Origin of the sequence: Niveispirillum sp. KHB5.9, assembly GCF_048066115.1 — a bacterium.
In the GTDB taxonomy this organism is placed as follows: Bacteria; Pseudomonadota; Alphaproteobacteria; order Azospirillales; family Azospirillaceae; genus Niveispirillum.
The window spans coordinates 114,014-167,761 of record NZ_JBLTYX010000012.1 but is presented as its reverse complement, the minus strand read 5'-3'; the positions used below and the strand labels follow the sequence as shown (position 1 = coordinate 167,761).

68 protein-coding genes (2 of these 68 only partly in view) are annotated in these 53,748 nt (G+C 64.1%); 27 read left to right on the top strand and 41 right to left on the bottom strand.

Annotated elements, in window-relative coordinates:
• The 5 genes from ACM9HJ_RS19585 to ACM9HJ_RS19565 all read left to right on the top strand — a co-directional run.
• On the top strand, positions 1–320 hold the 3' portion of the coding sequence (locus ACM9HJ_RS19585) for a CarD family transcriptional regulator (protein ID WP_416573440.1). 181 nt of this gene lie to the left of the window's left edge; the window shows 320 of its 501 coding nt (coding positions 182–501); the start codon falls outside the window, past its left edge; its stop codon occupies positions 318–320.
• Between the two features lie 176 nt (positions 321–496).
• Positions 497–1,315, top strand: coding sequence for a hypothetical protein (locus tag ACM9HJ_RS19580; RefSeq protein WP_416573439.1), 819 nt, complete (start codon positions 497–499; stop codon positions 1,313–1,315).
• A gap of 68 nt (positions 1,316–1,383) precedes the next feature.
• Positions 1,384–1,662, top strand: a complete 279-nt coding sequence (locus ACM9HJ_RS19575) for a YciI family protein (RefSeq protein WP_416573438.1) — start codon at positions 1,384–1,386, stop codon at positions 1,660–1,662.
• Positions 1,663–1,770: 108 nt separating this feature from the next.
• Complete coding sequence (locus ACM9HJ_RS19570) at positions 1,771–2,184, top strand: EVE domain-containing protein (protein ID WP_416573437.1); 414 nt, start codon at positions 1,771–1,773, stop codon at positions 2,182–2,184.
• Entirely contained in the window at positions 2,181–2,516 is a 336-nt protein-coding gene (locus ACM9HJ_RS19565; RefSeq protein WP_416573436.1) for a Rieske (2Fe-2S) protein, read from the top strand. Before ACM9HJ_RS19570 ends, ACM9HJ_RS19565 begins: the two co-directional genes overlap by 4 nt.
• A gap of 3 nt (positions 2,517–2,519) precedes the next feature.
• On the opposite strand, the gene ACM9HJ_RS19560 is transcribed toward ACM9HJ_RS19565, so the two are convergent.
• Positions 2,520–2,741 carry a hypothetical protein gene (locus tag ACM9HJ_RS19560; RefSeq protein ID WP_416573435.1) on the bottom strand — a complete coding sequence of 74 codons (222 nt, stop codon included), beginning with the start codon at positions 2,739–2,741 and terminating at the stop codon, positions 2,520–2,522.
• Positions 2,742–3,030: 289 nt separating this feature from the next.
• Between ACM9HJ_RS19560 and acs the strand changes: the two genes are divergently transcribed.
• The 3 genes from acs to ACM9HJ_RS19545 all read left to right on the top strand — a co-directional run bounded on the left by acs (position 3,031) and on the right by ACM9HJ_RS19545 (position 5,876).
• Positions 3,031–4,971, top strand: a complete 1,941-nt coding sequence (gene acs, locus ACM9HJ_RS19555; RefSeq protein ID WP_416573434.1) for an acetate--CoA ligase — start codon at positions 3,031–3,033, stop codon at positions 4,969–4,971.
• A 120-nt stretch (positions 4,972–5,091) separates the two neighbouring features.
• The gene (locus tag ACM9HJ_RS19550) at positions 5,092–5,364 is read left to right on the top strand and encodes a type II toxin-antitoxin system prevent-host-death family antitoxin (RefSeq protein ID WP_416573433.1); all 273 of its coding nucleotides are present in this window, start codon (positions 5,092–5,094) and stop codon (positions 5,362–5,364) included.
• The gene (locus ACM9HJ_RS19545) at positions 5,361–5,876 is read left to right on the top strand and encodes a PIN domain-containing protein (protein ID WP_416573432.1); all 516 of its coding nucleotides are present in this window, start codon (positions 5,361–5,363) and stop codon (positions 5,874–5,876) included. Before ACM9HJ_RS19550 ends, ACM9HJ_RS19545 begins: the two co-directional genes overlap by 4 nt.
• On the opposite strand, the gene ACM9HJ_RS19540 is transcribed toward ACM9HJ_RS19545, so the two are convergent.
• Together ACM9HJ_RS19540 and ACM9HJ_RS19535 are read right to left on the bottom strand one after the other, a co-directional pair.
• Entirely contained in the window at positions 5,863–7,149 is a 1,287-nt protein-coding gene (locus ACM9HJ_RS19540; protein WP_416573431.1) for a pentapeptide repeat-containing protein, read from the bottom strand. The genes ACM9HJ_RS19545 and ACM9HJ_RS19540 overlap by 14 nt on opposite strands.
• A 6-nt stretch (positions 7,150–7,155) precedes the next feature.
• Positions 7,156–8,112, bottom strand: a complete 957-nt coding sequence (locus ACM9HJ_RS19535; protein ID WP_416573430.1) for a protein phosphatase CheZ — start codon at positions 8,110–8,112, stop codon at positions 7,156–7,158.
• A 297-nt stretch (positions 8,113–8,409) separates the two neighbouring features.
• Here ACM9HJ_RS19535 and ACM9HJ_RS19530 point away from each other — a divergent pair, with 297 nt between their 5' ends.
• The gene (locus tag ACM9HJ_RS19530) at positions 8,410–9,294 is read left to right on the top strand and encodes a ribose-phosphate diphosphokinase (protein WP_416573429.1); all 885 of its coding nucleotides are present in this window, start codon (positions 8,410–8,412) and stop codon (positions 9,292–9,294) included.
• A 112-nt stretch (positions 9,295–9,406) separates the two neighbouring features.
• Positions 9,407–10,501, top strand: coding sequence for a serine hydrolase domain-containing protein (locus ACM9HJ_RS19525; RefSeq protein WP_416573428.1), 1,095 nt, complete (start codon positions 9,407–9,409; stop codon positions 10,499–10,501).
• Here ACM9HJ_RS19525 and htpX read toward each other — a convergent pair whose 3' ends face one another.
• A complete protein-coding gene (gene htpX, locus ACM9HJ_RS19520) occupies positions 10,502–11,464 on the bottom strand; it encodes a zinc metalloprotease HtpX (protein WP_416573427.1) in 963 nt (320 codons plus the stop codon).
• A 134-nt stretch (positions 11,465–11,598) separates the two neighbouring features.
• On the opposite strand from htpX, the gene ACM9HJ_RS19515 reads away from it, so the two are divergent.
• The 10 genes from ACM9HJ_RS19515 to ACM9HJ_RS19470 all read left to right on the top strand — a co-directional run bounded on the left by ACM9HJ_RS19515 (position 11,599) and on the right by ACM9HJ_RS19470 (position 19,432).
• Complete coding sequence (locus ACM9HJ_RS19515) at positions 11,599–11,769, top strand: succinate dehydrogenase assembly factor 4 (RefSeq protein WP_416573426.1); 171 nt, start codon at positions 11,599–11,601, stop codon at positions 11,767–11,769.
• A gap of 158 nt (positions 11,770–11,927) precedes the next feature.
• Positions 11,928–12,401: a thermonuclease family protein gene (locus tag ACM9HJ_RS19510; RefSeq protein ID WP_416573425.1), complete on the top strand. Its 474-nt coding sequence runs from the start codon at positions 11,928–11,930 to the stop codon at positions 12,399–12,401.
• Between the two features lie 346 nt (positions 12,402–12,747).
• Positions 12,748–13,116 carry a 30S ribosomal protein S13 gene (rpsM, locus tag ACM9HJ_RS19505; RefSeq protein ID WP_416573424.1) on the top strand — a complete coding sequence of 123 codons (369 nt, stop codon included), beginning with the start codon at positions 12,748–12,750 and terminating at the stop codon, positions 13,114–13,116.
• An 18-nt stretch (positions 13,117–13,134) separates the two neighbouring features.
• Complete coding sequence (gene rpsK / locus ACM9HJ_RS19500) at positions 13,135–13,533, top strand: 30S ribosomal protein S11 (RefSeq protein WP_416573423.1); 399 nt, start codon at positions 13,135–13,137, stop codon at positions 13,531–13,533.
• Between the two features lie 132 nt (positions 13,534–13,665).
• On the top strand, positions 13,666–14,682 hold the full coding sequence (locus ACM9HJ_RS19495) for a DNA-directed RNA polymerase subunit alpha (protein WP_416573422.1): 1,017 nt from the start codon (positions 13,666–13,668) through the stop codon (positions 14,680–14,682).
• Positions 14,683–14,838: 156 nt separating this feature from the next.
• Positions 14,839–15,261, top strand: a complete 423-nt coding sequence (gene rplQ, locus ACM9HJ_RS19490; protein ID WP_416573421.1) for a 50S ribosomal protein L17 — start codon at positions 14,839–14,841, stop codon at positions 15,259–15,261.
• 118 nt (positions 15,262–15,379) lie between these two features.
• A complete protein-coding gene (locus ACM9HJ_RS19485; protein WP_416573420.1) occupies positions 15,380–15,628 on the top strand; it encodes an AbrB/MazE/SpoVT family DNA-binding domain-containing protein in 249 nt (82 codons plus the stop codon).
• An 8-nt stretch (positions 15,629–15,636) separates the two neighbouring features.
• Positions 15,637–16,032, top strand: coding sequence for a type II toxin-antitoxin system VapC family toxin (locus tag ACM9HJ_RS19480; RefSeq protein ID WP_416573419.1), 396 nt, complete (start codon positions 15,637–15,639; stop codon positions 16,030–16,032).
• A 247-nt stretch (positions 16,033–16,279) separates the two neighbouring features.
• Entirely contained in the window at positions 16,280–18,421 is a 2,142-nt protein-coding gene (gene fusA / locus ACM9HJ_RS19475; protein ID WP_416573418.1) for an elongation factor G, read from the top strand.
• Between the two features lie 120 nt (positions 18,422–18,541).
• On the top strand, positions 18,542–19,432 hold the full coding sequence (locus tag ACM9HJ_RS19470; RefSeq protein WP_416573417.1) for a DMT family transporter: 891 nt from the start codon (positions 18,542–18,544) through the stop codon (positions 19,430–19,432).
• Positions 19,433–19,435: 3 nt separating this feature from the next.
• Here the strand turns inward: ACM9HJ_RS19470 and ACM9HJ_RS19465 are convergent, their stop codons facing one another.
• Positions 19,436–19,726: a type II toxin-antitoxin system RelE/ParE family toxin gene (locus ACM9HJ_RS19465; RefSeq protein ID WP_416573416.1), complete on the bottom strand. Its 291-nt coding sequence runs from the start codon at positions 19,724–19,726 to the stop codon at positions 19,436–19,438.
• 302 nt (positions 19,727–20,028) lie between these two features.
• Between ACM9HJ_RS19465 and ACM9HJ_RS19460 the strand changes: the two genes are divergently transcribed.
• From ACM9HJ_RS19460 to ACM9HJ_RS19450, 3 genes are all read left to right on the top strand, one after another.
• Positions 20,029–20,292, top strand: coding sequence for a DUF2312 domain-containing protein (locus tag ACM9HJ_RS19460; protein WP_416573415.1), 264 nt, complete (start codon positions 20,029–20,031; stop codon positions 20,290–20,292).
• Between the two features lie 281 nt (positions 20,293–20,573).
• Positions 20,574–22,028, top strand: coding sequence for a TrkH family potassium uptake protein (locus ACM9HJ_RS19455; RefSeq protein ID WP_416573414.1), 1,455 nt, complete (start codon positions 20,574–20,576; stop codon positions 22,026–22,028).
• A 158-nt stretch (positions 22,029–22,186) separates the two neighbouring features.
• Positions 22,187–23,980, top strand: a complete 1,794-nt coding sequence (locus ACM9HJ_RS19450; RefSeq protein ID WP_416573413.1) for an acyl-CoA dehydrogenase — start codon at positions 22,187–22,189, stop codon at positions 23,978–23,980.
• 22 nt (positions 23,981–24,002) lie between these two features.
• Here ACM9HJ_RS19450 and ACM9HJ_RS19445 read toward each other — a convergent pair whose 3' ends face one another.
• Complete coding sequence (locus tag ACM9HJ_RS19445) at positions 24,003–24,641, bottom strand: tetratricopeptide repeat protein (protein ID WP_416573412.1); 639 nt, start codon at positions 24,639–24,641, stop codon at positions 24,003–24,005.
• Positions 24,642–24,788: 147 nt separating this feature from the next.
• Here ACM9HJ_RS19445 and ACM9HJ_RS19440 point away from each other — a divergent pair, with 147 nt between their 5' ends.
• Entirely contained in the window at positions 24,789–25,817 is a 1,029-nt protein-coding gene (locus tag ACM9HJ_RS19440) for a Rieske 2Fe-2S domain-containing protein (RefSeq protein ID WP_416573411.1), read from the top strand.
• Positions 25,818–25,886: 69 nt separating this feature from the next.
• On the opposite strand, the gene ACM9HJ_RS19435 is transcribed toward ACM9HJ_RS19440, so the two are convergent.
• The 30 genes from ACM9HJ_RS19435 to ACM9HJ_RS19290 form a co-directional block, all read right to left on the bottom strand.
• Positions 25,887–26,534 carry an adenylate kinase gene (locus ACM9HJ_RS19435; protein ID WP_416573410.1) on the bottom strand — a complete coding sequence of 216 codons (648 nt, stop codon included), beginning with the start codon at positions 26,532–26,534 and terminating at the stop codon, positions 25,887–25,889.
• Positions 26,531–27,874 carry a preprotein translocase subunit SecY gene (secY, locus tag ACM9HJ_RS19430; RefSeq protein WP_416573409.1) on the bottom strand — a complete coding sequence of 448 codons (1,344 nt, stop codon included), beginning with the start codon at positions 27,872–27,874 and terminating at the stop codon, positions 26,531–26,533. Before secY ends, ACM9HJ_RS19435 begins: the two co-directional genes overlap by 4 nt.
• A 278-nt stretch (positions 27,875–28,152) precedes the next feature.
• Positions 28,153–28,530, bottom strand: coding sequence for a VOC family protein (locus tag ACM9HJ_RS19425; RefSeq protein ID WP_416573408.1), 378 nt, complete (start codon positions 28,528–28,530; stop codon positions 28,153–28,155).
• A 503-nt stretch (positions 28,531–29,033) separates the two neighbouring features.
• Positions 29,034–29,504 (bottom strand): 50S ribosomal protein L15, encoded by a 471-nt coding sequence (gene rplO, locus ACM9HJ_RS19420; RefSeq protein ID WP_416573407.1) that lies wholly within the window; start codon positions 29,502–29,504, stop codon positions 29,034–29,036.
• Between the two features lie 35 nt (positions 29,505–29,539).
• Positions 29,540–29,731 (bottom strand): 50S ribosomal protein L30, encoded by a 192-nt coding sequence (rpmD, locus tag ACM9HJ_RS19415; RefSeq protein ID WP_416573406.1) that lies wholly within the window; start codon positions 29,729–29,731, stop codon positions 29,540–29,542.
• Positions 29,732–30,349 carry a 30S ribosomal protein S5 gene (gene rpsE, locus ACM9HJ_RS19410; protein ID WP_416573405.1) on the bottom strand — a complete coding sequence of 206 codons (618 nt, stop codon included), beginning with the start codon at positions 30,347–30,349 and terminating at the stop codon, positions 29,732–29,734.
• A 10-nt stretch (positions 30,350–30,359) separates the two neighbouring features.
• On the bottom strand, positions 30,360–30,722 hold the full coding sequence (gene rplR / locus ACM9HJ_RS19405) for a 50S ribosomal protein L18 (RefSeq protein WP_416573404.1): 363 nt from the start codon (positions 30,720–30,722) through the stop codon (positions 30,360–30,362).
• 11 nt (positions 30,723–30,733) lie between these two features.
• Positions 30,734–31,267: a 50S ribosomal protein L6 gene (rplF, locus tag ACM9HJ_RS19400; RefSeq protein WP_416573403.1), complete on the bottom strand. Its 534-nt coding sequence runs from the start codon at positions 31,265–31,267 to the stop codon at positions 30,734–30,736.
• A 12-nt stretch (positions 31,268–31,279) separates the two neighbouring features.
• The gene (gene rpsH, locus ACM9HJ_RS19395; RefSeq protein ID WP_416573402.1) at positions 31,280–31,678 is read right to left on the bottom strand and encodes a 30S ribosomal protein S8; all 399 of its coding nucleotides are present in this window, start codon (positions 31,676–31,678) and stop codon (positions 31,280–31,282) included.
• Positions 31,679–31,691: 13 nt separating this feature from the next.
• On the bottom strand, positions 31,692–31,997 hold the full coding sequence (gene rpsN / locus ACM9HJ_RS19390) for a 30S ribosomal protein S14 (protein ID WP_094456272.1): 306 nt from the start codon (positions 31,995–31,997) through the stop codon (positions 31,692–31,694).
• Positions 31,990–32,550, bottom strand: coding sequence for a 50S ribosomal protein L5 (gene rplE, locus ACM9HJ_RS19385; protein ID WP_416573401.1), 561 nt, complete (start codon positions 32,548–32,550; stop codon positions 31,990–31,992). Before rplE ends, rpsN begins: the two co-directional genes overlap by 8 nt.
• 8 nt (positions 32,551–32,558) lie before the next feature.
• Positions 32,559–32,876: a 50S ribosomal protein L24 gene (gene rplX, locus ACM9HJ_RS19380; protein ID WP_416573465.1), complete on the bottom strand. Its 318-nt coding sequence runs from the start codon at positions 32,874–32,876 to the stop codon at positions 32,559–32,561.
• Positions 32,873–33,241, bottom strand: a complete 369-nt coding sequence (gene rplN / locus ACM9HJ_RS19375) for a 50S ribosomal protein L14 (protein ID WP_094456275.1) — start codon at positions 33,239–33,241, stop codon at positions 32,873–32,875. The genes rplX and rplN overlap by 4 nt, the downstream gene beginning before the upstream one ends.
• Before the next feature lie 18 nt (positions 33,242–33,259).
• Positions 33,260–33,517 carry a 30S ribosomal protein S17 gene (gene rpsQ, locus ACM9HJ_RS19370; protein WP_416573400.1) on the bottom strand — a complete coding sequence of 86 codons (258 nt, stop codon included), beginning with the start codon at positions 33,515–33,517 and terminating at the stop codon, positions 33,260–33,262.
• Positions 33,518–33,529: 12 nt separating this feature from the next.
• Entirely contained in the window at positions 33,530–33,736 is a 207-nt protein-coding gene (gene rpmC, locus ACM9HJ_RS19365) for a 50S ribosomal protein L29 (protein WP_416573399.1), read from the bottom strand.
• Entirely contained in the window at positions 33,733–34,158 is a 426-nt protein-coding gene (gene rplP / locus ACM9HJ_RS19360) for a 50S ribosomal protein L16 (protein WP_416573398.1), read from the bottom strand. The genes rpmC and rplP overlap by 4 nt, the downstream gene beginning before the upstream one ends.
• Before the next feature lie 41 nt (positions 34,159–34,199).
• Positions 34,200–34,877 (bottom strand): 30S ribosomal protein S3, encoded by a 678-nt coding sequence (rpsC, locus tag ACM9HJ_RS19355; RefSeq protein WP_416573397.1) that lies wholly within the window; start codon positions 34,875–34,877, stop codon positions 34,200–34,202.
• Complete coding sequence (gene rplV, locus ACM9HJ_RS19350; protein WP_416573396.1) at positions 34,877–35,275, bottom strand: 50S ribosomal protein L22; 399 nt, start codon at positions 35,273–35,275, stop codon at positions 34,877–34,879. Before rplV ends, rpsC begins: the two co-directional genes overlap by 1 nt.
• 2 nt (positions 35,276–35,277) lie before the next feature.
• A complete protein-coding gene (gene rpsS, locus ACM9HJ_RS19345; protein WP_416573395.1) occupies positions 35,278–35,556 on the bottom strand; it encodes a 30S ribosomal protein S19 in 279 nt (92 codons plus the stop codon).
• A gap of 12 nt (positions 35,557–35,568) precedes the next feature.
• Positions 35,569–36,393: a 50S ribosomal protein L2 gene (gene rplB / locus ACM9HJ_RS19340; protein WP_416573394.1), complete on the bottom strand. Its 825-nt coding sequence runs from the start codon at positions 36,391–36,393 to the stop codon at positions 35,569–35,571.
• A gap of 10 nt (positions 36,394–36,403) precedes the next feature.
• Entirely contained in the window at positions 36,404–36,718 is a 315-nt protein-coding gene (locus ACM9HJ_RS19335; protein ID WP_416573393.1) for a 50S ribosomal protein L23, read from the bottom strand.
• On the bottom strand, positions 36,715–37,335 hold the full coding sequence (gene rplD / locus ACM9HJ_RS19330) for a 50S ribosomal protein L4 (RefSeq protein WP_416573392.1): 621 nt from the start codon (positions 37,333–37,335) through the stop codon (positions 36,715–36,717). The genes ACM9HJ_RS19335 and rplD overlap by 4 nt, the downstream gene beginning before the upstream one ends.
• 3 nt (positions 37,336–37,338) lie before the next feature.
• Entirely contained in the window at positions 37,339–38,043 is a 705-nt protein-coding gene (gene rplC / locus ACM9HJ_RS19325) for a 50S ribosomal protein L3 (RefSeq protein WP_416573391.1), read from the bottom strand.
• A 64-nt stretch (positions 38,044–38,107) separates the two neighbouring features.
• On the bottom strand, positions 38,108–38,416 hold the full coding sequence (gene rpsJ / locus ACM9HJ_RS19320) for a 30S ribosomal protein S10 (RefSeq protein WP_029013602.1): 309 nt from the start codon (positions 38,414–38,416) through the stop codon (positions 38,108–38,110).
• 94 nt (positions 38,417–38,510) lie between these two features.
• The gene (gene tuf / locus ACM9HJ_RS19315; protein WP_416573390.1) at positions 38,511–39,698 is read right to left on the bottom strand and encodes an elongation factor Tu; all 1,188 of its coding nucleotides are present in this window, start codon (positions 39,696–39,698) and stop codon (positions 38,511–38,513) included.
• Between the two features lie 37 nt (positions 39,699–39,735).
• Positions 39,736–41,805 carry an elongation factor G gene (gene fusA / locus ACM9HJ_RS19310; protein ID WP_416573389.1) on the bottom strand — a complete coding sequence of 690 codons (2,070 nt, stop codon included), beginning with the start codon at positions 41,803–41,805 and terminating at the stop codon, positions 39,736–39,738.
• Positions 41,806–41,823: 18 nt separating this feature from the next.
• On the bottom strand, positions 41,824–42,294 hold the full coding sequence (gene rpsG / locus ACM9HJ_RS19305; RefSeq protein ID WP_416573388.1) for a 30S ribosomal protein S7: 471 nt from the start codon (positions 42,292–42,294) through the stop codon (positions 41,824–41,826).
• A 12-nt stretch (positions 42,295–42,306) separates the two neighbouring features.
• Positions 42,307–42,678, bottom strand: coding sequence for a 30S ribosomal protein S12 (gene rpsL / locus ACM9HJ_RS19300; protein WP_054169737.1), 372 nt, complete (start codon positions 42,676–42,678; stop codon positions 42,307–42,309).
• 397 nt (positions 42,679–43,075) lie between these two features.
• Positions 43,076–43,669: a Uma2 family endonuclease gene (locus tag ACM9HJ_RS19295; RefSeq protein WP_416573387.1), complete on the bottom strand. Its 594-nt coding sequence runs from the start codon at positions 43,667–43,669 to the stop codon at positions 43,076–43,078.
• A 69-nt stretch (positions 43,670–43,738) separates the two neighbouring features.
• The gene (locus ACM9HJ_RS19290) at positions 43,739–44,341 is read right to left on the bottom strand and encodes a Uma2 family endonuclease (RefSeq protein ID WP_416573386.1); all 603 of its coding nucleotides are present in this window, start codon (positions 44,339–44,341) and stop codon (positions 43,739–43,741) included.
• 161 nt (positions 44,342–44,502) lie between these two features.
• On the opposite strand from ACM9HJ_RS19290, the gene rimO reads away from it, so the two are divergent.
• The 3 genes from rimO (at position 44,503) to ACM9HJ_RS19275 (ending at position 47,154) form a co-directional block, all read left to right on the top strand.
• A complete protein-coding gene (gene rimO, locus ACM9HJ_RS19285; RefSeq protein ID WP_416573385.1) occupies positions 44,503–45,840 on the top strand; it encodes a 30S ribosomal protein S12 methylthiotransferase RimO in 1,338 nt (445 codons plus the stop codon).
• A 159-nt stretch (positions 45,841–45,999) separates the two neighbouring features.
• Complete coding sequence (locus ACM9HJ_RS19280) at positions 46,000–46,626, top strand: TIGR02466 family protein (protein WP_416573384.1); 627 nt, start codon at positions 46,000–46,002, stop codon at positions 46,624–46,626.
• A gap of 126 nt (positions 46,627–46,752) precedes the next feature.
• The gene (locus ACM9HJ_RS19275; protein ID WP_416573383.1) at positions 46,753–47,154 is read left to right on the top strand and encodes a DUF2306 domain-containing protein; all 402 of its coding nucleotides are present in this window, start codon (positions 46,753–46,755) and stop codon (positions 47,152–47,154) included.
• 44 nt (positions 47,155–47,198) lie between these two features.
• Here the strand turns inward: ACM9HJ_RS19275 and ACM9HJ_RS19270 are convergent, their stop codons facing one another.
• The 5 genes from ACM9HJ_RS19270 to rpoB form a co-directional block, all read right to left on the bottom strand.
• The gene (locus tag ACM9HJ_RS19270; RefSeq protein WP_416573382.1) at positions 47,199–47,480 is read right to left on the bottom strand and encodes a hypothetical protein; all 282 of its coding nucleotides are present in this window, start codon (positions 47,478–47,480) and stop codon (positions 47,199–47,201) included.
• Between the two features lie 12 nt (positions 47,481–47,492).
• Positions 47,493–47,828, bottom strand: a complete 336-nt coding sequence (locus ACM9HJ_RS19265; protein ID WP_416573381.1) for a hypothetical protein — start codon at positions 47,826–47,828, stop codon at positions 47,493–47,495.
• A 79-nt stretch (positions 47,829–47,907) separates the two neighbouring features.
• A complete protein-coding gene (locus ACM9HJ_RS19260; protein ID WP_416573380.1) occupies positions 47,908–48,462 on the bottom strand; it encodes a demethoxyubiquinone hydroxylase family protein in 555 nt (184 codons plus the stop codon).
• Positions 48,463–48,540: 78 nt separating this feature from the next.
• Complete coding sequence (gene rpoC, locus ACM9HJ_RS19255) at positions 48,541–52,827, bottom strand: DNA-directed RNA polymerase subunit beta' (RefSeq protein ID WP_416573379.1); 4,287 nt, start codon at positions 52,825–52,827, stop codon at positions 48,541–48,543.
• Between the two features lie 88 nt (positions 52,828–52,915).
• Positions 52,916–53,748 carry the final stretch of a DNA-directed RNA polymerase subunit beta gene (gene rpoB / locus ACM9HJ_RS19250; protein ID WP_416573378.1) on the bottom strand. The gene runs 3,361 nt beyond the window's last position, so the window shows 833 of its 4,194 coding nt (coding positions 3,362–4,194); its start codon lies off the right edge, out of view; the stop codon is at positions 52,916–52,918.

Below are 53,748 nucleotides of genomic sequence, written 5' to 3'. Positions count from 1 at the left end.
GCCTGCGCCGCCTGTCCACCAAGGACCGGATCAAGGCCGCCATGGAGACCCTGCAGGGCCCCAGCAAGATCAAGCGCATCATGTGGAGCCGCCGCGCCCAGGAATATGAAGCGAAGATCAATTCCGGCGACCCGGTCTCCATCGCCGAGGTCGTGCGCGACCTGTATCGCGGCGAGGACCAGTCCGACCAGTCCTACAGCGAGCGGCAGATCTATCATGCCGCCCTGGAGCGTCTGGCCCGTGAGCTGGCCGTCGTCGAGATGATCGATGAGCGCAAGGCCACCGAGAAGCTGGAAGCCGTGCTGAGCAAGGCGGCCTGATCTCTAATCTCTAGTGGTGCCCGGCGCGAAAGGGCTACAACCACTAGATCAAGCATACCGCTGTCAAAAATGCGGAATATTTAGTATTAAGAGGCGTTCACCCTGTGAACGCCTCTTTTTTTGCGCCGCGGTACGCCCTACACTGGCGCGACCCTGTGAAACCTGCCGGACCGCCAATGTCGGATGACCGCAAATATGCCCTGCTGGGCCGCCCGCGCCGCGTGTGGGCGGTGGGTGCGGTGCATGGCGAGGCGACGCGGCTGGCGGCCCTGCATGACGATGTCGGCAAGCGGTTCCAGCCCGGCGACCGGCTGGTTTATCTGGGCAACATGATCGGGCGCGGCACGGCCGTGCGCGAGACGGTGGAGGAGTTGCTGTCCTTCCGCCGCCAGATCCTGGCCATGCGCGGCGTGGTGGTCACCGACATCACCTATCTGCGCGGCGGGCAGGAGGAGATGTGGCACAAGCTGTTGCAGCTGCAATTCGCGCCCGACCCGGCCGCCGTGCTGAAATGGATGGTCGATCAGGGGCTGGAAGCGACCTTGGCCGCTTATGGCGGCAATGCCCAGCACGGGCTGGCATCGGCCCGCGACGGGGCCGTGACGCTGGCCCGCTGGACAGCGGAACTGCGCGCCGCCCTGCGCAACGCGCCCGGTCATGACAATCTGCTGAATGCCGTGCGCCGCTGCGCCTATACCAGTGCCGGGGACGGCAGCCCCACGGAGCTGCTGTTCGTCAATGCAGGGCTGGACCCGGCCAAGCCGCTGCATATGCAGGCCGACATCTTCTGGTGGGGCGGCAATAGCTTCGCCCGCATCGCCGAGCCCTATAACGGCTTCCGCCGCGTTGTGCGCGGCTATGACCCCGCCCACGGGCCGGGCCCGACCGTCACCGACTTCACCGCCAGCCTGGATGGCGGGGCCGGGTTCGGCGGACGGCTGATCTGCGCCTGCTTCGCGCCCGACGGGCGGCTCTTGGAACTGGTGGAAGCCTGACGCTGGACGGCAGCGTTCGCCACGGCTAAGCATGGTCGGAAATCAACCGACCGACGGGACCCTTCCCCATGCATTTCGTCCTTGAATGCCATGACAAGCCGAATTCCCTGGAACTGCGTCTGGCCAACCGGCCCACGCATCTGGACTATCTGAACAGCAAGCTGGACCACATCATCATCGCCGGCCCGTTGCTGGACGAGGCCGGCGAAAAGCCGGTGGGCAGCCTGCTGGTCCTCGATTTCCCCGACCGCGCCGCCGCCGAAGCCTTTGCCGCCGCCGATCCCTATGCCATCGCCGGCCTGTTCCAGTCGGTCAGCATCCGGCCCTATCGCAAGGTTCTGCCGTAAGCACCGTAGGTCAGGTCGAGCCGGAGGCGAGCCCTGACAGGAAAGGTTTGCGGCATCAATGTCAGGGCTCGGGCTTCGCCCTCGACCTGACCTACAAGGAACCCATACATGGCCTATTGGCTGGTGAAGTCCGAGCCGTTCAAGTACGCCTGGGACAAGTTCGTTGCCGATGGCCGCACCCATTGGGATGGCGTGCGCAACCATCAGGCGGCCCTGAACCTGAAGAGCATGAAGGTCGGCGACCGCGCCTTCTTCTATCATTCCAACGAGGGGCTGGAGATCGTCGGCATCGCCGAGATCGTCAAGGAAGCCTATCCGGACCCGTCCGATCCGGCTGGCCGCTTCGTCATGGTCGATCTGGCCCCGGTGACCCCAGTCAAGACACCGGTCACACTGAAGCAGATGAAGGCTGATCCTGCCCTGGCGGAGATGCAGCTGATCAAGCAGTCGCGCCTGTCCGTCTGCCCCGTCACCGACGCGCAATGGACGCATATCTGCGCCCTGGCCGGGGTCGCGGCATGAGTGGACATGTCCTGTGCCGTGTGGAGGATATTCCCGACGGCACGGCACGCGGCTTCGATTGGCCCAAGGGCGAGGCGAAGGTGAAGATCCTGGTGGCCCGCAAAGGCGGCCAGGTCTTCGGCTATCGCAATTCCTGCCCGCATGTCGGGGTGGCATTGGAAATGGACCCGGACGATTTCATGAGCATCGACGGCCGATACCTCCAGTGCAGCACGCACGGCGCCCAGTTCCGGGTGGAGGACGGCATGTGCATCATCGGCCCTTGCGCGGGCCGGCCGCTGCGGTCGGTGCCGGTCAGCGTCACGGACGGGGTTATCGCGATCAGCGACTGAGCCCTATCCAGCCTTCCGCATGATTTCCTCGAAGTTTCCCGCTGCCGCGTCAATACGCCGCGACAGGCTGCGCGCCGCCGCGGCGGCGTCAGCAAAGCCGATACCGTCTTCCGGTACGATCGACAGAAGCAGGTTCAGCGTCATCAGGCTGGTGCGCGTGCCCAGCTGCGCCAGGTCGTCCCCAACCCCGCCAACGCCGTCTCCTTCGGGAATCACCCCGTTCATGCCCGCACGCGCCCCCGCTCTGGATGGAACCGGGACCAACCATACCATGCTGTGCAAGCCCCCGCACGCGGTATGGCGGGGCAATGTTTGTCCAGAAAAAACCGTTGAATGCGTCGAAATGCCAACACGACGAATGTACATGTTCCAAACAGGCTGGCCGATGCTTACATAACATTGCGCAAACGGACGGGACCGACAGGCGCGGATGACACCGCCGCCGGCACGCGGTCCCGACAGAGATGAAGGCCGGCGACAGGTACGGCCCGTCAACCTTGGGAGACAAAACGCCATGAGCAGCCCTTCGTTCTTTCCCGTGACGGAAGAGGTGGCCGGCAGGGCCCTGGTCGATGCGGCCACGTACAAATCCATGTATGAGCAGTCGGTCAACGACCCCGATGGGTTCTGGGCCGAGCATGGCAAGCGCATCGACTGGTTCACCCCCTTCACCAAGGTGAAGAACACCAGCTTCGAGGGCAATGTCGACATCCGCTGGTTCGAGGATGGCACCACCAACGTCGCCTATAATTGCGTGGACCGGCACCTGGAAAAGCGCGGCGACCAGACGGCCATCATCTGGGAAGGCGACAATCCGGAGGAGAGCGCCCATATCACCTATCGTGAACTGCACGAAAAGGTGGGGCGTCTGGCCAATGTGCTGAAGGCCCAGGGCGTGCAGAAGGGTGACCGCGTCACCATCTACCTGCCGATGATCCCGGAAGCCGCCTATGCCATGCTGGCCTGTGCGCGGGTGGGGGCGGTCCATTCCATCGTGTTCGGCGGCTTCTCCCCCGACAGCCTGTATGACCGCATCGTCGATTGCGACAGCAAGCTGGTGATCACGGCGGATGAGGGCCTGCGCGGCGGCCGCAAGGTGCCGCTGAAGGCCAATGTCGACAAGGCCCTGGAGCGCGCGCCGGGCGTCACGTCGGTCATCGTGGTCAAGCGCACCGGTGGGGCTGTGGCCTGGAAAGAAGGCCGCGACCACTGGTACCATGATGAGGTGGCCAAGGTTCCAGCCGAGAACAAGCCGGAAGTGATGGGGGCGGAAGACCCGCTGTTCATCCTTTACACCTCGGGCTCCACCGGCAAGCCCAAGGGCGTTCTGCACACGACCGGCGGTTATCTGGTCTATGCGTCGATGACCCACCAGTATGTGTTCGACTATCATGATGGCGACATCTACTGGTGCACGGCCGATGTGGGCTGGGTCACGGGCCACTCCTATATCGTCTATGGCCCGCTGGCCAATGGCGCCACGACCCTGATGTTCGAGGGCATTCCCAATTATCCGTCGGTCAGCCGGTTCTGGGAAGTCATCGATAAGCACAAGGTCAACATCTTCTACACCGCCCCCACCGCCATCCGCGCCCTGATGCGTGAGGGCGAGGGTCCGGTGAAGAAGACCAGCCGTGAGAGCCTGCGTCTGCTGGGCTCGGTGGGGGAGCCGATCAATCCGGAAGCCTGGCTCTGGTACCATTCCGTGGTCGGTGACGGGCGTTGCCCCATCGTCGATACCTGGTGGCAGACGGAGACGGGCGGCATCCTGATCACCCCGCTGCCCGGCGCCATCGGCCAGAAGCCGGGTTCGGCCACCCTGCCCTTCTTCGGCGTCCAGCCGCAGGTGGTGGATAATGAAGGCGCCGTCCTGGAAGGGGCGACGGAGGGCAACCTGTGCATCATCGATAGCTGGCCCGGCCAGATGCGCACGGTGTTCGGCGACCATGAGCGCTTCATCCAGACCTATTTCTCCACCTTCAAGGGCAAGTATTTCACCGGCGACGGCTGCCGCCGGGACGAGGATGGCTATTACTGGATCACGGGCCGCGTCGATGACGTGATCAACGTGTCCGGCCATCGCCTGGGCACGGCGGAGATCGAAAGCGCCCTGGTCGCCCATCCCAAGGTGGCCGAGGCCGCCGTGGTGGGTTATCCGCACGACCTGAAGGGCCAGGGCATCTATGCCTATGTGACGCTGAACGCCGGGGAGGACCCGACGGAGGAGCTGCGCAAGGAGCTGGTGACCTGGGTGCGCAAGGAGATCGGCCCCATCGCCACGCCGGACCTGATCCAGTGGGCGCCGGGCCTGCCCAAGACCCGGTCGGGCAAGATCATGCGCCGCATCCTGCGCAAGATCGCCGCCAACGAGCATGAGGCCCTGGGCGATACCAGCACGCTGGCCGATCCCAACGTGGTCACCGATCTGGTCAGCAGCCGCATGAATCGCGGCTGAGGGTTGGACGGATAAGGACAAGGCGGACAGCGGGGGTGACCCCGCTGTTTGCTTTTGTGGGTGGCGTTGACGGATGCAGCGGGTGCGCCCATTCTGACTGGATCGAATGTGGAGACGGCGATGGATCGTTCCTGGCAGATCGAGGAGGCCCAGGCCCAACTGGCCGATCTGGTACGCCGCGCGCAGGCGGGGGAGCCGCAGGTCGTCGGTGGTCAGGATGGCCAGGAGGTCGTGATCGTGGCCCGCAGTGCCTATGAATCCGGGCGCAGGGCCCTGGCCCGCAACCCGCTGCTGGCCGGCGGTCCGCGCGCAGCGGACGATCATGACCTGGAGGATGCGATCGCCGAACTTCGGGAGGCCGGGGTAGGCCTGATGGGCCCGCTGCCACGATGATCCGCTATATCCTGGATACCAATGCGGTCAGCGACCTTTCCCGCCAGCACCCCAATGCACATCTGCTGAACTGGTTGTCCGTCAGGGACATGGCGACGCTGGCCATTCCCGCCGTGGTGGTGTTCGAAATCCAGTACGGGATTGAGAAACAACGGCTGGCAGGGAAAACGACACGGGCAGACGAGTTGGAAGCGTGGCTGGAAACCGTGCTGGGCACCGAACAGTTGACCGTTCTGCCAGCAGGGCCGGAGGTGGCACGCATGCAGGCCCGGCTGTTCGCCATACCGGCGCTGCGCGACTTCTTCACGCCGCATCCGGGAAGCACGAAGATGAAGGTGGGTGTTGATCTGGTGATCGCGGCGGTGGCCCTGGTGCATGACGCCGCCATCGTCACCTTCAATGTGCGCGACTATCAGCGCATCCACGCCCTGCACCCGCTGCCAGGCGTGATGCATGCGGGGACGGGCGAATGGGCCGTACCGCCGCAGACGAGACCATTTACCCCAGGCTGATACCCCGCGCCGCCTCGATCGTCGCCCCTTCCAGGTTCGCCCCTTCCAGCACGGTTTCCGTCAAGTCGGCGCCGGTGAAATCCACCTCAGACAGATCGGCGCCGCGCAGCACGGCGGCGGCCAGGCGGGCGCGGACCAGGGAGGTGCGCAGCTCATGCCCGCGCGCGGTCAGCAGCTTGGACAGGTTGGCCTTTTCCAGGTTGGCGTCGATCAGGTTGGCGCGGTCCATCGAAGCACCCCGCAGATCGGCGAAGCCCAGATTGGTGGAGCGCAGGTCGGCACCCGACAGCTGCGCCGCCTGCATCTGGGCACCGCGCAGGTCGGCACCGCGCAAATTGACACCCACCGCCTTCATCAGGGTCAGGACCCGGCCCGCCAGATCGGCATGCGACAGGTCCAGGCCGCTGATATCCAGCTGATGTCCACCCTGCCCGCCCGTGGCCACCCATTGCGCATGGGCGCGCAGCATGGCGTCCAGCCGTTCGGGCGGCGGCGGGCTGTTGGGCACGGATTCCGGCACCACCGCGGCCGGCACCACAGGCGGCGGCAGGTCGGAGACGACATTCACGCCGCGGCGCAGCGCCTCCTCATCCGTGCGGATGGCGGTTTGCAACGCCTGGGCGGAAACCTTCGCACCCGACAGGTCGGCGCCACGCAGGTCGGCATCCACCAGGTCTGCCCCATCCAGGTTGGTGGCCTTGAACTGGGCATTGCGCAGGTCGACGCGGGCCAGCTGCGCCCCGGCCAGGGTGGCGCCGGAGAAATCCGCCTCCCGCGCGCAGGAGCCGGTCAGGCGCGCGCGTGTCAGGTCGGCATCGATCATCACGGCGGACGAGATGTCGGCCGGGCCGATATCCAGGCCCAGCACCTTGAAATCGGCCCGCGTCGACACGGCCATGTTGCCGTCGCGCAGGTCGCACTCCACCATCTTGGCACCGCGCAGGACGGCACCGCGCAGGCTGGCCGCGCGCAGATCGGTACGCGTCAGCTGCGCATTCGACAGGTCTGCCCCCGTCAGGTCGCAGCCGAACATGTCGGCGTAATCCAGCTTGGCGCCCACGAACCGCGTGCCGCGCAGGATGGCGCCCGACAGGTTGGCGTTGGTCAGGTTGCGGGCATTGAAGGACAGGCCCGAAAGGTCGAAGAAGGGCAGGCTCAGCTTCGCCCCGCCCTGCATGCCGGACAGATAGGCCAGATGCCGTTCGCACGCACGGTCCAGCTGTGCCTGGGTCAGGCGCACGCGCGGGGCGACATGGTTGGGATCTGCGGACATGGGGTGTTACCCGAACAAGGCGTCGATATCCGCCTGGGACACGGTGGCCCCGGCTGCCGGCGGGGGAGGCGGCGGGGGAGGCGGCGGGGGTGGCGGCGGGGGGGGAGGCGGGGGCGGGGGCGGAGGGGGCGGTGGCGCCATCTCCTCCTCCGACAGGCCCCAATCATCCATGTTGGTCATGTCGTCGTTGGCATCGGCCTTTGGCGGGCCATCCAAACTGTCGAACAGTGCATCGATGTTGGCCTGGCTCACCGCCTCCATGGCGGGGCCGTGCAGCAGATGCTTGTCGGGACGGTCATCGTCGGGACGCAGCGCGATCAGGCCGTCGGTGCCGACCTTCTTGCCGCCCGGCGTCTCCTCCACACCCCAGATCTCGATCATCGTGTTCACGCGCTGCTCGATATAGCGCAGCGTGTTGACGACCTTGGTGGTGCGCTGGCCCGTGATGTCCTGGAAGGAACAGGCCGTCATGATCTCGATGGTCTGGGCATCGATATCGTTGGTGATGTCGTTCTGCGGCAGGCGGGCCACCAGCGCCTGGATGCGCTCTGTGGCGTTCAGGATGTCCGACGTGGCGCGTTCGGTAGCGGAGACGATGGCGTCCAGCTCGTTCGTGGCGGCCATGATGCGGTTGGCGCCAGCATCCATGGGGCGCAGCTGCGCAATCTCCTGCCGCGTCTGCTCTATATAACTGGAGAGCTGCTTCAGCTCCTCCCGCATGATGTGGATATGCGGGCTCTGATCGCCGACGACCGCCGCAGGGCCGGCGGCACCGCCACCGCCAATACCCTGCAGGCGTTCCACCTGCTCCGTCATGCTGCCCAACAGGGCCCGCCAGTCATCCTGGGCCACGATGCGCGTCTGCCGGTCACGCTGGCGCAGGAACGCGCGCCCGCGGGCCGACGCCATCAGCGCCTCCTCCAGGGCAGCGTACTCCTTCTCGGAGAGTTCCAACGGATCCATGCCGCTGCTACCGCCAAGCCCCCACATCGGGCCACCCCTTTCAAACGACGCCAATGCGAAGATGCCGTGAACGCAACGATCGAAGCAAGCCGCGCGAGAGCGGGCCGTGGAACAATTGCGGCAGAATGACCCAAACGAAGCGATATTACAGCCGATAATCAAAAAACACCAAATTCCGCCATACTGATTTGGCACCCCGCGCTTCCCGGATGCGCAGCGGGCACCTCCAGGTGTAATTTGATCATCGCATGTCATAAGAAGGGTTCGGTCAAACGGCCCGGTAGGGATGGAACGGCAATGGATATTCTGATCGGCTTTCCCGATAGCGAGGCGCTGGCCGGCAGCCTGGCGGGTCGCATCGGCTTGGCCGCACATCAGGTGGTGCTGCACCGATTCCCCGATGGGGAAAGCCTGGTGCGGCTGGACGCGGCGCCGGAGCGCGCCATCATCGTGCGCTCGCTCGACCAGCCCAACAACAAGCTGGTGGAGTTGCAATTCCTGGCCGGTGCCCTGCGTGAACGCGGGGCGAAGGAGCTGACCCTGGTCGCCCCCTACTTGGCCTATATGCGCCAGGATATGGAGTTCAATCCGGGCGAGGTGGTCAGCCAGCGGATCATGGGAAGCTGGCTGGGCGGCCTGTTCGATCGGGTGGTCACGGTCGATCCGCACCTGCACCGCATCCATGATCTGGGGGACGTTTTCCCCGGCGGCCGGTCCGCCGCGCTGACCGCCGGGCCGTTGCTGGGCCAATGGGCCAAGGCACAGGGAGCCGTCGATCAGGGCTGGGTGATCCTGGGGCCGGACGAGGAATCGGAACATCTGGTGCGGGGTGCCGCGATGGCTGCCGGCTTGGACAGCATTGTCGGGCTGAAGGTACGGCGCGGGGATACCGACGTCACGGTGGGCCTGCCCCCCGGCACCGACCTGACGGGCCGCACCGTGCTGTTCATCGATGACATCATCAGTTCCGGTGGCACCCTGCTGGATGCCACCAAGGTCGCCTATGCCCACGGTGCCGCCCGGGTACTGGCCGCCACCGTGCATGCCGTCTTCCCCATCGAACGGCTGGCGGCGTTCAAGGTGGCGGGGATCGAAACCGTGGTATCGGCCGATGGCATCGCGCATCCGACCAATGCCGTCGGGCTGAGCGACCTGATCGCCGATCGGCTGGCGACGCTGTAACGGCCTGCCTGTTTTGCGAAACAACCTGACCGGAGGGAATGGCATGGAGTGGCGGCGGGGATGGACGGCGGTCGCATTTTCACTGGCACTGGCTGGTCCTGGTGCGCGGGCCATGGCGGAGCCCCCGCCTGCGGAGATTTTCCAGAAGGCGCTGGAGAACGCCGCATCCAGCCTGCCCGACAGCCCGGGTATCGCTGTCATCGTCCAGGCACCACGCCGTGGCATCGACTGGCAGGCGGCTGTCGGCAATGCCGATCCTGCCGGCACACCATTGACAGCCGATCACCCTTTCCGCGTGGCCAGCATCACCAAGGCCTTCATCGCCGCCGCCATCCTGCGGCTTGAAGAGGAAGGCAAACTGTCGCTGGCGCAGCCGATCAACGCCCTGCTCGCGCCGGAAACAGCGGCATTGCTGCGCAGTGGCGGTTATAATCCGAACCGCATCACGATCCGACAACTGATGGATCATACCAGCGGACTGCGGGATTTCTTCGATGACCCGTCCTATGAGAAGACCATGTTGTCCGACCCGAAGCGGCGGTGGACGCGGGCCGAGCAGATCGCCATCGCCATGAAGGCGGGGCCAGCCTATGGCACACCCGGCGAACGCTTCCACTATGCCGATACCGGCTACTCCATCCTGGGTGAAATCCTGGAACGGACAACGGGCATGCCCATGGGTACAGCTCTGCGCAGCCTGTTGCCCTATGACAAGCTGGCTCTGTCCAGCACCTGGCTGGAAAGCCTGGAGCCGGCACCAGCGGCAGCAAAGCCCCGCACTCATCAATATGCATCGGGCGTCGATATGACGGCTGCCGATCCATCCTATGATCTTTTTGGCGGCGGCGGGCTGGTATCCACCTTGGGTGATGTGGCGCGGTTCTTCCGGGGGATTTTCCGCGGACATGTGTTCCGCGACCCCGCCACGCTGGCGTCGGGCCTGACCATAGCAACGGCGGAGGCGGGCGCAGGCTATATGCTGATCGCCCGCCCCGCCCTGTTCGCTCCGGAGAAGGTGGGGCCACACGCCTGCATGGGGCTTGGCGGCTATTACGGCACGCTGGTGGTGCATTGTCCCGCCATCGACCTGACCATTGGCTTCAACGCCAACACCGCCAATCCCGACAGTTTCGACGTGGCAGGCCGTTTCATGGAGGCCGTGGGAACGGCGTTGGGCACAGCCCCGTCCGCCACCCCCATGAAATAGTCAGCCCCAGGGCAACCCGCCCTTACGCGGATTGCGCCCCCCGGCATCGGGCACGCTGCCCCCCCGGCGCGGCGGGGTGCTGGCGGGGCGGCGGGGCGGGACGGAACCGCCCATGATCATGGCGCGCAGACGACGCACCCGTTCTTCCGTGCGGGGATGGGTGGAGAACAGGCTGTCCATGCCGCGCCCGTGCAGCGGGTTGATGATGAACATATGGGCCGTGGCCGGGTTGTTCTCCGCCTGCTGATTGGGAACGCGGGCAGCCCCGCTCTGAATACCCTCCAACGCATCGGCCAGCCAGTCGGGGCGACCGCTGATCTCCGCCCCCATACGGTCGGCCTCGTATTCGCGGCTCCGGCTGATCGCCATCTGCACCAGCATGGCGGCGATGGGCGCGAGGATGGAGACCAGCAGCACACCGACGATGCCCAGCGGGTTGTTGCGGTTCTCGCCATTGGAATGCGGCCCGCCGAAGAACATGGCGAAGTTGGCCAGCATCGACAGGGCACCGGCCAGCGTGGCGGTGACGGTCATGATCAGCGTGTCGCGATTCTTGATATGCGCCAGCTCATGCGCCATCACGCCCGCCACCTCTTCCGCCGACAGGCGGGACAAAAGGCCAGTGGTGGCGGCCACGGCCGCGTTCTCCGGATTGCGTCCCGTGGCAAACGCGTTGGGCTGGTCATTATCGATGATGAAGACCTTGGGCATGGGCAGTTCGGCGCGCTGCGCCAAACGTTGCACCATGCTGTAGAACTGGGGGGCGCTATTGGCATCCACCTGGCGGGCGCCATACATGCGCAGCACCGCCTTGTCGGAATTCCAATAGGCGAAGGCGTTCATGGCCACGGCGATGCCAAACGCGATGACCATGCCCGATTGCCCGCCCAGCATGAAGCCGACGGCCAGGAACAGGCCCGTCAGCCCTGCCAGCAGCATTGCGGTGCGGAAATAGCCGTTCATGATCTTCCCTCAAGGCTCCTTCGTGCCTGTCATCAACGGGCCCGATCGGCCCCACGTTCCTGATATGGCCCCCGCCCCGCCCGCATCAAGGCTTGGCAGCGACGATCCCCCGCGCCATATCTGCCGCATATGGAATGGAGAGCGCCATGAGCGACGAGAAGAAGCCCGAAATCCCCCAGGCCGATGCCAACCCGGTTCGCAAGGCGCCAGTCGTGCAGCCACCCGGAGAGATCGGCGGCCCTGCCGGGCCGGAACCCACCCGCTTCGGGGATTGGGAATTCAAGGGTCGTTGCAGCGACTTCTGATCCCCATGGTTGCAATTGAACCTACTTGTAGGCATAAATTGCGTTAATGATCCTAAGTATATTCAACTTAGGACGATGGTCACACATTTCCGTTTCGTTCCGGGACGCTTGCACATAGAATAGCGTGCGCTTCGCCCTTCCGGATTCTGACCATCGCCATGTCCCGCCCCTCCCTGCCCCTGATGATGGCCATGGCCGCCCTGCTGGCGCTGGGTGCGGTACCGTCGCTGGCCGTCAGCCGCATGGCGGGGCCCATGTCGGCAAGGGTCACGGAAGTGGTCGATGGCGACACGCTGGGGGTGCGCGTCGCCATCTGGCTGGACCAGGAAGTGACGACGCGGGTACGCGTCGACGGGATCGACACGCCGGAAAGCCGGTCGGACTGCGCCGATGAGAAGCGCATGGCCCAAGCCGCGAAACAGAAGCTGGCGGCCCTGGTGGCACCGGCCACCGAAGGCAAGGGCGACGGGTCCATCCGCCTGCATGATGTCGAATATGATAAATATGGCGGCCGGGTGCGGGCCCGCGTGACGCTGGCCGACGGCACCGACCTGGCCCAGGCCATGATCCGCGCCGGTCACGCCCGGCCCTATCAGGGTGGCAAGCGCCAGCCCTGGTGCGCAGGCATGTAATCGGCTATAATCCACCCCATACAGTCATGCGCCGGGTCGCTGGCCGACCCCGCGTTCCGCGCATTGATGCGGCTTGACTCCTTAATGCCCCTGCCTATACTCCGCGCCTCTGATCCTAGGCTCTAGGATTGGTCGCGTGCGTTCATGCCTGCTCGCCCATCCTGCGAAGGAAGGGGGAGCGGTTGTGACGCGCGTACGCATTTGGAGGCCCGGGCATTGCCAGGGTTTCTTCGGATGAGATGTCCCGAAGCCGACCGGACGCCCCGCCACGGGCACCGGAACCAGCAGGCGGGATGTGGACGAAGATCGTCCGGCGGACCTGCCGGACATAACGAGGAGAAGACACGTGGCGCGTATCGCTGGCGTCAATATCCCCACGGCTAAGCGTGTGGTTATCGCCCTTCAGTACATTCATGGTATCGGCCCGAAGTTCGCGACCGACATCTGCTCCAAGGTTGGCATCCCGGCCGAGCGCCGCGTCAACCAGCTGACCGACGACGAAGTCCTGCGCATCCGCGAGACCATCGACGCTGATTACAAGGTGGAAGGCGACCTGCGTCGCGAGACCGCCATGAACATCAAGCGTCTGATGGACATGGTCTGCTATCGCGGCCTGCGTCATCGCAAGGGCCTGCCGGTCCGCGGCCAGCGCACGCATACCAATGCGCGCACCCGCAAGGGCCCGGCCAAGCCGATCGCCGGTAAGAAGAAGTAAGAGACGGAGTAGGACCAAATGGCCAAGCCCAATGCAGCTGCCGCGCGTCTTCGCCGTCGCGAGCGCAAGAACATCACCTCTGGCGTCGCTCACGTGAACGCCAGCTTCAACAACACCATGATCACCATCACCGACGCCCAGGGCAACACCATTGCCTGGTCCTCGTCGGGCACGATGGGCTTCAAGGGTTCGCGCAAGTCCACGCCCTACGCCGCCCAGATGGCTGCCGAGGACGCGGGTCGCAAGGCCCAGGAGCACGGCATGAAGACGCTGGAAGTGGAAGTGAAGGGTCCGGGTTCGGGCCGCGAGTCCGCTCTGCGCGCCCTGCAGGCCGTCGGCTTCCAGATCACGTCCATCCGCGACGTGACGCCGATCCCGCACAACGGCGTTCGCCCGCCGAAGAAGCGCCGCGTCTGATTTAGAATTACCCTGCGTCCCGGAACAGCATCCGTTCGGGAAAGGTCGGCGCATGCCATCGCGCCCACCCCGAATTGAACGGATTTCCCTGTTCCGGGACGTTGTCTTCCCCTGATGGCATGAGGCACAGCCGTGATCCAGAAGAACTGGCAGACTCTCGAAAAGCCGAACAAGTTGGAAATCACGCCGGGCAACGACCCGAAGCGTGAAGCCGTCATCGTCGCCGGCCCGCTGGAGCGTGGGTTTGGCCTGACGCTGGGCAATTCGCTGCGTCGCGTCCTGCTTTCCTCTTTGCAGGGTGCCGCTGTCACGTCGATCCATATCGACGGCGTGCTGCATGAATTCTCCTCCATCCCCGGCGTGCGCGAGGATGTGACGGACATCGTTCTGAACATCAAGGCGATGGCGCTGAAGATGGGTGCCGAAGGCCCCCGTCGCATGCGCCTGCGCGCCGAAGGCCCGTGCAACGTCGTTGCCGGCATGATCGACACCGGCGCCGACATCGAGGTGCTGGACCCCGACCATGTCATCTGCACGCTGGATGCCGGTGCCCGCCTGAACATGGAACTGACCGTTCATTCGGGCAAGGGGTACATCCCCGCCTCCCTCAACCGTCCGGAAGACGCCCCCATCGGCCTGATCCCGGTGGACAGCATCTTCTCCCCCGTCCGCAAGGTCGCCTACAAGGTGGAGAACACCCGCGTCGGCCAGACCACGGACTATGACAAGCTGCTGCTGACCGTTGAGACCAACGGTGCGGTCACGCCGGAAGACGCGGTGGCCATCGCCGCCCGCATCCTGCAGGACCAGCTGCAGATGTTCATCAATTTCGAGGAGCCCCAGGCTGCGGTGGCCGAGTCGAAGGCGGACGAGATCCCCTTCAACAAGAACCTGCTGCGCAAGGTGGACGAGCTGGAACTGTCGGTCCGTTCGGCCAACTGCCTGAAGAACGACAACATCGTCTATATCGGCGACCTGGTACAGAAGACCGAGGCGGAGATGCTCCGTACCCCGAACTTCGGCCGCAAGTCGCTGAACGAGATCAAGGAAGTGCTGGCCCAGATGGGTCTGCATCTCGGCATGGAAATCCCGAACTGGCCGCCCGAGAATATCGAGGACCTGGCCAAGCGTCTGGAAGAGCCGTACTGAGCTTGACGTTACGGGCGGAGCCGACTAGGTTCCGCCCGCTTTTGCGTACCGGGCATTCCGCCCAAACCCCGCCGTACTGGCCCGAAAGGGTTCCGGCGCTTGCGGGGATCGCCATCGGTTCCGCCCAGCGGGGCCAGGATATGAAGGAGAGCAACCATGCGTCACGGTGTTTCCGGGCGTAAGTTCAGCCGTACCACTTCCCACCGTCTCGCCATGTTCTCCAACATGGCCAACGCCCTGATCAAGCACGAGCAGATCAAGACGACCCTGCCGAAGGCCAAGGACCTGCGTCCGATCGTCGAGAAGCTGATCACGCTCGGCAAGAAGGGCGGCCTCGCCAACAAGCGTCTGGCCTATGCCGAGCTGCGCGACAATGCCGTTGTGGACAAGCTGTTCACCGTCATCGCCGAGCGCTACAAGGACCGCGCCGGTGGTTACACCCGCGTCCTGAAGGCCGGCTTCCGCTATGGCGACAACGCCCCGATGGCCATCATCGAGTTCGTTGACCGCGACGTGTCCGCCAAGGGCCTGGACAGCGGCCCGGTGGTCGTTGCCGACGAGGAAGAGGCCGCCGCCTGATTTCAGGTGAACGGTTGAGTTCGAGAGACCCTGCCGGGAGCGATCCTGGCGGGGTTTTTCATTTGGGCCGGGGATGGTACATTTGATCTGTCTTTTCTGACGCTAAAGGAGATTTCCGATGTCAATCGAGATGGAAATCAAGAAGGGGAAGGTAACGTTGCCGCCCCAGGTCCTTGAGCACCTGGGGCTGTCCTCCGGGGACACGTTGGTGCTGGACCTGTTGCCGGCCGGCCGCGCAGAGGTGCGAGCGAAATCGGGGCACCCGATCTCACGAATTTTCGGCATGCTGAAACGCCCCGGACAGCCGGTTCTGACCATTGAAGAGATCAATGAGGCCGCAGCGGCCGGTTGGGCTGGAGAGCGATGAGGGTCACTTTGGATACCAACGTCCTCGTCCGTGCGTTGGTCGAAGATGACCCGGCGCAAGCCGAAGCGGCACAGGCTCTCTTGACTCACGCCAACCTGATTGCTGTGCCGGTGACTGTACTTTGCGAAGTCTCCTGGGTTCTGCGAAGCAACTATCGCCTTTCGGCATCTGCCATCGCTGAAGCCATTGAAAGCATTCTGTCCGTTGATACGGTCGTTACCGATGCCGGGGCTGCGCAGGCGGGCTTGGCTTTCCTGAAAGCTGGTGGGGATTTTGGTGACGGAGTCATCGCCCACCAGGGCAAGGGCATGGGAGGCAGCATCTTCGTGTCATTCGACGCGAAAGCACGAACCCTGTGGCGCGCCACCGGCGGTGAGGTTCTGGCACCCGTGACCGATATCTAGCGTGACATCCCATCCCCCCGCGCTTACCGGTCATGCCATATCCCCCCTTGGCATCCGCGCCCATCCGCGCTAAATAGGCCGCCACCGGGGAACCGAGGCGCTTGGCGTCTATCGGCACCCCGGTTTTTTTCGTGCGGGATGGGTATCGCGGCAACCGTGGTCCTCCCGCTCTAGCCATGCCACTCGACCTCACCACGCCGGGTCGGTTGATCTGTTTGACACGACGCTGGACGACGGAGCCCTTCTTATGCCCCGCACTACCCCGCTTTCTGATATTCGGAATATCGGCATCATCGCCCACGTCGATGCCGGCAAGACGACCACGACCGAGCGCATCCTGTATTACACGGGTCGCAAGCACACGATCATCGACGTTCATGACACCAAGGATCTGAAGACGTCGACGACGACCGACTACATGGAGCAGGAACAGAAGCGCGGCATCACGATTCAGTCGGCGGCCGTGTCCTGCTTCTGGAAGGACAAGAAGATCAACGTCATCGACACCCCGGGCCACGTGGACTTCACCATCGAGGTGAACCGCTCGCTCCGCGTGCTCGATGGCGCGGTCGTGGTGTTCGACGGTGTGGCCGGCGTTGAGCCGCAGACCGAGACCAACTGGCGCCTGGCGGACAACTACAAAGTTCCGCGCATGTGCTACATCAACAAGATGGACCGCTCCGGTGCTAATTTCCGCCGCACCGTGAAGATGGTCGTGGACCGCCTGGGTTCGCGCCCGGTCTGCCTGCAGATGCCGATCGGCTCGGAAGACGACTTCCATGGCATGATCGACCTCGTCGAGATGAAGGCTTATGTCTGGTTCTCCGAGGAAAAGGACGCCAAGTGGGAGATCTGGGACGTCACGGATGATCTGGCTGACAAGCTGAAGATCACCAACGCCTATGACCGCGAGCTGCTGTCGCAGTACAAGCAGTACCGTCAGGATTTGGTCGAAGCTGCCGTCGAGCAGGACGACGCGCTGATGGAAGCCTACCTGGAAGGCAACGAGCCGTCGGCCGACAAGCTGCGCGAGTGCATCCGCAAGGCCACGCTGAACGGCGCCTTCGTGCCGGTTCTGTGCGGCTCCTCGTACAAGAACAAGGGTGTGCAGCAGCTGCTGGACGCCGTGGTCTGGTACCTGCCGGCCCCGACCGACGTGGAAGCCATCAAGACGGTGGATCCCGACGGTAACCCGAACGGCGAGCGTTTGTGCTCCGACGACGAGCCGTTCTCGGGCCTGGCCTTCAAGGTGCTGAACGACAAGTACGGTTCGCTGACCTTCGTGCGCGTCTATTCGGGCGTCGTGACCAAGGGCACGACCCTGATGAACGCCACCCGCGGCAAGCGTGAGCGCGTCGGCCGTATCGTGGAAATGTTCGCCAAGGACACCAACGATCTGGAAGAGTGCCGCGCCGGCGACATCGTCGCCTTCGTGTCGCTGGCCGAGACCGACACGGGTGATACCCTGTGCGATCCGACCGAGCCCGTGGTGCTGGAGCGCATGCGCTTCCCCGAGCCCGTGATCTCCGTATCGATCGAGCCGAAGAACCGCACGGACCAGGACAAGTTCGGCGCCGCCATCGGCAAGATGGTCCGCGCGGATCCGTCCCTGCGTCTGGAGACCGATCGCGAGACCGGCCAGACCCTGCTGCGCGGCATGGGCGAGCTGCACCTGGAAGTCACCCTGGACCGTGTGCGCACCGAATATGGTGTGGAAGGCGTCATGGGCCGTCCGCAGGTGGCCTATCGCGAGACGATCACCCGCAACGTCACGCACATCTATACCCACAAGAAGCAGACCGGCGGTTCGGGCCAGTTCGCAGAAGTGAAGATCATCTTCGAACCGCGCGAGCGTGGCGAAGGCTATCAGTTCGAGGACAAGGTGATCGGCGGTACGGTGCCGCGCGAATACATCCCGTCGGTGGACAAGGGCCTGCAGATGCAGAAGGAAGACGGCGTCATCGCCGGCTATCCGACTGTGGACTTCAAGGCCACCCTGGTCGACGGCAAGTACCACGACGTCGACTCCAACGCCCTGACCTTCGAAATCGCCGCCAAGGCCTGCTTCCGTGAGGCCATGAAGATGGCCGGCCCGGTGCTGCTGGAGCCGATCATGAAGGTCGAGGTGGTGGTGCCGGAAGATTACCTGGGTGACGTGATCGGCGACGTGAACCGTCGTCGCGGCACGATCCTGGGCCAGATCGAGCGTGGCAACAACATCGCCGTCGAAGCCCATGTGCCGCTGTCCGACATGTTCGGTTACATCGGCCAGCTGCGTGGCATGACGTCGGGCCGTGGTTCCTACACCATGGAGTTCTCGCACTACGACCCGGTGCCGAAGAACGTTGCCGACGAGATCGTCGCCAAGCAGGGCAAGAACAGCAACTGATCTGCCGATCGGTTCTGAGTTGGAAGACGGCCGTCCCGAAAGGGGCGGCCGTTTTTCTTTGCCACCCTGTGACGGCCGTCCGCGCACTCCCGCTTCACCCCTGGTTAGGATCGGGTCGCCATGACCGCTCCCTCCCCCGTCCCCACCCCGCCGACCGCTGCCGCCCTGGCGGCACCGCTTTTCGTCCTGCTGTGGAGCACGGGCTTCATCGGCGGCAAGCTGGGCCTGCCCCATGCCGAGCCGCTGACCTTCCTGCTCTGGCGCATGGCGCTGGTGGCCGTGGTGCTGGCCGTGGCGTCGGTCTGGGTAAAGGCGCCCTGGCCCCAGGACTGGCACGCCGTCGGCCGCATCGCCCTGGCCGGACTGATGGTCCATGGGCTCTATCTGGGCGGGGTCTTCACCGGCCTGGCCCAGGGCGTGCCGGCCGGTGCCGTCGCCGTCATCGTGGGATTGCAGCCATTGCTGACCGCCCTCGTTGCCGGACCTTTGTTCGGGGAGCGGCTGAACGCAAGGCAATGGCTGGGTTTGGGGCTCGGTCTGGCCGGCGTCGTGGCCGTGGTCTGGGAGAAGCTGACCCTGGGCATCGGCACGCCGCTGGGGCTGGGCCTGTGCGTGATGGCACTGTTCGGCATCACCGCCGGCACGCTCTATCAGAAGCGCTACTGCACCGACATGGACCTGCGCACCGGTACCGCCATCCAATATGGCGCCACGGGCGCCGTCCTCGCCATCCTGGCGCCGCTGCTGGAAACGATGCAGGTCCGCTGGACGGGCGAATTCGTCTTCGCCCTGCTCTGGCTCAGCCTGGTCATCTCGATCGGCGCCATCTTCGTGCTGTTCGCGCTGATCCGGCGCGGGGCGGCATCCAAGGTGGCCAGCCTGTTCTACCTGGTGCCGCCGGTCACCGCCCTGATGGCCTGGGCCCTGTTCGGGGAAAGGCTGGGCCCGCTGGCACTGGCCGGCATGGGGGTGACGGCGATCGGTGTGGCGTTGGTTTTGCGCAAAGGGTGAAGATCAGCGGATCAGCCTGGGCATATCGCGGGCCTGATGCAGGATACGGATGACCAGCCGGTCGGCCGGATCATAGACGATCACGAACGGCGCCTCGTTCAGGAACAGCCAAGGGATTGATGGCAGGTCGCGACGCGCATGACCGATGGCACGTCCTTCGGCAATGCCGCGACATCGCGCAGTCAGGCGATAAGCCGTCTCTTCCGCCACCATGCTTCCCCAGCGCTCCTGACTTTCATCAAAGATCTGGAAAAAGTCGCGTATCGCCTGCTGTCGGCATTTCGTGAAGCCCAATACAACTGACGTTCCCGGAACATTTCAGCGAACTTCTCCGCTGATACCGGTCCTTCCCGATCCAGTTCCTCCTGGGCCGCCTCCAGCGACGCGACGAGCCGTTCCGCCTTGCGGCGATCCTCCTCGCTCGCATAGCGGATGGGGTGGGTGTCACCCTTGCCGTGACCATCCATGGCGGACCTCCGTTCCTACATCCTGAAGACTACCATGCCGCCGGCACCCCACCAACCGGCTTGCGTCCCCGCCGCCGGCTGGCTAAGGTCCCGGCACTTTCCAACATATCTTGCAAGGTAAGAGGCACCATGTCTGACGCCGCACCCTCCAATGATGTCGGCGGTATCGCGGCCGACCGTCTGCGTTCCTTCATCGAGCGTATCGAGCGCCTGGAGGAAGAGAAGAAGGGTATCCAGGACGATATCAAGGACATCTATGCCGAGGCCAAGGGCACCGGTTTCGACACCAAGGTGATGCGCCAGATCATCCGCATCCGCAAGATGGCCAAGGAAGACCGCCAGGAGATGGACGCGCTGCTGGACCTGTACAAGGCCGCCCTGGGCATCGAGTAAGCGGCATCCGCCAGAAGCATTGCGAACCGGCCGGGGATTTCCCCGGCCGTTCCATTTGTGCCGGATTCGGATCGGCGGCGACTGCCGCCGCGCGGCCCATGCCGCATAGCCAAGCCACCGGATGGTGGCGCCGACAATTGAGGCCGGGGATCGGCAACGATCGCCGGGACTTGGGAACACTGGGCACAAGCGCCCTTGACTGGGCAGCCGCCTTCAACAAGGGTGTGTGACGCATTCCGCGCCAGGCCGGCAGCGGAATCCCGCCTTGCCGCCGGAGTGCCATGCTCTCCCTGGACGTCCGTCCCATCTTCTATGTGATCGGTGCGCTGCTCTCCGTCATCGCCGTCGCGATGGTGGCACCGATGATCGCCGATCTGGCGGCCGGGCATGATGATTGGCGGGTCTTCGCCGTGTCGTCGGCCCTGACCCTGTTTTTCGGCGTGCTTCTGCTGCTGACCAACCGGGCGGAGCGCATCGCCCTGTCGCTGCGCCAGACCTTCGTGCTGACCACTTTCGCCTGGATCGCGGTCTGCGCCTTCGCGGCCCTGCCCTTCACCTTCTCCGAAAGCCGCCTGTCCTATACCGATGCCTATTTCGAGGCCATGTCCGGCCTGACGACGACGGGGGCCAGCACCTATGCCACGGTGCAGACATTGCCGCCGGGCATGCTGCTCTGGCGGTCGCTGCTGGTCTGGCTGGGCGGCATCGGCATTGTCGGCATGGGCATCGTGGTGCTGCCCTTCCTGCGCGTCGGCGGCATGCAGCTGTTCCGCAGCGAATCATCCGACAAGTCGGACAAGGTGGTGCCGCGTGCCGCCGACATGGCGCTGGGCTTCGGCTGGGCCTATCTGGCGCTGACCATCACCTGCATCATCATGCTGCGTATGGCCGGCATGCCGATGTTCGATGCCATCAACCATGCGATGACCGCACTCGGCACCGGCGGCTTTTCCACCAAGGATGCCTCGGTCGGCCATTTTGCCAACCCGGCGGCGGAATGGATCATCGCGCTGTTCATGTTCCTGGGCAGCCTGCCCTTCGTGCGATTCATCGCCCTGATCAAGGGTGACGCCCGGAGCCTGTGGCGCGACAGCCAGATCCGCACCTATACGATCTTCACGGTGACCGTTGCGGTGCTGCTGGCTTTGTACCTCAAGGCATCGGGGCAGATGGCGTTGCATGAGGCGCTGCGCCATTCCTTCTTCAACTGCATCTCCATCATCACCACCACCGGCTTCGCCTCGGTCGACTATCTGTCCTGGGGGCCGGGCCCGATAGCCCTGTTCTTCATCCTGACCCTGGTGGGCGGCTGCACGGGCTCCACGTCGGGCGGCATCAAGATGTTCCGGTTCGAAATCCTGTGGCTTGCCCTGCGCATGCAGGCCAACCGCCTGTTCAGCCCCAACCGTGTCATCCCGCTGACCTATAACGGCAAGCCCGTCGATAACGACGTCATCATCTCGGTGATGAGCTTCACCTTCCTCTATATCGCGCTGATCCTGATCTTCGCGGTGCTGCTGGCCCTGACCGGCCTGGATTACACCTCCGCCATCTCCGCGGCCGCCGCCTCGCTGGGCAATATCGGTCCCGCCCTGGCACCGGCCATCGGGCCTGTCGGGAACTATGCCATCCTGCACGATTTCGCCGTCTGGGTGATGTCGGCCGGCATGCTGCTGGGCCGGCTGGAGCTGTTCACCGTGCTGGTGCTGTTCAGCCCGTCCTTCTGGAGAAGATAGTTTCTGTTCCCTCAGGCGACGGGTACCGCCATCGGCGGCTTCCGGTGAACCGGGAACCGCTATAACCACCTCTCGACTCCATCCCCACAAAGTTTTAAACATCTGTTTGAAAGGCCGGCGCACGATTCGGCCGCGACAGATATCGGGAGGATGCGGGCATGAGCCGGATGGACCGTGGCGAGATCGATTTCATCCTGGACGGGCTGCTGGAACTGGACAGCCTGCTTTCCCGCCCGCGCTTCGCCCATCTGGACCGCGATGCCCTGACCCAGGTGCTGGACACGGCCGCCGGCCTGGCGGACGAGAAGTTCGGGCCGCATTACCACGAGGCCGACAAGCACGAGCCGGAGCGGATCAACGGCAAGGTGGTGATGCTGCCCGCCGTGAAGGAGGCGGTGGATGCCTTCGCCGAGGCGGGTTTCCTGGCCGCCCATCATGATGAGGAGCTGGGCGGGCTGCAGCTGCCCTGGTGCGTGGTGCAGGCGGCGTTCAGCTTCTTCCAGACGGCCAATATCAGTACCGCCGCCTATCCGTTCCTGACCATCGGGGCCGGCAACCTGATCCGCAGCTTCGGCAATGACGAACAGCGGGCGCGCTTCCTGGCCCCCATGCTGACCGGCCGGTTCCTGGGCACCATGGCCCTGTCGGAACCGCAGGCGGGCAGCTCGCTGGCCGACATCCGCACGACGGCCACACCGAACGCGGACGGTTCCTACGCCATCACCGGTACCAAGCAATGGATCAGCGGCGGCGAGCATGAGCTGTCGGACAATATCGTCCATATGGTGCTGGCCAAGATCAAGGGCGCGCCCGCCGGCGTGAAGGGCATCAGCCTGTTCATCGTGCCGCGCTACCGCGTGAACGACGATGGCAGCCTGGGCCCCGACAATGATGTGCGGCTGGTCAGCCTGCTGCACAAGATGGGCTATCGCGGCACGACCAGCACCATCCTGTCCTTCGGCGAGGAGGAGCGCTGCCAGGGCTTCCTGGTCGGCCAGGCCCATCACGGCCTGTCCTACATGTTCCAGATGATGAACGAGGCGCGGATCGGCGTGGGGCTGGGGGCCGCAGCCCTGGGTTATGCCGGCTACCGTTATTCCGCCGACTATGCCCGCACAAGGCCGCAGGGCCGCCCGCTGGAGGCACGCGATCCCGCCAGCCCCATGGTGCCCATCATCGAACATGCCGATGTGCGCCGCATGCTGCTGCAGCAGAAGGCGGCGTCGGAAGGCGCCATCGCGCTCTGCCTGTTCTGCGCCCGGCTGGTGGATGAGGAGAAGACGGCCGCCGAAGAGGCCGACCGCCGCCGCGCCACCCTGCTGCTGGAACTGCTGACCCCCATCGCCAAATCCTGGCCGTCGGAGCACTGCCTGGAGGCCAATAAATGGGCCGTCCAGATCCTGGGCGGCTATGGCTATACCCGCGATTATCCGGTGGAGCAGTATTATCGCGACAACCGCCTGAACCCGATCCATGAAGGCACCTACGGCATCCAGGCCAACGACCTGCTGAGCCGCAAGGTGTTCATGGAGGGTGGGGCGGCGCTGGAGGTGCTGGGCGCGGAGATCAAGGCAACCATCGCCCAGGCCACAACACGGCCCGCCCTGGCCTCCCATGCCGCCTCTCTGGGCGACGCGCTGACGCGGGTGGCCAGGGTCACCACCCATCTGGGCCAGGTGCGTGCCGGCGGCCAGGTGGCCCTGTCGCTGGCCAATGCCACGACATATCTGGAGATGTTCGGGCACACCGTCCTGGCCTGGATCTGGCTGCGCCAGGCGCTGGTGGCCGATGCCTGGTTGGCGGCGGGCCGCGGCGACGCGAACCATCTGAACGGCAAGCTGGCCGCATGCCGCTGGTTCTTCGCCCATGAACTGCCAAAGACGACAACCCAGGCCGGCATCCTGACCAGCCTGGACCGCACGGTCCTGGATGTGGAGACGGGCTGGCTGTGAGGGCCGGCCCGTCTCCACGCGATCAACGCGCCTTGCTGCGCATCAGCGCTTCAAGTTCCTTGGTCGTTTCGCAAGCCATCTGGTTGCCCGCCTTGCAGGCGTCCGTCATCTTCTTCCACCCGGTCTGGGGATCGGCCTTGGTCCCCTGGCCGGTGAAAACCATGATCCCCACCATCATGCAGCCATTGCTGTCACCGGAGTCGCAAAGCCGGTTATAGTTCTCGAAGGATTTCACGAAGTCCGGAGGGCCACCCTCGCCATTCCTCTGCATGCCGGCCACCACCGCGCAACCTTTGACCTCGCCCAGGTCGCATGTGCGGCCCAGCAACTCCCGGGCCTTGGCCAGGTCGGCGGTTCCCCCCCGGCCTTCCTGATGCATCACGGCCAGATTGAAGCAGGCACGGGGCTCCTTGGCGTCACAGGCTCTGGCATAGATGACGCGAGCCTGTGCCTCATCCTGGGCCCCACCGGCCCCCACTTCCGTCATGTTGGCCAGGCCGAAGCATCCTTCGGCATCCCCGGTGGCGCAGGTTTCCTCAAAATCCTTGCGCATCTTGACCATATCCTCCGCCGTCGCCTGCGCCAGGGCCACCCCACCACCACACAAGGCCGAAGTCAGCGCCAACAGCAGGCCAAGCCCGGCCTTCGACAGGTTCGCCATCCTGATCTATCCCCCAAAAGTGCCTGGGGTTGAGGGTAGATATAGTCATATCCATTTTCAATTGATGAAACCCGGCGGAGTGTGGACGGCACAGTCAGCCGCGCCTATGGTTGCCCACCCGTGTCCGCCAATGCCCGGAGCCAGACGGTGCAAACCGCCCCCTTCCTGACCGACATCTGGTATTTCGCCCTGCCATCGGCCGCATTGAAGCCGGGAAGGATGCAGGCGAAAACCGTGCTGGGCCAACCGGTGCTGTTCGCCCGTTGCAATGACGGTACCGCCTTCGCCCTGCGCGACATCTGTCCCCACCGCGGCATCCCCCTGTCCTGCGGCCGCTTCGACGGGCGGGAGGTGGAATGCCGGTACCATGGCTGGCGATTCGATGGCACGGGCGGGTGTACCGCCATCCCCTCCCTGGTCCCCGACCAGGAATTCGATATTTCCCGCATCAAGGTGCGGCGCTATCCGGTGGCGGAAGCGCAGGGCAATCTATGGATCTGGATGGGCGAGGGCGCCGCGGAGGGGGAACCGCCGCAGATGCCGGACATGGAGGGACGGGTACCCAACCTGACGGAGGTGATGATCTTCCCCTGCCCCGTCGATCATGCCGTCATCGGCCTGATGGACCCGGCACACGGGCCCTTCGTGCATCAGAGCTGGTTCTGGCGCTCGTCCCGCTCCATCCATGAGAAGGCCAAGGCGTTCGGCCCAGCCCCCTATGGATTCGCTATGAAGCGGCACCGGCCCTCCTCCAACTCCGCCGCCTACAAGCTGCTGGGCGGGGCGCCGGAAACCGAGATCACCTTCCGGCTGCCCGGCGTGCGGACCGAACATATCGCCGCCGGCCGCCACCGCATCGTCAACCTGACGACAGTCACGCCGTTGGACGCCAACACCACCGAGGTGACCAACAGCTTCTATTGGACGCTGGGCTGGGCCGACCTGGCCAAGCCCATCCTGCGCCGCTTCGTCCGCCGCTTCCTGGGCCAGGATCGCGACGTGGTGGTGATGCAGCAGAAGGGGCTGGCCCATGACCCGACCCTGATGCTGATCAAGGACGCGGACACCCAGGCCCGCTGGTACCACCAGCTGAAGAACGAGCATGTCCGCGCGCGGGCGGAGGGGCGGGAATTCGTGAACCCGGTCAAGGACACGGTTCTGCGCTGGCGGAGTTGAGCCGGATAAATGAAAAAGGGCGGTCACCCTTCGGCGACCGCCCCTTCGCGTAATTCCGGCATCAACCGATCAACCGGCGATGATCGCCTCGATCTGTCGCGTGACCTCGTCGATCTCCGCCATGCCGTCCACCTGCTTCAGCACACCGTGATCACGGTAGTAGGGCAGGATGGGGGCCGTGTCGCGCTCATAGGCCGCCAGACGCTTGCCGAAGGTTTCGGCATTGTCGTCGGCACGACGGGTGAACTCGGTACCACCACAATTGTCGCAAACCCCGGCCTCGGCCGTGGGCTTGAACGTATCATGATAGCCGGTGCCGCACTTGGCACAGGTGAAGCGACCCGTGACGCGGGTGACCAGGGCGGGCCCGTCCACCTTCATCTCGATCACATGGTCCAGCTTCAGCCCCTTGTCGGACAGCATGCTGTCCAGGGCGGCGGCCTGCGGCACCGTGCGCGGAAAACCGTCCAGGATGAAGCCCTTGGCGCAATCCGGCTGGTCGATCCGTTCGGAGATCATGGCGATCATGACCTCATCGGGAACCAGCTGACCGGCCTTCATGATGGCATCGGCGCGCTGGCCCAGTTCCGATCCGCTGCGCACCGCGGCGCGCAGCATATCGCCGGTCGAGAGCTGCACGGTGCCATACTTCTTCTCCAGGCGCTGGGACTGTGTCCCCTTACCAGCGCCCGGCGGACCCAACAGAATGAGGTTCATCCACGTCTCCCACGCAGCTTGGCCTTCTTGATCAGCCCTTCATACTGATGCGCCAGCAGGTGGGAATGGATCTGCGCCACGGTATCCATGGTCACCGTGACCATGATCAGCAGGCTGGTACCACCGAAATAGAAGGCGGCCCCATATTCCGCCATCATGATTTCCGGAAGCAGACAGACCACCGTGATGTAGGCGGCCCCCACCACCGTCAAACGGGTCAGCACGAAGTCCAGATAATCGGCCGTGTTCTTGCCGGGCCGGATGCCCGGAATGAACCCGCCATACTTCTTCAGGTTCTCGGCCGTCTCGGTCGGATTGAAGACGATGGCGGTATAGAAGAAACAGAAGAAAACGATCAGCGCCGTGTACAGCAGCATATAGAGCGGCGTGCCATGCGCGATGTAGCGCGTCACCGTGGCCAGCCATTCCGGCCCGCCCGCCGACGAGAAGCCCACCGCCGTCAGCGGCAGCAGCAGCAGCGAGGAGGCGAAGATCGGCGGAATGACGCCGGCCGTGTTCAGCTTCAGCGGCAGGTGCGAGGCCTCGCCGCCATACATCTTGTTGCCCATCTGGCGCTTCGGGTACTGCACGATCAACCGGCGCTGGGCGCGCTCGAAGAACACGATGCCGGTGATCACGATGACCGACAGCACCAGCAGGCCCAGGATGAACCAGGTGCTCATCGCACCGGTACGGCCCAGTTCCAGGATCTTCACGAAGGCGCCCGGCAATGCAGCCACGATACCGGCGAAGATGATCAGCGAGATGCCGTTGCCCACACCGCGCGAGGTGATCTGCTCACCCAGCCACATCAGGAACATGGTGCCGCCGACCATGGTGATGACGGTCGACAGGCGGAAGAACCAGCCCGGATCGATCACCACACCGCCGCCAGCCTGATTCATGCCCTCCAGCCCCAGGGAGAGGCCGTAGGACTGGACGATGGCCAGCGCCACGGTCAGGTAGCGCGTATACTGGTTCAGGCGCTTGCGCCCCGACTCGCCTTCCTTCTTCAACGTCTCCAGCGCCGGTGACACGGCGGTCATCAGCTGGATGATGATGGAGGCGGAGATGTAGGGCATGATGTTGAGCGCGAAGATCGACATGCGCTCAACGGCACCACCGGCGAACATGTTGAACATGCCCAGGATGCCGCCCGACTGGTTGGCGAAGAAGCTGGCGAAGGCGCCGCTATCGATACCCGGCAGCGGGATATAGGTGCCGAGGCGGTAAACGATCAGCGCCCCAAGGGTAAACCAAATCCGCTTCTTCAGTTCCGTCGCCTTGGAAAAGGCGCCGAAATTGATTGAAGAAGCAAGCTGTTCAGCGGCGGATGCCATAAAAGGCCTCTTGGCAAGTCACAATGCTGGCCGAAACAGCCGGCCAGTCGTTCTCACGCGTATCAACAAGACATATGGGCATGCGGTCAACATGAAAAACACCGCGCCATGATGCCATGTGCATCTGGCAGATGTCCGTTACACCGCACCGCCGCCCTATCGGGCCTTCAACCGCCATTACCGTCTTTCCGCCTCTGGGATACCGGCGGGGCACGGCAGGGTCAATGCCACCAATGTAGGGGCTGCGGCATCTTGTGCCGATAACGCCGAGGCGCTGTTCAAACCGTCGGCGTCTCGCTCATCAGCCCGACCATGTTGCCCTCGCTGTCGCGGCAGATGGCCAAGTGGATATCCTTGCCGGCGACGCGGGCGATCAAATGCGCCGGCTGCACCAGGGGAGCGCCGGCAGCCACCAGATCGGCCTGCGCGGCACCCGCATCGGGCACATTGTAATAGAGGATCGGGCCCGCCACCGGCTCCGCCCCTTCCCGCGGCCCCAGCATCAGCCGGGTCTGGCCACATTGGAAGAAACTGAGCGAGGGCGGGGCGTCGAACAGATGCGTCAGACCCAGCACGTCGCGATAGAAGGCGCGGGCCCGGTCGATATCCAGCACGGGCACGGCGACCTGAACGATGTGGGACGGGTTCAAGCCCATGGATCCTCCCTGTTCGATAGCGCTTTTCGGCAACGGTCAACTGGGCAGAAAAGCTAACAGCATCCATGAACCCGGACGAGGGTCATCTGCTTGACCAGGGCACCGCAACCTTCCGGCAGAGCATGAAAAAGGGCGCCCGGCCATTCCTGGCCAGGCGCCCTCCGCCTCTATGGTTCGATAATCGTTCGCCCGTCAGAAACACAACGCCGGAACGCCCAGCCAGGATGGCATCTCGAAATGCCGCAGCGGCAAACCGCTGCTGCGGACGGTGAGGCGAAAACGGAACCGCGGGGCATCGGCCCCCTGGTTCCCTGCGCATCCTCATCGCCGGTGCCATGGACATAGAAAAACATAAGCAACTCACTGACGTCAAGTCACTTGCATCCAACCGGATTATGCCGATCGCGAAAGGTCACAAATCCGGGAAGCCCAAAAAGCAACAGGGCCCCGGATCGCTCCGGGGCCCTGTCACGAACTTGTACCAACGGCGTTGGTGGAACCGATCAGGCCTCGACGGCCGGCAGGTTCACCTTGCCACCGGCTGCCTCGACGGCGGCGACGGCACCGGCGGAAGCGCCGGCAACATCGAACGTCACGGCGGCCTTGATGGCGCCCTTGTTCAGCAGACGCACGCCATCGCGGCTGGCGCGAACCAGACCGGCCTTGACCAGGACCTCGGCGGTCACGGTCTCGGTGGCGTTGATGCGGCCGTCATCGATGGCCTTCTGCACACCGCCCACGTTCACCACGGCATAATCCTTGGCGAACGGAACGTTGGAGAAGCCACGCTTCGGCAGACGGCGATGCAGAGGCATCTGGCCGCCTTCGAAGCCCTTGATCGAGACGCCCGTACGGGACTTCTGACCCTTGACACCACGGCCACCGGTCTTGCCCTTACCGGACCCGATGCCGCGGCCGATGCGCATGCGAAGCTTGCGTGCGCCCGGGTTTTCGCTGATTTCGTTGAGCTTCATGATTCTGATCCTTCAGGCCGTATCGCTGAAGCCTCTTACGAGGCTTCCTCGACGCGCACGAGGTGCCGAACCTTGTTGATCATCCCGCGGACGGAGGGGGTATCCTCCAGCTCGCGGGTGCGGTTCAGCTTGTTGAGGCCCAGACCGATCAGGGTCGCACGCTGGTCGCCCTGGCGACCGATCGGGCTACCCGTCTGGGTCACGATGACGGTGTTCTTGTCAGCCATTTACGCGGCCTCCTTCTCGCCTTCGCGCTTGCCCAGGATATCGGACACGCGACGACCACGACGGGCAGCCACCGAACGCGGGCTGACGCACTGCGCCAGGGCATCGAAGGTTGCCTTGATCATGTTGTGCGGGTTGGAAGTGCCGACCGACTTGGTCACCACGTCCGCCACGCCCAGGGCTTCGAAGATGGCGCGCATCGGGCCACCCGCGATGATGCCGGTACCCGGAGGGGCAGCGCGCAGCACGACCTTGCCGGCACCGAAGTGACCGAACACGTCATGATGCAGCGTGCGACCCTCGCGCAGCGGCACGCGGATCATCGAGCGCTTGGCCTGCTCGGTGGCCTTGCGGATGGCCTCCGGCACTTCGCGGGCCTTGCCCGAACCAACGCCGACGCGACCCTTCGCGTCACCGACGACGACAATGGCGGCGAAGCCGAAGCGACGACCACCCTTGACCACCTTGGCGACGCGGTTGATCCCGACGAGCTTTTCGACGAGATCATCGCCTTCGCGTTCCTCACGACGATCACGGTTGTCGCGATCGCGGCGCTCGCCACGATCGCGGCCACGCCGCTCATTCTCGCCGCCGGCCGCGCTGTTCTCATTACGAGCCATGCTAACCCCCTTAGAACTGCAGGCCGGCTTCGCGGGCGGCGTCGGCCAAGGCCTTCACACGCCCGTGATACAGGTACTGACCACGATCGAAGTAAACGGTGGTGACACCTTCGGCGACAGCGCGTTCGGCAATCAGCTTGCCGACGGCCTTCGCCGCGTCCGTGTCCGCCCCGGTCTTCAGGGCTTCCCGCAGATCCTTTTCCAGGGTCGACGCGGAGACCAGCGTGCGGCCGGCCTCGTCGTCGATGATCTGGGCATAGATATGCTGGCTCGACCGGAAGACCGAGAGACGAGCGCGCCCACCACCGACCTTGCGGAGCCGGGCGCGCACCCGCGCCTTGCGGCGCTGGTTGAGATCTTGTTGCTTGCTCATCGTCGTCCGCCTTACTTCTTCTTGCCTTCTTTGCGGATGATCGTCTCGTTATCGTACTTCACACCCTTGCCCTTGTAGGGCTCGGGCGGACGATAGGAGCGGATCTCCGCAGCGATCTGACCAACTTGCTGCTTGTCAGCACCGCTGATCGAGATGGACGTCGGCTTCTCGCACTTCATCGTGATACCCGCGGGAATGGGGTAGCGGATGTCATGGGAGAAACCCAGGTTCAGCACCAGCTCGGAACCAGCGACGGCGGCCTTGTAGCCGACGCCGGTGATTTCCAGGTTGCGGGTGAAACCCTTGTCCACACCGGTCACCAGATTGGCAACGTTGGTACGGGCGGTGGCCCAGTTCTGGCGAGCGCGGACCGTTTCGGTACGCGGCAGGACGGTAACCTTACCGTCCTCCAGCTTGGCCTCGATTTCGTCGATCAAGTTCAAGCTGAGCTGACCCAGCTTGCCCTTGGCGGTGACAGTCTGACCGGTGACCTGGACGGTAACGCCAGCCGGAACCGGCACCGGATGCTTTCCGATACGGGACATTTGGCGTGCTCCTTAGAACACCTTGCAGAGGACTTCGCCGCCGACATTGGCAGCGCGGGCCTCTACATCAGACATGACGCCGCGGGGCGTCGACAGGATCGAAATACCCAGGCCATTATAGACCCGCGGCAGATCGGCGATCTTCGAATAGATGCGGCGGCCCGGCTTGGAAACGCGGTGCACTTCCTTGATGACCGGCTCGCCTTCGAAGTACTTCAGTTCGATGCGCAGGGACTGCACACCGGGACGATCCTGCTCCACGGAATAACCGCGGATGTAACCTTCACGCTTCAGAACCTCCAGCACATTGGTGCGGAGCTTAGAGGCGGGGCTCAGGACGACCGACATACGGGCTTTCTGACCGTTACGGATACGGGTCAGCATATCGCCCAGGGGATCGCTCAGGCTCATTACCCGACCCTCCTTACCAGCTGGACTTGGTCATGCCCGGGATCTGGCCATTGCTGGCGAGATCACGCAGGGCAACGCGGCACAGACGGAACTTGCGATAGAAGGCGCGCGGACGCCCCGTCAGCTCGCAACGGTTCCGAATGCGGGTGCGGCTGCCATTGCGGGGCAGCTGCGCCAGCTTCAGGACGGCCGTGAAGCGTTCCTCGTCGGACAGTTCACGGTTCTTGGCGGTCGCCTTCAGGGCGGCCCGCTTTTCCCGATGCTTCGCCGCCAGCTCGGTGCGGCGCTTGTTCTTCTCGATCGAGCTCTTCTTAGCCATTGGTCCCCGCCTCCCCGGCGAAAGGCATGTCAAAACCCTTCAGGAGAGCCTTGGCTTCCTTGTCGGTCTTGGCCGTGGTGACGAAGATGATGTCCATGCCGCGGATATCATCGACCTTGTCATAGTCGATTTCCGGGAAAATCAGCTGTTCCTTCAGGCCCAGGGCGTAGTTGCCACGGCCGTCGAAGGCGGTACCGCTGATGCCGCGGAAGTCACGGACGCGCGGCAGCGCGATCGTGACCAGGCGATCCAGGAATTCATACATACGATCGGCGCGCAGGGTGACCTTGCAACCGATCGGCATGCCTTCGCGCAGTTTGAACTGGGCGATGGACTTGCGGGCCTTGGTGATCACGGGCTTCTGGCCGGTGATGGCGGCCAGTTCAGCGGCAGCCTGGTTCACCTTCTTGCCGTCGCTGGCGGCTTCGCCAACGCCCATGTTGATCACGATCTTTTCCAGACGCGGAATCTGCATGTCGTTGGCGTAGTTGAACTCCGCCTTCAGCTTTGCACGCAGGGTCGCGTCGTAGCGTTCTTTCATACGAGCAGCCATGGCGCGCCTCACTCGATCACTTCGCCGGAAGCCTTGGCGAAACGGACCTTGCGGCCGTCCTCCAGGATCCGGAAGCCGACGCGGGTCGGCTTGTTGGTCTTCGGGTCGACGATGGCGACGTTGGACAGGTCCATTGCCGCTTCGATCTCGACGATGCCGCCCTGCTGCATCGGGGTCTGACGCTGGTGCTTCTTCACCAGGTTGACACCGCGCACCTTGACGCGACCTTCGGTCGGAAGCACGGCGATGACCTCACCGGTCTTGCCCTTGTCCTTGCCGGCGATGACGGCGACATTGTCGCCCTTGCGGATCTTCGCAGCCATCAGAGCACCTCCGGCGCCAGCGAAATGATCTTCATGAACTTCTTGCCACGCAGCTCACGGGTCACGGGCCCGAAAATGCGGGTACCGATCGGCTCGCCCTGCTTGTTGATCAGCACGGCGGCGTTGCGGTCGAAGCGGATGACGGAACCGTCCTCGCGGCGCAGTTCCTTGGCGGTGCGAACGATGACAGCGCGCTGCACGTCACCCTTCTTCACGCGGCCGCGCGGAATGGCCTCCTTCACCGACACGACGATGATATCGCCGATGGCGGCAAAGCGACGACCAGCGCCGCCCAGCACCTTGATGCACTGCACCCGGCGCGCGCCGCTATTGTCCGCGACTTCCAGGTTGGTTTGCATCTGAATCATGGAATGTCTTCCTTATCTTCAGGCGTTCGGATTGCCGTCTGCGGCCGGGGCCACAACGACGGTCCACCGCTTGGACTTGGAGATCGGACGGCATTCTTCGATCTGGACGGCATCGCCGATCTTGAACGCGTTCGCCTCGTCGTGGGCGGCGTACTTCTTGGACTGCTTGATGAACTTCTTATACACAGGATGCATCACGCGGCGCTCGACCAGGACGGTGACAGTCTTGTCACCCTTGTCGGACACCACGGTACCCTGCAGGACGCGACGGGGCATGTGACCCCCTCCTCAGGACGCGGACGCAGCAGTTGCCTGCTGGCCCAGGATGGTCTTGATGCGGGCGATGTCGCGACGCACCACACGAACCCGCGCCGTATTCTCCAGCTGGCCGGAAGCCTTCTGGAAACGCAGGTTGAACTGCTCCTTCTTGAGCTGGAGGAGCTGATCGTTCAGCTCGTCCTGGCTCTTGCCGCGAAGGTCAGTAGCCTTCGTCATGCCTCACCCCCTTCACCCAGACGGGTGACCATACGCACCTTGATCGGCAGCTTCGCAGCGGCCAGCTCGAAAGCGCGCTTGGCCAGGTCGGCCGGCACGCCATCGACTTCGAACATGATACGACCCGGCGCAACGCGGGCCGCCCAGAATTCCGGAGAGCCCTTACCGGAACCCATGCGGACTTCCGCCGGCTTCGAGGACACGGGCAGATCCGGGAAAATCCGGATCCAGACGCGGCCCTGACGCTTCAGGTGGCGGGTGATGGCACGACGCGCAGATTCGATCTGACGGGCCGTAATACGCATCGGCTCAATGGCTTTCAAGCCGAAAGCGCCGAAATTAAGAGAGGTACCGCCCTTCGACGCGCCGTGAATACGGCCCTTGTGCGCCTTGCGGTACTTGGTACGCTTCGGACTCAGCATGGCATGTAGCCTTCTCTAGATCCTTGCCAGTATCCGGATGATCAGCGGGCGGCCGTCTGTTCCGCGGCGCGCTTGTCCTGCGCCATCGGATCATGGGCCAGCACTTCACCCTTGAACACCCAGACCTTGACACCGCAGGTGCCGTAGGTGGTCTTGGCGGTGCCCACACCGTAATCGATGTCGGCGCGCAGCGTGTGCAGCGGCACGCGACCCTCGCGGTACCATTCGATACGCGCGATTTCCGCCCCGCCCAGACGGCCGGAGCAGTTGATACGGATGCCCTGGGCGCCCAGACGCATCGCAGACTGCACGGCGCGCTTCATGGCGCGACGGAAGGCCACGCGGCGCTCCAGCTGGCTGGCGATGTTCTCGGCGATCAGACGGGCGTCGAGTTCCGGCTTGCGGATCTCGACGATGTTCAGGTTCACCTCGGAACCGGCCATCTTGCTGAGCTCGGAGCGCAGCTTCTCGATGTCCGCACCCTTCTTGCCGATCACCACACCCGGACGGGCCGTGTGGATGGTGACACGGGCCTTCTTGGCCGGACGCTCGATGATGACGCGACTGACGCCGGCGGCCTGCAGACGGGTCTGCAGGTAGCCGCGCAGCTTCAGGTCCTGGTGGAGCAGCTTGGCGTAGTCGCGATCAGCGAACCAGCGGCTGTCCCAGGTCCGGTTGATGCCGACGCGCAGGCCGATCGGATTGACTTTCTGACCCATTATTCAGCGGCCCCCTCGGCCTGTTCCTCAGCGCGCTCACGCACGATCACGGTCAGGTTGCTGAACAGCTTCTCGACACGGGCGCCACGACCGCGGGCGCGGGCATGGAAACGCTTCATGACCAGAGCCTTGCCGACCGTCGCGTGGGACACGAACAGGCGGTCAACGTCCAGCTGATGGTTGTTCTCGGCGTTCGCGATGGCGGACTGGAGGACCTTCTTCACTTCGCCAGCGATACGACGCTTGGAAAATGTCAGAAGGGCGACAGCTTCACCAGCGGACTTTCCACGGATCAGCTGTGCAACCAGGTTCAGCTTCTGCGGGCTCGTGCGGATCATTCCGCCGAACGCCTTGGCCTCAGTCTCGCTGAGGCGCCGCTCTGCAGCAGGCTTTCCCATGATTACTTCCTCTTCGCCTTCTTGTCGGCCGCATGACCGTAGAACGTACGGGTCGGCGAGAATTCACCGAACTTGTGGCCGATCATGTTTTCGGTCACCAGCACCGGCACGAACTTCTGGCCGTTGTAGACACCGAAGGTCAGACCGACGAAATGCGGCAGAATGGTGGAACGGCGGGTCCAGATCTTGATGATCTCATTACGGCCCGACGCACGCGCCTTGTCTGCCTTCTTCAACAGGTAGCCGTCAACGAACGGCCCCTTCCAGACGGAACGAGTCACGGCAGCACTCCCTTACTTAGCGCGGCGGCGGATAATGAGCTTATCCGTGCCCTTGTTCTGACGGGTCTTCTTACCCTTGGTCGGCTTGCCCCACGGCGTGACCGGATGACGGCCACCGGAGGTGCGACCTTCACCACCACCGTGCGGGTGGTCGATCGGGTTCATGGCGACGCCGCGAACGGAAGGACGCTTGCCGAGCCAGCGGTTACGACCGGCCTTGGCGATGACCACGTTGGACTGGTCCGGATTGGACACAGCGCCGATGGTGGCCATGCACTCGCCACGGACCATGCGCAGCTCGCCCGAGGGGAGCTTCAGCTGGGCATAGCCCTGGTCGCGACCGACCAGCTGCAGGTACGTGCCGGCGGAGCGCGCCAGCTGACCACCCTTGCCGGCCTTCAGTTCCACATTGTGGACGATGGTACCGACGGGGATGTTCTTCAGCGGCATCGCATTGCCGGGCTTCACGTCGACCTTCTCACCGGAGACGACGACGTCGCCGGCCTTCAGGCGCTGCGGGGCCAGGATATAGGCCAGCGTACCGTCCGTGTACTTCACCAGAGCGATGAAGCCGGTACGGTTCGGGTCATATTCCAGGCGCTCCACCGTGGCCGGCATATCGAACTTCGTACGCTTGAAGTCGATGATGCGGTAGGTGCGCTTGTGCCCGCCGCCCATGCGGCGAGCCGTGATGCGACCCGTGTTGTTGCGACCGCCGGAGCCCGTCAGGCCCTCGGTCAGCATCTTAACGGGCTTGCCCTTATGCAACTCCGAGCGATCCACCAGAACGAGCTGGCGGAGGCTGGGCGTAATCGGACGGAAAGTCTTCAAAGCCATAGCTCTACCCTCACACGCCGGTGGTCACGTCGATCGAGTTGCCCTCGGCGAGGGTGACGACGGCCTTCTTGTAGTCCGACCGGCGACCGATCGTGCCACGAAAACGCTTCGTCTTACCCTTGACCACGGAGGTGTTAACCGCCGTGACCTTCACCTTGAACAGACCCTCGATGGCGGCCTTGATCTCGGGCTTCGTCGCATCCATGCGCACCTTGAAGGTGACCTGGTTGTGCTCGGAACCCATGGTGGCCTTCTCGGTGATCACGGGTGCGACGACAACGTCGTACATCCGCTCGGCCGAGATCGTCTTCTTCGCAGTGCTCATTTCAGGCGAGCCTCCAGCTGCTCGACAGCGTTGCGCGTGAGGACGAGAACGTCCCGGCGCAGGATGTCGTACACGTTGGCGCCCTGTTCCGGCAGCACGTCGATGTGCGGAATGTTGCCGGCGGCACGGGCGAAATTCACATCGACATTGGAACCGTCGATGATCAGCGCCGAGGTCAGGCCCAGGGCCTGCAGCTGGCCGAACAGCACCTTGGTCTTGTGGCTGTCGGCCTTGGCGGCCTCCAGCACGACCAGCTTGCCTTCGGCGGCCTTGACCGACAGGGCGGTCTTCAGGGCCAGCTTGCGGACCTTCTTGGTCAGGTCATGCTCGTGGGAGCGGACGACCGGCCCGAAAATCCGGGCGCCGCCGCGGAACTGCGGCGAACGCAGGCTGCCGGCGCGAGCGCGACCGGTGCCCTTCTGGCGCCACGGCTTCTTGGTCGTACCGGAGATTTCCGAGATGCCCTTGGTCTTGTGCGTGCCGGCGCGGCGCTTGGCCAGCTGCCACAGCACCATGCGGGCCAGGATGTCCTGACGGGCAGGCAGACCGAACACGGCTTCCGACAGCTCAATCTCGCCGACGGTCTCGTTGTTCAGATTCTTGATGGACGTCTTCATTTATCAGCCCTCCGCCGCAACAGCTTCAGCGGCCGGCGCACGGAAGGCGCCGGGGAACGGCACGCCCTCGGGCAGCTTCTTCTTGACGGCGTCCTTGACGAGGACATAGGCGCCCTCATGGCCCGGGACGGCGCCCTTGACCAGGATCAGACCGCGCTCGACGTCGACCGACACCACCTTCAGGTTCTGGACCGTGACGGTCTCGGAACCCATATGGCCAGGCATCTTCTTGTTCTTGAAGGTCTTGCCCGGATCCTGACGGCCACCGGTCGAACCGATGGAGCGGTGCGACACGGACACGCCGTGGGTCGCACGCAGACCGCCGAAGTTCCAGCGCTTCATGCCGCCGGCAAAACCCTTACCCAGGGTCGTGCCCTGCACGTCCACGAACTGGCCGGCAACGAAATGATCCGCGGTCAGCTCCGAACCAACCTCGATCAGGTTGGCGGGGGCGACGCGGAATTCGACGAGCTTCTTCTTCGGCTCGACCTTGGCCTTGGCGAACACCTCACGCTGGGCCTTGGCGACGTTCTTCACCTTGGCCTTGACGGCACCGAGCTGGAGGGCCGTGTAGCCGTCCTTCTCTTCCGTCTTGTGGGCGACGACCTGGACCTGGTCCAGCTTCAGCACAGTCACCGGCACGCTCTCACCCTCGTCTGTGAAGACGCGGGTCATGCCGACCTTCTGCGCGATCAATCCGGATCGCATCTGTTTTTCTCCATAAATCGGGACATCCTCAGATGGGAGAGGTCCCGTACTCGACCAAACCTGATTACAGCTTGATTTCGACGTCGACGCCGGCTGCCAGGTCGAGCTTCATCAGCGCATCAACCGTCTGCGGCGTCGGGTCGACGATGTCCAGCAGGCGCTTGTGGGTGCGAATCTCGAACTGCTCGCGCGACTTCTTGTCGATGTGCGGGCTGCGGTTGACGGTGAACTTTTCCAGCTGCGTGGGCAGCGGAATCGGACCGCGGACGCGTGCACCGGTCCGCTTAGCGGTGTTGACGATCTCGCTGGTGCTCTGGTCGAGCACGCGATGATCAAACGCCTTAAGGCGGATCCGGATATTCTGATTGTCCATGACCTAGACCCCAAAAAGAGCAGGGTTTATACCCAAAGAACGGGCCGGCCCCAAGCGGATTCGGGCCGGCCCCACCACATTGCTGTGATGCGTTTTACTTGACGATCTTCGACACGACGCCGGCGCCGACGGTGCGGCCGCCTTCGCGGATGGCGAAGCGCAGGCCTTCATCCATGGCGATCGGGGCGATCAGCTTGACGGCGAAGCGGATATTGTCGCCCGGCATCACCATCTCCGTGCCTTCCGGCAGGGTCACCGAGCCGGTCACGTCCGTCGTGCGGAAGTAGAACTGCGGACGGTAGTTGGCGAAGAACGGGGTGTGACGGCCGCCCTCTTCCTTGGTCAGGATGTAGGTCTCGGCCTCGAAGTCCGTGTGCGGGTTGATCGAGCCCGGCTTGGCCAGAACCTGGCCGCGCTCGACGTCCTCACGCTTCGTGCCGCGCAGCAGCGCGCCAATGTTGTCGCCGGCCTGGCCCTGGTCCAGCAGCTTGCGGAACATTTCAACGCCCGTGACGGTCGTCTTCACCGTGGCCTTCAGGCCGACGATCTCGACTTCCTCACCGACCTTGACGATGCCCTTCTCGACGCGGCCCGTCACCACGGTGCCACGGCCCGAGATCGAGAACACGTCTTCGATCGGCATCAGGAACGGCTTGTCCACCGGACGGTCGGGCTGCGGGATGTAGCGGTCGACCTCGGCCATCAGCTTCAGAACGGCTTCGCGGCCGATGTTCGGCTGCGTGTCGTTCAGGGCGCAAACGGCGGAGCCGGGGACGATCGGAATGTCGTCGCCGGGGAAGCCATAGCTGGTCAGCAGCTCGCGCAACTCCAGCTCCACCAGCTCCACCAGGTCCGGATCGGCCAGGTCCATCTTGTTCAGGAACACCACCAGGGCCGGCACGCCGACCTGACGGGCCAGCAGGATGTGCTCGCGCGTCTGCGGCATCGGGCCGTCGGCGGCCGAGCACACCAGGATCGCGCCGTCCATCTGCGCGGCACCCGTGATCATGTTCTTCACATAATCGGCGTGGCCGGGGCAGTCGACGTGGGCATAGTGGCGGTTGTCGGTCTCGTACTCGACGTGAGCGGTCGAGATCGTGATACCGCGGGCCTTCTCTTCCGGCGCCTTGTCGATCTGGTCGTAGGCCGTGAAGGTCGCGCCGCCCTTTTCCGCCAGCACCTTCGTGATGGCGGCCGTCAGCGACGTCTTGCCATGGTCAACGTGACCGATGGTGCCGATGTTGCAGTGCGGCTTCGTCCGCTCAAACTTAGCCTTAGCCATGATGTTCCGTCCTCATTTCAATCGGTTGACGACCAGTTCAGGCCACCTTGCTGCGAATCTCGTCAGCGATGGCGTGCGGCGCCTGTTCATAACGGTCAAATTGCATCGAGTACTGTGCCCGGCCCTGACTGATGGACCGGAGCGTATTCACGTAACCGAACATGGTCGCCAGTGGCACCCTGGCATCGATCACCTGGGCATTGCCCCGCCGATCCAAGCCGAGAATATGCCCCCGACGGCTGTTCAGGTCGCCGATGACATCGCCCAGATAGTCATCCGGGGTCACCACCTCGACCTTCATCACAGGCTCCAGCAGGACGGGGCGAGCCTTGGCCAGCCCTTCCCGCAATGCCGCCCGCGCCGCGATTTCAAACGCCTGCGCGGAACTGTCCACATCGTGGAAGGCGCCATCGACCAGCTCGACCCGGACATCGACCGGATATCCGGCGACGATGCCCGAGGTTCTGGAGGCCTCAAGCCCCTTCTGCACACCCGTGACGAATTCCTTGGACAGCGTTTCCGCCGTCACCTTGTTCACGAACACCAGCCCCCGGCCCGCTTCCGTGGGCCCCACCGCCAGCACGACGCGGGCAAAGTGACCAACGGCACCGATCCGGTGCTTATAATGGTGATCCACTTCACCCCGGCCGGTGACAGTCTCGCGGTAAGCCACCTTGGGCTTGCCCACCGACGCCTCCACCCGGAATTCCCGGCGCATGCGGTCCACGATGATCTCCAGATGGAGCTCACCCATGCCCCGCAGGATCACCTGCCCGGATTCGGGATCGCGGCCGATCCGGAAGGAAGGGTCCTCAGCCGCCAGACGGCCAAGCGCCACCGCCATCCGGTCATGGTCGGCCTGCGTATGCGGCTCGACCACCACCTCGATCACCGGTTCCGGGAATTCCATCCGCTCCAGCAGGATCGGATGGGCCGGATCACACAGCGTGTCCCCTGTCGTCGTCCCCTCCAGCGAGGCGAACGCGACGATGTCGCCCGCGAAGGCCTCCCCGATCTCCTCCCGGCTGTTCGCATGCATCAGCAGCATGCGACCGGCCTTCTCCTCCAGCTTCTTGCCGGGATTGCCCATATGGGCGTCCTGACGCAACGAGCCGGAATAGATACGGGCGAAGGTCAGGGACCCCGCGAACGGATCATTCATCACCTTGAACGCCAGCGCCGCGAAGGGCGCCTCGTCGGTAACGGAGCGGGTGACCGCTTCGCCCGACGGCGTCACACCCTGGATGTCGCCCTTATCGGCCGGGGACGGCAGATAATCGACGACGGCATCCAGCATGGGCTGCACGCCCTTGTTCTTGAAGGCCGACCCGCACAGCACCGGCACGAGCGCCAGCCCGACGGTGCCCTTGCGGATCAGGCGGCGCAGCTCCTTCTCATCCGGCTCGACACCGGACAGGAAGGCATCGGTCGCCGCCTCTTCCATCTCCACCGCCTGCTCGACCAGCTTGGCGCGCCAGCGCTTCGCCTCGTCCAGCAGATCGGCCGGTACGTCCACCACATCGAAGCGGGCGCCCAGCATGTCATCGGCCCAGATGACCGCCTTCATGGCGATCAGGTCGATGACACCCTTGAACCCCGCCTCCGCACCCAACGGCAGCTGCAGCAGTACAGGGTTCGCACCCAGCCGCTCCCGGATCATCGCCACCGTGCCCAGGAGGTCCGCGCCGACGCGGTCCATCTTGTTCACGAAGCAGATGCGCGGCACGCGGTACTTGTCCGCCTGCCGCCACACCGTCTCTGACTGCGGCTCCACGCCCGACACCGCATCGAACAGGGCCACCGCACCATCCAGGACCCGCAGGGAACGCTCGACCTCAATGGTGAAGTCGACATGCCCGGGCGTGTCGATGATGTTGATGCGGTGATCCTTCCAGAAGCAGGTCGTCGCCGCCGAGGTGATGGTGATGCCCCGCTCTTGCTCCTGCTCCATCCAGTCCATCGTGGCGGTGCCGTTGTCGACCTCGCCGATGCGATAGGACTTGCCTGTGTAAAACAGGATCCGCTCCGTCGTCGTCGTCTTGCCGGCATCGATATGCGCGGCAATGCCGATATTCCGATAGGAGTGGATGGGATGGGACCGGGCCATGGATCGGGGCTTTCGACCTTACCAGCGGTAGTGTGAGAAGGCCTTGTTGGCTTCGGCCATGCGATGCGTGTCTTCACGCTTCTTCACGGCCGTACCGCGCTGCTGCGCGGCATCCAGAAGCTCACCCGACAGACGCTCGGTCATGGTGTTTTCCGAACGGTTGCGGGCGGCACCGATGATCCAGCGGATCGCCAGGGCCTGCGCACGGTCGGAACGCACTTCCACCGGCACCTGGTAGGTCGCACCGCCGACGCGGCGGGAACGGACTTCCAGGTAGGGGCGCACGTTGTTCAGGGCGTCATGGAAGAGCTGCAGCGGGTCCTGCTTGGCCTTCACCTCGATGCGATCGAGGGCACCGTAGACGATGGACTCCGCCACCGACTTCTTGCCGTCGTACATCAGGCAGTTCATGAACTTCGTCAGCACGATATCGCCGAACTTGGCATCGGGCAGAACTTCGCGCTTGTCGGCTTTACGACGACGGGACATTGCTCGCTCTCCTTACTTCGGACGCTTGGCGCCGTACTTCGACCGGCGCTGCTTCCGATTCTTCACGCCCTGCGTATCGAGCGTGCCGCGGATGATGTGGTAACGCACACCGGGAAGATCCTTCACGCGGCCACCACGGATCATGACGACCGAGTGTTCCTGAAGGTTGTGACCCTCACCGGGGATGTAGCTGATGACCTCGTAGCCGTTCGTCAGGCGCACGCGGGCGACCTTACGAAGCGCCGAGTTCGGCTTCTTCGGGGTGGTGGTGTAGACACGGGTGCAGACGCCACGCTTCTGCGGGCATTCCTGCAGGGCCGGCACCTTGTCCCGGGCCACCAACGGAGCCCGCGGCTTGCGGATCAACTGACTGATCGTCGGCATGAACGCCCTTCGCCTTTTCTATATCCCCGCCAAGGCAGGGGATGTCATTCCAAACCTGTCGCACCACCAAGCCTTAGGACAACGGACGAAAAACGCCCGCATACGTAGCCGGAGGCTCCGTGCGGGAGAATCTCATGCGCCGTCCGAACAAGGACTCGGGTGCGGCTATCGACTTTTCCGGGGAGGTTCCTTAAGGCTGGCCAACGTCCCTGATGGGTAAGCGCTTGGTGCCAACAGTGGGGACAGCGTCTAGACGCCACGAGGGCGGGCTACAGCCTGCCCCCCCGAAATAGGTTGGCGGACTATATGGATGAGTCTTCGAGCCGTCAAGCGCGACCCTAAGCCTTCCGCCACGTTTGCCACGCATCCTGGCCCCCAGGACTCCGCAGGGCTGGGGTCAGGGGACGGGGGGGCGGCCATCGCGTTCGGGGATCAGTTCCACATCTTCATAAATCTCCGCCATGGGGATGGAGATGCCGATGCTCTCCAACTCGATCATGGCGTCCAGGCCGCGGATCGTCTCAAGCACCCAGCGGTCGCCCTCCCGCCGATAGAGCCACGCTTCCGCCGACGCCTGCTCCACCTCCAGCACCTGGACGATCCCGGCGGAGGCATAATCGTCACGCTTGCGCGCCATCTCACCGGCGGAATTGCTGGGGGAAAGCACTTCCACCGCCAGGATCGGGGTATCCGCTGATCGGCGGCTGGAGCCGCAACGGACCAGGATATCCGGGGCACGGACCGTCCATCGCTTATCAATGCGCAGGACACTTCCACTTTCCGGCATGCAGGGACGGTCGGCAGCACGCAGCCTGTTCTTGATGGCGCTGCCCAGACTGATGCCGACCTGGCCATGGCTCTTGGATGGGGCCGATTGCGCCACCGGCCACCCCCCGACCAGTTCATAGCGCAGATCGTCACCCGAATCCCAGGCCAGGAACTCGTCGATGCTCATGCGGGGCAGATCGGTCGTGCGGGCAGCCATAGCCATGGTTCGCAGAACCCCGTTCAGGAATGCAGGAAGATGTTAGCCCGAATCACCGGCATCGCCAACTGCTCCTCAGGCATCGGCCGGCGCGTCCATGATGTTGCCGTCCAGCACATTCTCATAAATGTCGGCCAGCCGGACCGTCAGCCCGAAACCCTCCAGGATGAACTGGGCATCCAGGCCGGCAACCACCCGTGCCCGCCATTGATCCGGCCCATCGACCCGGTAGATCCAGACACAGGCCCGCTCCTGGCTGACCTCGATCACCTGCTCCACTCCGCAAAGCGCATAATCCTGGCGCCTGGCCGCCATGGCGTCGGCACCATCCTCCGCCGACAGCACCTCGATCGCCACGGCGGGCGAGCCGGCATCGCCCTTGTTCACGATACCGGTACGGATCATCAGGTCGGGAAAGCGCACGGAGTCGCGGCCGGGAATGGGCAGAGGCCCCCTCGCCTCCATCACGCCCCGCATCTCCACAAGATGACGTACACCCTGGAATGCCGTGCAGAGATTGACGGCGATGATGCCGTGGGCGGAACTGTTGAAGGGGCGCACCGTGGCCTGGCCGTCCAGCAATTCATAGAACCGGTCGTCACCCGGTTCCCACGCCATGAACTGGTCGGGCTTCATATAAGGTATGGGCGGCGTCGATCCGGGCATCTGTCGCTCCATCGCGTCATATCCTGACGGTCATATGGGCAAGGTCCCGCCCCTGGCCAACCGCTATCCTCGCGCCGGACGCGTCATATCGCTGCCCCGCCATGCTCTGGCCGGGACTGGCCTGAAAACCCGTCCGGCCTTATATAGGCCGCTTGTTTTCAAGGACCCCCGTCATGACCAAGCTTGCCCATACCCCCGCCGCCGCGCCCAAGGTCGGCATCGTCTCCCTCGGTTGCCCCAAGGCGCTGGTGGACAGCGAACGCATCCTGACCAAGCTCAGGTCGGAAGGGTATGAGATCTCCGGTTCCTATGACGGGGCCGACGTGGTGCTGGTCAATACCTGCGGCTTCCTGGACAGCGCCAAAGCCGAAAGCCTGGAGGCCATCGGCGAGGCCATCAAGGAGAATGGCAAGGTCATCGTCACCGGCTGCCTGGGCAAGGAGGAGAGCCTGATCCGGCAGAACCATCCCAATGTCCTGGCCGTCACCGGACCCCACCAGTACGAGCAGGTGGTCAGCGCCGTGCACGAGGTGGTGCCGCCGCGCCATGATCCCTACCTGGATGTGGTGCCCCCCCAGGGCCTGCGCCTGACCCCGCGCCATTACGCCTATCTGAAGATTTCCGAGGGCTGCAACAACCGCTGCACCTTCTGCATCATCCCGTCCATCCGCGGCGACCTGGTCTCCCGCCCCGCCAACATGGTGCTGGCCGAGGCCGAGGCGCTGGTGAAGGCCGGGGTGAAGGAGATCCTGGTGGTCAGCCAGGATACGTCCGCCTATGGCATGGACACGCGCTACGCCGAAAGCAAGTGGAAGGGCCGTCAGGTCCGTGCCAAGTTCATCGATCTGGCACGCGAGCTGGGCGACTTGGGCGCCTGGATCCGCCTGCATTATGTCTATCCCTATCCGCATGTGGATGAGGTGATCGGGCTGATGGCGGACGGCAAGATCCTGCCCTATCTGGACATCCCCTTCCAGCATGCCGCCCCCAATGTCCTGAAGGCCATGAAGCGTCCGGCGAATACGGATAAGGTGCTGGACCGGATCAAGATGTGGCGCCAGGGCTGCCCGGACCTGACGCTCCGCTCCACCTTCATCGTCGGTTTCCCCGGCGAGACGGAGCAGGATTTCCAGTATCTGCTGGACTGGCTGACCGAAGCGCAGATCGACCGCCTGGGCTGCTTCAAGTACGAGCCCGTGGATGGCGCGCCCGCCAACGAGATCCCCGGCGCCGTCCCGCCGGAGGTGCAGGAGGAGCGCTGGAACCGCCTGATGGCCCACCAGCAGGAAATCAGCGCCGCCCGTTTCGCCACCAAGATCGGTCGCGAGATGGATGTGCTGATCGACGAGGTGGACGAGGATGGGGCCACCGGCCGTTCCTGGGCCGATGCGCCGGAGATCGACGGGGCCGTCTACCTGAATGACGAATTCAAGGTGAAGCCCGGCGACATGGTGCGGGTGAAGATCGAGGAAGCGGACGAGTACGACATGTGGGGCAGCGTCGTTCGCTGAGGCCACATTGTTCCTCAGGCGCCGGGCGCTCAATGCGCCACCGGGCTTCGTCCCCGAAGCCCGGTAGGAGGTATCGACCGCTACCGGAGAGCGCACCCGCGGCAGGCGAAAGCCTTCTGGCACGTGTGAGATCAATCTCTCCGTCACGGCCGCCGCCCCATGCAGATCACGTCCCTTTTCCCCACCCCGTTGATTCGCGCCAGCCTGGGCGCGCAATCACCGCTGATCGCCGCCCTTCGCGACGCCATCCTGTCGCGGGAGGCGGAGATGCCCGATGGCACCCGGCACAGCAATGATGGCGGCTGGCAATCGGGGCACGATCTGCCTGCCTGGACAGGTGTTGCCGGCGAAAGCCTGATCGAGGGATTGACCCGCATGCTGGATCAGGCCACGACCCTGGTCCTCGATGACCGTCTGGACAAGCGCCGCCCCGACTGGCGGGTCAATGCCTGGGCCAATGTCAATCGCCACGGCCATGGCAACCTGCCCCATTGCCATCCCAGTGCCGCCTGGTCGGGCTGCATCTATGTCGATGATGGCGGCATCGGCGGCCGGCCGGGCCTGGGCGGCTGTATCGAATTCAGCGATCCGCGTGGGCCCCTGCCGCTGATGTATGCGCCATCGGTGAAGGTGGACGCGCCCGGCTTCCTGTCGGCCGGGCTGGGGGAACGGGTCTGGCCGGAAACGGGGCTGATCCTGCTGTTCCCGTCCTGGCTGCTGCACCATGTGGCGCCCTATACGGGCGAGGGCACCCGCATCTCCATCGCGGTGAATTTCAGCTTGTGAGACCGGGGGCACTGCCAGCCCTGGCAAAGTGCCACACCTGTGATGCCGCCCATTGATTGTCAGGCCGGTTCTGTCCGATAGAAGCGAAAAACCATCGCAAAAGTCTTATCGGACAGGGGTTCACAATTGCACGGTCTTGATCTGTTTCTAAGCGCCTCGCCACTGATCCAGCTGCATGCGGTTCTGGCCTTGAGCGCCATTCTTCTGGGCGGCCTGCAACTGGCCATGCCCAAGGGCACGCCCGGCCACCGCACCCTGGGCTATGTCTGGGTGGGGGGCATGGCCCTGGTCGCCCTCTCCTCCTTTTGGATCCACGAGGTGCGGATGTTCGGGCTGTTCAGCCCCATCCATCTGCTCTCCGCCCTGACCCTGATCGCGCTGTGGCAATCGATCCGCCTGGCCCGCAAGGGCGACATCGCCCGGCACAGGAAGGCGATGATCCGGCTCTACATCCTGGCGCTGGTCGTCACGGGCGGCTTCACCCTGCTGCCGGGCCGGCTGATGCACAGCGTGCTGTTCGGCGGGTAATTAAACCATGTCTCGGTGATCATAAACGATCACCGACGGTATTATTACTCGTCCCCAATCCAGACCTTGGCGGCCAGCAGGCGCTGTGCACCCTCCCGCAACTCGTCATGCAGGCGCCGGACCTCCGCCACCACCGGTTCCTCCAGCTGCTCCAGCTTGCGGCCGCGTTGGGCGTGCAGCAGGGCTGCCAGCTTCTTGGCCGTGCGTGACAAGGGCGCGAAGGACCGGCCCACGCCCAGCACCTCGTCCCGGTAATCGGGCTGAAGGACGTTGGGATAGAGCCGGTCCATGCGGTCCAGTGCCAGGGAAAGCTGCGTGCGGTTCATCGGCCCGGCCCGTCAGCGGATCACGGGGCGCCAGCGCGGCGGCTTGGTCCCGCCCGTACCGCCCGTATCGTCATCGTCGGGCGGCGGCACCAGGGTACGGGTCTGGGGAGCCGGCGCGGGCGTGGCTGACGCCTTGGCCAGCAGGCCACGCAGCCAGAAGATATGGGCAACGGCCACCAGTGCGCCGATGGGCACGGGGGCGGCGACCAGCAGCATCGGGTTTTCCGCGGCAATGACATGGGCCTGCGGCAGGGCGCGCAGCAGCGACCCGACGATGGAGGCCGCACCCGCCCCGCTCAGCGCGGCGAAGACCAGACCCCACCTGCCCGCCAACCGAACTCCCGCCATCACCTGCACTCCCTGCCTCTGATCGATGCCGGCCTATTTAGGCGGCGGCAGGGGGTGTTGCCAAGGGGCAAGGCAGTCATCAGACATTGCCGGCCAGCCCCAGAGCCCGACGCATGCGGGTCAGCGCCCCGTAAGTGGACATCCAGATCAAGGCTTCGGTCGCAGCCGCGATCAGCCACATCCAGACATCATCCATCCGCGTAACAATGCCCAGGCGAGAGAAGGCATGGTCCGCGTGCTCCTGCTCCTCCTTCATGATCCCGGCAATAGCCGCCGCTTCCGGCCCATTCTCCAGCCAGCGCAATTGATCCTTGAGATGGGTATGCACGGTGCGCTCCACCGCGACGGTGCAGAGCAGGACGGCACGCCGTCCTGCCAGGCCGGTAACCCCGCCCAGCAGGCTTCCCCCCAGGCCCCAAAGCGGCAGCGCACCGCAGGGGCGGACGGCATGGGGGCGCATCAGGTCCCTGAAGGTATGCAGATGCCTTTTTTCATCCTGTAGGGCTTCGCACATGAAGGTCATGACCTCCCGATCGCGACACAGGGCAAGCTGCGCCCGGTAGATACGGATCGCACCATACTCGCCCGCATGGTTGACGCGCAGGATATCCCGCAGCACCCGGTCCCGGTCCATATCCACCCCCGATATGCGAAAAGGGCCGCCCCGTTGCCAGGGCGGCCCTCCCGTTACTCACCATTGTCGGACGCCGCCTTACTCGGCGGCTTCCGGCGGCAGGGCCGGCGCCTCGTCCTCGTCACCCAGCTGCAGGGCGCGGTCGCGCTCGGCGGCAATGGCCTTCAGACGGTTGACGACCGAACCGGTACCGGCCGGGATCAGGCGACCGACGATCACGTTCTCCTTCAGGCCTTCCAGATTGTCGACCTTGCCCTGGACGGCGGCTTCCGTCAGAACGCGGGTCGTTTCCTGGAACGACGCGGCGGAGATGAAGGAACGGGTCTGCAGGCTGGCCTTGGTGATGCCCTGGAGCACCGGCTTGCCCTGCGCGAACCGCAGATCGACTTCGCCTTCCTTGATGCGCTGCTGGACGGCCTTGTTCTCGGCATCGAACTCGAACCGGTCGACCTGATCACCGATCAGCAGGGTGGTGTCACCCGGATCGGAGACTTCGATCTTCTGCAGCATCTGGCGGACGATCACTTCAATGTGCTTGTCGTTGATCTTCACGCCCTGCAGACGATAGACGTCCTGGATCTCATTGATCAGGTAGTTGGCCAGCGCTTCCACGCCCATGACCGACAGGATGTCGTGCGGCACCGGGCTACCGTCCATGAGGCTGTCGCCCTTCTGGACATAATCGCCCTCCTGAACGGCAATGTGCTTGCCCTTCGGGATTAGGTACTCGCGCTCTTCCCCCGTCTCGTCGTTCTTCACGACGATGCGGCGCTTCGTCTTGTAGTCCTTGCCGAACTCGACCCGGCCTTCCAGTTCCGCGATGATCGCGAAATCCTTGGGGCGACGGGCTTCGAACAGCTCGGCCACGCGCGGCAGACCGCCGGTGATGTCACGCGTCTTGGAGCTTTCGCGCGGGATACGGGCCAGCACGTCGCCGGCCTGGACCTTCGCACCATTCTCCACCGACAGGATGGCATCTACGCTCATGAAGTAGCGGGCTTCCGTGCCGTTCGGCAGCTTGACGATCTCGCCATTGGCGTCGAGCAGAGCGACACGCGGACGCAGGTCCGCACCGCGCGGCTGCTGGCGCCAATCGACCACGACCCTGGACGAGATGCCGGTGGCTTCGTCCATGACTTCGCGGACCGAGATGCCCTCCACCAGGTCGACATAGGTGGCCGTACCCTCACGTTCCGTCAGGATCGGCAGGGTGTACGGGTCCCATTCGGCCAGACGGTCGCCGCGCTTGATCGGCGCGCCATCGACGGCCAGAGCCTTGTTCAGCTTGGCACCATAAGGCACGCGGTGTTTGGCGCGCTCGCGGCCCTGCTCGTCCAGCAGTGCCAGTTCGCAGTTGCGACCCATCACTACCGGCACACCCTCGCTGTTCAGCACGAGGTTGCGGTTGCGCACGATCACCTTGGCGTCCAGCGTCGCTTCGATGAAGCTTTGCTCCGCGCCACGCTGCGCCGCGCCACCGATGTGGAACGTACGCATCGTCAGCTGCGTGCCCGGCTCACCGATCGACTGGGCGGCGATGACGCCCACGGCCTCACCCATGTTCACCCGCGTGCCACGGGCCAGATCGCGGCCGTAGCAATGGGCGCACACGCCGTCTTCCGTCTCGCAGGTCAGCACGGAGCGGATATGCACCGTGTCGATACCGGCGCGGTCGACCAGCTCGATCTCCCGTTCGGTGATCAGCTCACCGGCCGGCAGGATCATCTCGCCGGTCAGCGGGTTGACCAGATCGACGGTCGAAGTACGGCCCAGGATACGCTCGGACAGGGGAACAATGACGTCGCCGCCATCGATCACCGCCTTCACGGTCAGGCCATTCTTCGTACCGCAATCGATCGTGGTGATGATGGCGTCCTGCGCCACGTCCACCAGACGACGGGTGAGGTAACCGGAGTTCGCCGTCTTCAAGGCGGTGTCGGCCAGGCCCTTACGGGCACCGTGGGTGGAGTTGAAATACTCCAGAACCGACAGGCCTTCCTTGAAGTTGGAGATGATCGGGGTCTCGATGATCTCGCCCGAGGGCTTGGCCATCAGACCGCGCATACCGGCCAGCTGCTTGATCTGGGCGGGCGAACCACGCGCACCGGAATGGGCCATCATGTAGACCGAATTCACGCCGAAGCCCGGGCGCGGCTGCTCGATGACCTTCATCATCGCGCCAGCGACCTTTTCGGTGGTTTCCGACCAGACGTCGACGACCTTGTTGTACTTCTCGCCCTGGGTGATCAGGCCGTCCAGATACTGCTGCTCGAACTCCTTCACGCGGTCCTGGGCTTCCTTGATCAGCGTCTCCTTCTCGGCCGGGATGACCATGTCATCCTTGCCGAAGGAGATGCCGGCCTTGAACGCGTTGGTGAAGCCCAGACGCATCATCCGGTCGGCGAAAATCACCGTCTCCTTCTGACCGCAATGGCGGTAGACGACGTCGATGATATTGCCGATTTCCTTCTTGGTCAGAAGGCGGTTGATCAGGTCGAACTTGATGGCCGGATGGCGGGGCAGGATCTCCGACAGCAGCATGCGACCGGGGGTGGCCGTCACGCGGGTGGTGATCGGGTTGCCTTCGCTGTCCACCGTGTGGTAGCGGGCCTGGACCTTGGAATGCAGCGTCACGGCCTTGGCCGCCAGCGCATGTTCGATCTCGCCGATGGAGCCGAAGGCCATGCCCTCGCCCACCGCACCGGGCAGTTCCATCGTGATGTAGTACAGACCCAGGATGATATCCTGCGACGGCACGATGATGGGACGACCCGAGGCGGGCGACAGGATGTTGTTCGTCGACATCATCAGGACGCGCGCTTCCAGCTGGGCCTCAAGGCTCAGCGGGACGTGCACGGCCATCTGGTCGCCGTCGAAATCGGCATTGAAGGCGGTGCAGACCAGCGGGTGCAGCTGGATGGCCTTGCCTTCGATCAGGGTCGGCTCGAACGCCTGGATGCCGAGGCGGTGCAGGGTCGGCGCGCGGTTCAGCATCACGGGATGCTCGCGGATGACCTCTTCCAGGATGTCCCAGACCTCGGGACGTTCCTTTTCCACCATGCGCTTGGCGGCCTTGATGGTGCTGGCCAGACCGTACAGTTCCAGCTTGGCGTAGATGAAGGGCTTGAACAGCTCAAGCGCCATCTTCTTCGGCAGGCCGCACTGGTGCAGCTTCAGCTCCGGACCCACCACGATGACCGAGCGGCCGGAATAATCGACGCGCTTGCCCAGCAGGTTCTGACGGAAGCGGCCCTGCTTGCCCTTCAGCATGTCGCTGATGGACTTCAGGGGGCGCTTGTTGGCACCGGTGATGACGCGGCCGCGGCGGCCATTGTCGAACAACGCGTCGACGGCCTCCTGCAGCATGCGCTTTTCGTTACGGACGATGATGTCCGGCGCCTTCAGCTCGATCAGCCGCTTCAGACGGTTGTTGCGGTTGATGACGCGGCGATACAGGTCGTTCAGATCCGACGTCGCGAAACGGCCGCCATCCAGGGGGACCAGCGGGCGCAGCTCGGGCGGAATGACCGGAACGACTTCCAGGATCATCCATTCCGGGCGCGTGGCTTCCGGATAGGTCTTGTAGATGGTCGGGCCGTCGGCGCGCTCGATGCGCTCCTTGTAGCCTTCGAACCGCTCGTAATCGGCGACCGTCTCGACCTCGACCGGATTGCCCAGGAAGGCTTCCAGCATCTTCAGGCGCTTGACGAGCTTCTTGCGCTTGGCCTCCGACGAGGTCTCGCGCAGGTCGTCACGGCAGTTCGCCTTCTCGGTGACCAGGTCCAGCGTGGACAGCATGTCCTTCAGGGCCTCGGCACCGATCTTGGCGGTGAAGGTGTCCTCGCCGTACTTGTCCTGGAAGTCGATCAGCTCGTCTTCCGACAGAAGCTGGCCCTGCTTCAGCTCGGTCAGGCCGGGCTCGATGACGACATAGTTCTCGAAATAGAGGATGCGCTCCAGGTCCTTCAGCGTGTTGTCCAGCAACAGGCCGATACGGCTGGGGAGCGACTTCAGGAACCAGATATGGGCAACGGGCGAGGCCAGTTCGATATGGCCCATGCGCTCGCGGCGGACCTTGGACAAGGTCACTTCCACGCCGCACTTTTCGCAGATGATGCCGCGATACTTCATGCGCTTGTACTTGCCGCACAAGCACTCGTAATCCTTGATCGGACCGAAGATGCGGGCGCAGAACAGGCCGTCGCGCTCCGGCTTGAAGGTCCGGTAGTTGATCGTCTCGGGCTTCTTGATCTCGCCGAACGACCAGGAGCGGATGCGCTCCGGGCTGGCGATCGAGATGCGGATCTGGTCGAAGCTCTGCGGCCCCTGCGGGGTGCCGAAGATGTTCATCAATTCGGTATTCATATGCCGTCTCCCCTGGGGGTCATGGCTTCGTCAAACGATGAGGGCACCCGGCGGGCGATGACCCGCCGGGCGCCGACCCGATCAGCCCTTAATAGTCGCGCTCGTTCAGCTCGACATTCAGACCAAGCGAACGCAGTTCCTTGACCAGAACATTGAAGCTTTCCGGAATGCCGGCTTCGAAGTTGTCGTCGCCACGGACGATGGCCTCGTAAACCTTGGTACGGCCGGACACGTCGTCCGACTTCACCGTCAGCATTTCCTGCAGCGTGTAGGCGGCGCCGTAAGCTTCCAGCGCCCACACTTCCATTTCACCGAAGCGCTGGCCACCGAACTGGGCCTTACCGCCCAGCGGCTGCTGGGTGACCAGGCTGTACGGGCCGATGGAGCGGGCGTGGATCTTGTCATCGACCAGGTGGTGCAGCTTCAGCATGTAGATGTAGCCGACCGTGACGCGGCGGTCGAACGGCTCGCCGGTGCGGCCGTCGATCAGCTGCATCTGGCCCGAGCGGTCGATACCGGCATCTTCCAGCATGCGGCAGATATCCTCTTCGCGCGCACCGTCGAAGACGGGCGTGGCAAAGGGAATGCCGCGACGCAGGTTGTTGGCCAGTTCCATCAGCTCGGCATCGCCCATGTCGGCAATGTCGCTGCCCCACACGTCCTCGCCATAGATGTGCTTCAGACGGGCCCGCAGCTCATCCAGGGTCTTGGACTTCATGGCCGCATCCGTGGCCTTGGCCCGCATCTTGTCCAGCATCTCGCCGATCTGACGGCCCAGACCCGCGGCGGCCCAACCAAGGTGGGTCTCCAGGATCTGACCGACATTCATGCGCGACGGCACACCCAGCGGGTTCAGCACGATGTCGACATTCCGGCCATCTTCCAGGTACGGCATGTCTTCGATCGGGGTGATGCGCGAGA

Coding starts and splice junctions, on each gene's coding strand:
- ACM9HJ_RS19425 (WP_416573408.1), bottom strand. CDS start 28,530: ATGGGCTTGAACCCGTCCCACATCGTTCAGGTCGCCGTGCCCGTGCTG.
- ACM9HJ_RS19570 (WP_416573437.1), top strand. CDS start 1,771: ATGGCCTATTGGCTGGTGAAGTCCGAGCCGTTCAAGTACGCCTGGGAC.
- rplD (WP_416573392.1), bottom strand. CDS start 37,335: ATGAAGACGTCCATCAAGAATCTGAACAACGAGACCGTCGGCGAGATT.
- htpX (WP_416573427.1), bottom strand. CDS start 11,464: ATGAACGGCTATTTCCGCACCGCAATGCTGCTGGCAGGGCTGACGGGC.
- ACM9HJ_RS19580 (WP_416573439.1), top strand. CDS start 497: ATGTCGGATGACCGCAAATATGCCCTGCTGGGCCGCCCGCGCCGCGTG.
- rpsK (WP_416573423.1), top strand. CDS start 13,135: ATGGCCAAGCCCAATGCAGCTGCCGCGCGTCTTCGCCGTCGCGAGCGC.
- rplB (WP_416573394.1), bottom strand. CDS start 36,393: ATGGCTTTGAAGACTTTCCGTCCGATTACGCCCAGCCTCCGCCAGCTC.
- ACM9HJ_RS19515 (WP_416573426.1), top strand. CDS start 11,599: ATGGAGAGCGCCATGAGCGACGAGAAGAAGCCCGAAATCCCCCAGGCC.
- ACM9HJ_RS19270 (WP_416573382.1), bottom strand. CDS start 47,480: ATGAACCGCACGCAGCTTTCCCTGGCACTGGACCGCATGGACCGGCTC.
- acs (WP_416573434.1), top strand. CDS start 3,031: ATGAGCAGCCCTTCGTTCTTTCCCGTGACGGAAGAGGTGGCCGGCAGG.
- rplE (WP_416573401.1), bottom strand. CDS start 32,550: ATGGCTGCTCGTATGAAAGAACGCTACGACGCGACCCTGCGTGCAAAG.
- rplC (WP_416573391.1), bottom strand. CDS start 38,043: ATGCGATCCGGATTGATCGCGCAGAAGGTCGGCATGACCCGCGTCTTC.
- ACM9HJ_RS19260 (WP_416573380.1), bottom strand. CDS start 48,462: ATGGACCGGGACCGGGTGCTGCGGGATATCCTGCGCGTCAACCATGCG.
- ACM9HJ_RS19560 (WP_416573435.1), bottom strand. CDS start 2,741: ATGAACGGGGTGATTCCCGAAGGAGACGGCGTTGGCGGGGTTGGGGAC.
- ACM9HJ_RS19290 (WP_416573386.1), bottom strand. CDS start 44,341: ATGGAGCGACAGATGCCCGGATCGACGCCGCCCATACCTTATATGAAG.
- ACM9HJ_RS19445 (WP_416573412.1), bottom strand. CDS start 24,641: ATGGCGAACCTGTCGAAGGCCGGGCTTGGCCTGCTGTTGGCGCTGACT.
- rpmD (WP_416573406.1), bottom strand. CDS start 29,731: ATGGCTGACAAGAACACCGTCATCGTGACCCAGACGGGTAGCCCGATC.
- secY (WP_416573409.1), bottom strand. CDS start 27,874: ATGGCATCCGCCGCTGAACAGCTTGCTTCTTCAATCAATTTCGGCGCC.
- rpsE (WP_416573405.1), bottom strand. CDS start 30,349: ATGGCTCGTAATGAGAACAGCGCGGCCGGCGGCGAGAATGAGCGGCGT.
- rpsG (WP_416573388.1), bottom strand. CDS start 42,294: ATGTCCCGTCGTCGTAAAGCCGACAAGCGCGAAGTTCTGCCCGATGCC.
- ACM9HJ_RS19470 (WP_416573417.1), top strand. CDS start 18,542: ATGACCGCTCCCTCCCCCGTCCCCACCCCGCCGACCGCTGCCGCCCTG.
- rpmC (WP_416573399.1), bottom strand. CDS start 33,736: ATGACGAAGGCTACTGACCTTCGCGGCAAGAGCCAGGACGAGCTGAAC.
- fusA (WP_416573418.1), top strand. CDS start 16,280: ATGCCCCGCACTACCCCGCTTTCTGATATTCGGAATATCGGCATCATC.
- ACM9HJ_RS19575 (WP_416573438.1), top strand. CDS start 1,384: ATGCATTTCGTCCTTGAATGCCATGACAAGCCGAATTCCCTGGAACTG.
- rplR (WP_416573404.1), bottom strand. CDS start 30,722: ATGAGCAAGCAACAAGATCTCAACCAGCGCCGCAAGGCGCGGGTGCGC.
- ACM9HJ_RS19295 (WP_416573387.1), bottom strand. CDS start 43,669: ATGGCTATGGCTGCCCGCACGACCGATCTGCCCCGCATGAGCATCGAC.
- rpsH (WP_416573402.1), bottom strand. CDS start 31,678: ATGAGCCTGAGCGATCCCCTGGGCGATATGCTGACCCGTATCCGTAAC.
- rpsL (WP_054169737.1), bottom strand. CDS start 42,678: ATGCCGACGATCAGTCAGTTGATCCGCAAGCCGCGGGCTCCGTTGGTG.
- ACM9HJ_RS19510 (WP_416573425.1), top strand. CDS start 11,928: ATGTCCCGCCCCTCCCTGCCCCTGATGATGGCCATGGCCGCCCTGCTG.
- fusA (WP_416573389.1), bottom strand. CDS start 41,805: ATGGCCCGGTCCCATCCCATCCACTCCTATCGGAATATCGGCATTGCC.
- rpsN (WP_094456272.1), bottom strand. CDS start 31,997: ATGGCTAAGAAGAGCTCGATCGAGAAGAACAAGCGCCGCACCGAGCTG.
- rplP (WP_416573398.1), bottom strand. CDS start 34,158: ATGCTGAGTCCGAAGCGTACCAAGTACCGCAAGGCGCACAAGGGCCGT.
- ACM9HJ_RS19545 (WP_416573432.1), top strand. CDS start 5,361: ATGATCCGCTATATCCTGGATACCAATGCGGTCAGCGACCTTTCCCGC.
- ACM9HJ_RS19565 (WP_416573436.1), top strand. CDS start 2,181: ATGAGTGGACATGTCCTGTGCCGTGTGGAGGATATTCCCGACGGCACG.
- ACM9HJ_RS19485 (WP_416573420.1), top strand. CDS start 15,380: ATGTCAATCGAGATGGAAATCAAGAAGGGGAAGGTAACGTTGCCGCCC.
- ACM9HJ_RS19530 (WP_416573429.1), top strand. CDS start 8,410: ATGGATATTCTGATCGGCTTTCCCGATAGCGAGGCGCTGGCCGGCAGC.
- rpoC (WP_416573379.1), bottom strand. CDS start 52,827: ATGAATACCGAATTGATGAACATCTTCGGCACCCCGCAGGGGCCGCAG.
- ACM9HJ_RS19460 (WP_416573415.1), top strand. CDS start 20,029: ATGTCTGACGCCGCACCCTCCAATGATGTCGGCGGTATCGCGGCCGAC.
- rpsC (WP_416573397.1), bottom strand. CDS start 34,877: ATGGGTCAGAAAGTCAATCCGATCGGCCTGCGCGTCGGCATCAACCGG.
- ACM9HJ_RS19550 (WP_416573433.1), top strand. CDS start 5,092: ATGGATCGTTCCTGGCAGATCGAGGAGGCCCAGGCCCAACTGGCCGAT.
- tuf (WP_416573390.1), bottom strand. CDS start 39,698: ATGGCTAAGGCTAAGTTTGAGCGGACGAAGCCGCACTGCAACATCGGC.
- ACM9HJ_RS19335 (WP_416573393.1), bottom strand. CDS start 36,718: ATGAGCACTGCGAAGAAGACGATCTCGGCCGAGCGGATGTACGACGTT.
- rplN (WP_094456275.1), bottom strand. CDS start 33,241: ATGATTCAGATGCAAACCAACCTGGAAGTCGCGGACAATAGCGGCGCG.
- rplV (WP_416573396.1), bottom strand. CDS start 35,275: ATGGGAAAGCCTGCTGCAGAGCGGCGCCTCAGCGAGACTGAGGCCAAG.
- ACM9HJ_RS19280 (WP_416573384.1), top strand. CDS start 46,000: ATGCAGATCACGTCCCTTTTCCCCACCCCGTTGATTCGCGCCAGCCTG.
- ACM9HJ_RS19435 (WP_416573410.1), bottom strand. CDS start 26,534: ATGAACCTCATTCTGTTGGGTCCGCCGGGCGCTGGTAAGGGGACACAG.
- ACM9HJ_RS19540 (WP_416573431.1), bottom strand. CDS start 7,149: ATGTCCGCAGATCCCAACCATGTCGCCCCGCGCGTGCGCCTGACCCAG.
- ACM9HJ_RS19265 (WP_416573381.1), bottom strand. CDS start 47,828: ATGGCGGGAGTTCGGTTGGCGGGCAGGTGGGGTCTGGTCTTCGCCGCG.
- ACM9HJ_RS19450 (WP_416573413.1), top strand. CDS start 22,187: ATGAGCCGGATGGACCGTGGCGAGATCGATTTCATCCTGGACGGGCTG.
- rimO (WP_416573385.1), top strand. CDS start 44,503: ATGACCAAGCTTGCCCATACCCCCGCCGCCGCGCCCAAGGTCGGCATC.
- ACM9HJ_RS19525 (WP_416573428.1), top strand. CDS start 9,407: ATGGCGGAGCCCCCGCCTGCGGAGATTTTCCAGAAGGCGCTGGAGAAC.
- rpsJ (WP_029013602.1), bottom strand. CDS start 38,416: ATGGACAATCAGAATATCCGGATCCGCCTTAAGGCGTTTGATCATCGC.
- rplO (WP_416573407.1), bottom strand. CDS start 29,504: ATGAAGCTCAACGAAATCAGCGAAAACCCGGGCGCACGCAAGCTTCGC.
- ACM9HJ_RS19455 (WP_416573414.1), top strand. CDS start 20,574: ATGCTCTCCCTGGACGTCCGTCCCATCTTCTATGTGATCGGTGCGCTG.
- ACM9HJ_RS19535 (WP_416573430.1), bottom strand. CDS start 8,112: ATGGATCCGTTGGAACTCTCCGAGAAGGAGTACGCTGCCCTGGAGGAG.
- rplF (WP_416573403.1), bottom strand. CDS start 31,267: ATGTCCCGTATCGGAAAGCATCCGGTGCCGGTTCCGGCTGGCGTTACC.
- rpsQ (WP_416573400.1), bottom strand. CDS start 33,517: ATGCCCCGTCGCGTCCTGCAGGGTACCGTGGTGTCCGACAAGGGTGAC.
- rplQ (WP_416573421.1), top strand. CDS start 14,839: ATGCGTCACGGTGTTTCCGGGCGTAAGTTCAGCCGTACCACTTCCCAC.